The organism is Salarchaeum sp. III (assembly GCF_036418315.1).
In the GTDB taxonomy this organism is placed as follows: domain Archaea; phylum Halobacteriota; class Halobacteria; order Halobacteriales; family Halobacteriaceae; genus Salarchaeum.
Genome location: NZ_JAZHPG010000027.1, coordinates 488,346 through 543,891, shown reverse-complemented (window position 1 = coordinate 543,891; position 55,546 = coordinate 488,346). Strand labels below are relative to the sequence as shown.

Genomic DNA, 55,546 nt, shown 5'->3' with positions numbered 1-55,546 from the left:
GTAGCGTTCGGACTGTGCGGCGACGCGCTCGACGCCCGCCTCGTCCCGCACGCGGTTGTAGATGACGCCCGCAACGCCGGTGTCGTAGGACGCGGCGTACTCCTGGACCTTGAGCGCGTCGCTCAGGGCGGGAACGGTGGGCTGAGTGACGAGGACGACGCGGTCCGCGAGAACGATGGGGAGGACGGCGCGCCGGGACGCGAGGGTCGCCGGGGAGTCGAGGAGCAGTACGTCGGTGTCGGCGGCGAGCGTCGCGACCACGTCACGGAGGCGGGTCGGGTCGGCGGCGCGGAAGTCGCCGAGGTCGGTGCCGCAGGGGACGACGCGCAGCCCGAAGCGCTCGTAGGTCGCGTCCGCGACGCGGGCGTCGATGTCGGCGAGCAGGAGGTCGTGGAGGGTCGTGTCGGCGTCCGCGAGGCCGGCGTGGAAGAGCAGGTTCGCCATCCCGGTGTCGGCGTCGACGACGGTGACGTCGTAGCGCTCCGCGAGCGCCATCCCGAGCGCGAGCGCGCTCGTCGTCTTCCCCGTCCCGCCCTTGCCGCTCGCCACCGCGAACACCTCGACCATTAGTTCTCCCGAAGCGGTATCGGGTAATAAAGTCGCGGGTTAGAGGGTGTTTGACTCGATGTCGCGCGGGAAGTACGTCAGCTGGTCGGTGCCGTCCTCCGTGATGGCGACGGTGTCGGAGTGCCGGTAGCCGTACGTGTCCGTGTAGATGCCGGGTTCGATGGTGTAGACGTGCCCGGGCTCCATGGTGCCGTCCGCGCCCGCGTCGATGTACGGTGGTTCGTGCGCGCCCAGTCCGATGTTGTGGCCGACGTGGTGCTGGGCGTACGCCGCGACCCCCTGCTCCGCGAGGTACTCCGAGACCAGGTCGTCGACGTACGCGATTTCGACGCCCGGGCCGAGCGCGTCGATGGCGATGGTCTGGGCTTCGAGCATCAGTTCGAAGTAGTCCGCCTGCTCGTCCGTGGGGTCGCCGACGAACATCGTGCGTTCGAGTTCCGAGTGGTAGCCGTCCACGTTCGCCGTCGCACCCGTCACTAGCACGTCGCCCTCGCTGAGGCGTTCGTTCGCCGTGTGGCCGTGCGGAAGCCGCGTTTGCTCGCCCGCGATGTAGCCCGCGTGCACGGGACCGTCGCCCCGCGTCCGCACCGCGTACTCGTCGCCGAGCGCGTCCAGCATCGCCCGCGACCCCTCCATCGACGCGCGCTGACTCACCGTCACCGGATGCGCGCCGGCCTCCGTGTGCTCCGCAAGGTAGCGGTGCGCGAGGTTCGCCCAGCGCGCGGACTCCCGAATCAACTCGACTTCGGCGTCGGACTTCGCGTACCGCAGCCGCGCCACCCAGTCCTGACTCTCCACGTCCACGAACTCGGAGAGCGCCGGCCCCTCGTACCCCATCACGCCCGGCGCGCCGTCCATGTCCGCCGCCACCGCGTCGGCGTCGAGGTCGGCCAGCATCTCCGCCGCAGTCTCCACGGGCGCACCCTGCGGGTAGTCGAAGTACGAGTACACCGCGTCGATGCGCGGATTCTCGGAGACGCGCTCGACCTCCAACCGCGGCACCGTAATCGCCACCTCGTCCATCGTCACCGCGAGCACGACCGGGCGCTCCGTCTGAATGTGCGCGAATCCCGACACGTACTCGATGCTCGTCGCGCCGAACCACACGCCCGCGTCCACGCCAGCGTCCGCGATACGGTCGCGCACCGCGTCCAACCGCCGGTCGAACTCGCCCGCCGGAACCTCCGTATACATACCGAGAGCGACCGCAAGCACCCCGAAAAAACCCCGGCTCCCGGAAATCCGCCACCACGCCCTTCCGCCCAGAACACGACGAATACCACGTGAACACCCACACGAAACTCCTACTCGTCGGCGCCGTCGTCTTCGCGCTCCCCATCCCCGGGACCTTCATCCTCGGTGCACTCATCCTCCTCACCGGAACCGCACTCTACTGGCTCCAGGAGTGAACAGCGGGGGCGGGCGTCCGAGCCATCGAATCGGGCTGCTGGGGCCGTCGCGCGGGCGCTAACGCTCGCGTAGGAGGCGGGGGTCGACGGAGGATTGGGGCGACGTGGGCGATTGGGCGCAGGCGCGCACGTGCGTCGCGACACGGACGGGAAAGGATAAACTTCGCCCGGCGCAAGTGACGGCATACATGGATTCTCAGCAGGACACTCTCCCGGGGGCCGAGGACGGGGCGACGCTCGACCTCGACACCCTCGAATCTCATCTCTGGGAGGCGGCGGACATCCTCCGCGGCAGCATCGACGCCGCCGACTACAAGAACTACATCTTCGGTATTCTCTTCCTGAAACGCATCAACGACCGCTTCGACGAGGAGACCGAGGAGATCGTTGAAGAGGAAGGTATCGATGAGGAAATTGTCCGAAGTGACCGTGAACTCCACGTGGAGTTCTGGGTTCCTGAACGCGCCCGCTGGAACCACATCAAGGCCCAAGACACTGACATTGGCGCGGCCCTAAACAAAGCCCTCGAAGCCGTCGAGGATGAAAACGATGAGATCTCAGAGTTCGTCCTCACGACTGTCGACTTCAACGACAAGGAACGCCTTTCGGACGCGACGCTCGACGAGCTCGTCACGCACTTCGACAAGCACCGGTATCGGAACGTCGACCTCGACGACCCCGACATCTTCGGCCGCGCCTACGAATACCTCATCCGCCAGTTCGCCGACGACGCCGGGAAGAAAGGCGGCGAGTTCTACACGCCCCGTGAAGTCGTCCAGCTCCTCGTTGACTGCGTTGACCCTGATCCGGGCGACCGTGTCTACGACCCCGCGTGCGGCTCCGGTGGCATGCTCATCTACTCCGCTCAGCACGTCGAACAGGAAGGCGGTGACCGCGAGGATATCTCCCTGTACGGCCAGGAGAAGAACCTGAACACGTGGGCAATCGGCGAGATGAACATGCTCCTCCACGAACTCCCCGACGCCCAACTCGCCAAGGGCGACACCATCACCGAACCGAAGTACGTCACCGAGCACGATGAACTCCGACAGTTCGACAGGGTCGTCGCGAACCCGCCGTGGAACGACAAGACGTGGGGCAAGGAGTGGGTCCAGGAAAACGAGCCGTACAACCGCTTCGACTACGGCCTGCCGCCGAAGAACCGCGGTGACTGGGCGTGGATTCAGCTGATGGTTTCCTCGCTCAACGAGACGGGAAAGGCGGGCATCGTGATGGACAACGGCGTGCTCTTCCGCTCGCGCTCGGAAAAGAAGATCCGCAAGCCGTTCTTGGAGGACGACCTCATCGAAGCGGTCATCGCGCTCCCGGAGAACCTCTTCTATAATACGGGTTCGCCGGGCTGTCTGCTCATCTTCAACAAGGACAAGCCAGAGGAGCGGAAGGACAAGGTCCTCTTCATCTACGCCGAGGACGAGGAATTGCGGGAGTCCGGGACGCAGGTGTACGAGGAGCTCTCGAACCAGAATCGACTCACCGACAAGGGCGTCGAGTATCTCGCCGAGACCTATCTGACAGGACGGGAGGAGGACCACCACAGTCGGCTGGTTGATTTGGAGGAGATCGAGGAAAACGACTGGAACCTGAACGTACCGCGCTACGTTGACACGACAGAGCCCGAAGAGCCGATTGACGTGAGTGCGAAACTGGAGGAGTTGGACCGGTTGGCCGAGAAGCGCGAACGGACAGAGACGGAGCTAGAGGAGTATATGGAGGAGTTGGAATACCGATGAGTGGGGGACTCAAAATCTCGGACCTTGGAGAAGGGCATAGAGAGGTCCAAATCGGGCCAAAACGATTCGAGATGCCTTCCGAATGGGAGGTGAAAACGATACCAGAACTCTGCGACCTGAGTACGGAAAGCTTCGATCCAGACGAGCACAGTTCGGAAACGTTCGAGTACATCGATATCGATTCAGTTTCGCGGGGGCGTATTGAGAAGTCAAAAACGACGCCGATTGATGAGGCGCCTAGTCGAGCAAAGCAGATCGTTCACGAGGGCGACACGCTAGTCGGGAAAGTCCGCCCGTACCTCCAAGCATTCGCACCGGTCACGGAGAAACACGATGGAAAAGTATGTTCAACCGGGTTCGCAGTACTATCAGCGAAGGATGAGGTCTCTTCGGAATATATCACACAAGCAGTATTGAGCAAGTACTTCCTGGACCAAATGACGAATCGGATGACGGGGACCAGCTACCCTGCCGTTAATAAATCTGACTTTGAAAACGTCCAGCTATTTGTCCCGCCTCTCCCTGAACAACGCCGGATCGGCGAGGTGCTTTCGACGGTAGACGAACAGATTCGGGAGGCGGATGAAGCTATTGAGGAGACAGAAGAATTAAAGCGGGGCTTGATGCAGGACCTTCTGGTCCGAGGAATCGGTCACGACGAATACGAGGAACTGCACCTTGGCCCCCGGAAGCTGGAAGTCCCGTCCAAATGGCAAAAAGCACGGTTAGAGAACGTAACTGAAATCATCACTCGTGGGAAGCAGCCAACGTACGTTGAGGAGGGTGGGGTTCCCGTTCTAAACCAGTCCTGTATCTACTGGGATGGATTCTATCCGGAGGAGCTGAAGCGTCTTGACTCCGAGGTTGCATCGGGCTGGAAAGACAAGTACTGGGTCAAGAACGGCGACGTGCTGATAAACTCCACGGGGAAAGGGACCCTCGGTCGTGCGTTGGAGTGGACGAATGAGTCAGATACGCACGCACTCGACTCTCACATTACTCGGGTACATCCCGACGAGTCTGTGCTTGACCCCACGTATCTGCGGTTCTATCTGGAGTCGAATCACGGACAGAAGATGCTGTATGCGTTCTGTGTTGCCGGCTCTACCGGCCAAATTGAACTTTCCAAAACGGACCTCCAGACGATGCCGATCCTCCTCCCACCGATTGAGGAACAGCGAGAGATATCCGAAGCGTTCCACCGCGTAAATCAGAAACTGCAGGACGAACAGGAAACGAAGGAAGACTACCAACAACTCAAACGCGGCCTGATGCAGGACCTCCTCACCGGAAAGCGCCGCCTCGAAACAGAATAACAATGCCCGACGAGTACGCCGATACCGAGCGGCCCGCCCTCGAAACCCTCGGCACACTGGGCTGGGAAATCCGCGACCAGCAAGCCGAACGCTGGACGGACCCCCGCGACACCAAATCGTCGGCCGTACTCGAACCCCGACTCCGGAGCGCCGTCGAGGACCTCAATCCCTGGATTAGCGAGAACAATCTGAATCAGGTCGTCCGCGAAATCCAGCACGTCACCGGGACGAGCGCGATGGACGAAAACGAGCAAATCCACGAAAAACTCGTCCAGCATACCTCGGTCAAGCAGGACCGCGGGCACGGGCTGAAGCATCAGACGGTGCGCTTCATCGACTACGAGCACCCGGAGAACAACGACTTCTTCGCGCTGAACCAGTTCAGCGTCGAGGGCGATATCGAGACCATCCGTCCCGACATCGTCCTGTTCGTCAACGGCCTTCCGCTCGGCGTCATCGAGTGCAAGTCACCAACCGTCGCCGAGCCGCGGAGCGACGCCCTCGAACAACTCCACCGCTACCAGAACGAGCGAACCAAATCCGGTAGCGAAGGCGCGGAAGAACTCTTCCGCTACAATCAGTTCTCGGTCGCGACGTGGTACGAAGGTGCGGTGATGGGAACCTACGGAACGCCGAAGAACCAGTACAAGCCCTGGCGCGACCCCTACCCCCTCGAAGACGACGACCTCGCGGAGCTGTTCGACGTCGACTACGTCACGCCACAGCACCGGATGCTGTACGCGCTCTTCGAACCCGAGCGCCTCCTCGACCAGCTCCGACACTTCACCGTCTTCGAGACGAAGCAATCGGGGTCGGTGAAAATGGTCGCACGCTACCAGCAGTACCGCGCCGTCCACAAAGCCCTCGAACGCATCAACAAACGCAGCCAACACGAGGCTCAGGGCGGCGTTATCTGGCACACCCAAGGCTCCGGAAAGTCGCTCACGATGCTCTTCCTCGGGCTGAAACTCCGTCGTCAGAAACCCGACCCAACCCTACTGTTGGTGACCGATCGCTCCGCACTCGACGACCAGATTCACGCCACCTTCGAGCGGTGTGGCTTTCCGAATCCACGGAAGGCCGAGGATATCGAGGACCTCCGCGAGAAACTCAGCCACAACGCCGGGGAGACAATCACGACGCTGATTCAGAAGTTCCAGACTACCGACGACGAGGAGGGGGACTTCCCCGTGCTCTCGCGGGACGACGACATCTACGTGATGGTCGACGAGGCCCACCGCACCCAGTACAAGCAACTCGCGAACAACATGCGGACCGCCCTCCCGAACGCCTTCTACGTCGGGTTCACCGGGACGCCCATCGAGAAGGACGAACGCGACACTCGCCGGACGTTCGGAAACTACGTCGACACGTACACTATCGACCAGTCGCTCGAAGACGACACCACCGTCGAAATCCTCTACCAGGGACGCCTCGCCGACATCCACCTCGAAGGCGCAGACCTCGACCGCGTGTTTGACCGCGTGTTCGCCGAATACGATGAAGACGAGAAGGCGGAAATCAAGAAGCGATACGCGCAGGAGCGAGACCTTGCGGAAGCCGAATCCCGAATCAGACGGGTCGCCCTCGACATCGTCGACCACTTCGAGGAACAGATCGCGCCGCCGTTCAAGGGGATGGTCGTCACCCCGAGCAAACGCGCGGCTATCCGATACAAGGAGACCCTGGACGAGCTCAACGGTCCGGAGTCTCGCGTCGTCATTTCCCACGACCACAATGACCCCGAGGCCGTGAAGAAGTGGGCTCCCTCGGACTCCGAGCTCAGTACGTACAAGGAGCAGTTCGTTGACCCGGACGGCGACGTGGAGCTCCTCATCGTCTGTGATATGCTCCTCACGGGCTTCGACGCGCCCGTCGCGCAGGTGATGTACCTCGATAAGCCGCTGCGTGAGCACAACCTCCTCCAGGCTATCGCGCGGGTAAATCGGCCGTTTGAGGACAAGAATCACGGCCTTATCGTTGACTACTACGGCGTCTCCGACGACCTGAAAGAAGCGCTCGCGATGTTCAGCGCCGACGACATCGACCGCGCGATGATCCCCTTCGAGGACAAAGAGCCCGAACTGGAGGCCGCGCACAACAAGGCTGTCTCGTTCTTCGACGACCTCGACGACACCGAGGCATGCGTGCAGACTCTCGAACCGGAGGACGTCCGCATCGAGTTCATGAACGCCTTCAAGCGCTTCTCGAAACTCATGGACATCGTCCTCCCCGACCCTGCTGCGAACCCCTACAAGAAGGATCTCGAACGCCTCAGCGAGGTGTACGGGAAAGCAAAGGAGCGCTACCGCGACGACTCAATGAACCTCGAAGGCTGCGGGGCGAAGGTTCGAGAACTCATCCACGACCATATTCGGTCGTCCGGCATCGAAGTTCTCAACGACGAACCGGTGTCCGTGATGGAGAGCGGGGAGTTCGAGACGCACATAGAGTCCTTACAGGATGACGAAGCACGGGCGAGTGAGATGCAGCACGCGATCAAACACGAGATCAACGTCCGGTACGACGAGGATCCCGTTCACTACCAGTCTCTGCAGGAACGCGTCGAAGAACTCATCGAGAAATACAAGGAAGGACGCCGTACGGACCAGGAGGTTATCGAAGAACTCCGCGATGTCCTCAACGAGATGCGGTCACGCGACCAGCAGGCGCGTGAGAAGGGACTGAATGACTCGACGGAACTCTCCTTCTACCACGCCCTGGAGGACGTCTTACAGACCGAAGACCGAGACGTCGACGAGGAGGATCTGCTGGAACTGACGGGCGAGATCGTTTCCGAAGTTGAGGACGTGGTGTCCGTTGTGGAGTGGAAACGAAAGGTGAACGTTCAGAACAAGCTCCGGAAACAGGTGAAAATCCAACTCTACAAATCCGACTTGGAACTCACCAACGAAGAGCGGGACGCACTGACGAACAAAGTCATCGAACTCGCCCGGACACACTACGAATGAAGCGTCAGTACCACATCGGCCAGACCGTCGTACCCTACGAAATCGACTGGTCGGCGAACCGCGAAACCATCGGCCTCTCCGTCGACACCTCGATGGAGCTGACCGTGACCGCGCCGATGAGCGCGACACACGACGACGTCGAAGCGGCCCTCGACGAGAAACAGCCGTGGATTCTCGAAACTATCTACGGCCTCGGCGAACAGGCGGATCCACCGCTCGATAAGGAATTCCTGAGTGGCGAGAAGCTGCTGTATCGCGGCCGACAGTACCATCTGAAGGTTCAGGAGGACGATGTCTCGGAGCCGACGCTCTCCTTCGACGGGAACAGATTCACACTCCACGTCCACCGCTTCGACAAGCCCGACGACGACGTGAGCATTCGCCGGAAACGCCAGGCCGTCGTCGATTGGTATATCGAACGAGCAAAGAGCGAACTAGGAGAGCGCGTCGAGGCCCACGCCTCGAAACTCGACGCGACAGCCGTCACCGTCGACGTCGTCGACCTCGACAACCGCTGGGGGGAATACCAGGCGGGGACAGTCCGACTCCACTGGCGGCTAATCCTCGCCCCCGTCCGGATTCAAGACTACGTCGTCGTCCACGAACTCGCCCACAAAAACCACGACGAACATTCCGCCGGATTCTGGAACGCCGTTGGCTCCGTGCTCCCCGACTACAAGGACCGCCGCCGCTGGCTCCGACTAAACGGAAACACCCTCACCGTCTGAAACCCTCGGTCACGCGCACGCAGAGTATAATTTGTCGGAAGAGTCCGCCCTCCTCGAGTTTGAACTCCGTCAGACGACGCGCTCACTTCGTTCGCGCGCTGCGACTGACGTGCTCAAATCGGGTCGCGTGGCGTTTCACGGCTCACTTCGTTCGTCGGAAAAGCCCGCCCTCCCCGATTTGAAACGCGCGAGACTCCCTGCAGTCGTCTCGCTGTTCCCCGCTCGCTTTGCTCGCGAGGACGGGGGGCAAGCCGATCTACAGTCAGCCACAGATCGACAAGAAACGAAGTCCGCCCTCCCCGATTTGAACGGGGGGCAAGCCGATCTACAGTCGGCTGCTCTACCAGTCTGAGCTAAGGGCGGTCGCATTCGTTTCTAGCCCCTGATTCGGATAAAAGGGTTATCATTCGGGAGGCGTGTGACAGCGTCCGACAGCGGCGGTGGGTTGATGTATGATGCGCGGGTAGTTCGAGGTGAATAGATGAGTAAGATAACGTTCCGGGCGGACGACGACCTCGTTCGGGCGGTCGAGTCGCTCGACGCGTCGAAGAGCGAGGTGATGCGGGACGCGCTCCGCGAGTACCTCGACAGTCGGTCGGAGCGCTCGGGCCGTGCGGAGCGTCGGTCGGCGGACGGCGAGCGCGACGGGTCGCTCGACGCGCTGGTGGCGGAGCGCGTGGACGAACTCGTCGCGGAACGCCTCGGAGGCGGGGGTGGCGCCCAGGATATTAACGTAAACGTTAATTTTGACGGTCAGAGCGCCAGTTTGGGGCGTTCCGCGGGGAGTTCCGATGCGGTCGACGGGCGTGAGACGTCAGTTGAGGCGTCGGAAGATGAGCGGTCCCGGACGTGCGCACAGTGTGGGGAGGAGGTGGACGCGGAACACGTGTACTGTCCGAACTGTGGGGAGAAGGCGAGTAAACGCGCGTTCTGCGAGTGCGGCGGCGAGCTGCGGCCGGAGTGGGCGTTCTGTCCGGAGTGCGGGCGTCGGACGGCGTCTACGGGTCTCGTGGAACGGTGAGACACTCGTTCGCAGCCCCCATTAACTATTTACGTCATTACATAGATTGTTGGAGTACGTAAGACGGTCGTCTTACACGGAACCGGTCGACTGCGGCGCAGTACGCCGCACTCCGGAACAATGTAAGACAGCCCGGCTTACTGGGGAAACAAAATATGGAGCGTGTGACTCTCCGAATACCACGGCAGCAAATCGAGGAGGTCGAGCGGATGGTCGAGCGGGGGAAGTACCCCAATCGCAGCGAAGCCATCCGGTCCGCCGTCCGCGAAATGCTTGATGAACAGCAAGAGAACAGCCCGAAGAACTGGGCCAAGGTGTAAACAATGCAGGATATAGTCAACGAGGCCCTCGAGAACGCCGAGAAGGAACAGCGAGACATGAGCGACGCCGAATCCGACGGCGACGAATTTGGCGACCCCCGAATCGTCATCGTCGGCTGTGGCGGCGCCGGAAACAACACCGTCAACCGCCTCTACAACATCGGCGTCGAGGGCGCTGACACCGTGGCCATCAACACGGACAAACAGCACCTCAAGATGATCGAGGCCGACACGAAGATTCTCGTCGGGAAATCCCTGACGAACGGCCTCGGCGCGGGCGGCGACCCCTCGATGGGCGAGCGCGCCACCGAGATGGCGCAGGGCACCATCAAGGAAGTGCTCGGGGACGCGGACCTCGTGTTCGTCACCGCCGGCATGGGTGGCGGTACGGGAACGGGCGCGGCACCCGTCGTCTCCAACATCGCGAAAGAGCAGGGCGCAATCGTCGTCGGAATGGTCTCCACGCCGTTCAACGTCGAACGCGCGCGGACGGTGAAGGCCGAGGAAGGCCTGGAGAAGCTCCGCGACGAAGCGGACTCCATCATCGTCCTGGACAACAACCGCCTGCTCGACTACGTCCCGAACCTCCCGATCGGCAAGGCGTTCAGCGTGATGGACCAGATTATCGCCGAGACCGTCAAGGGAATCTCGGAGACTATCACTCAGCCGAGCCTCATCAACCTCGACTACGCGGACATGACCGCCATCATGAACCAGGGCGGCGTCGCCGTCATGCTGGTGGGGGAGACGCAGGACAAGAACAAGACCGAGGAAGTGGTGAAAGACGCGATGAACCACCCGCTCCTCGACGTGGACTACCGCGGCGCATCCGGCGGACTCGTCCACATCACGGGCGGCCCCGACCTCACGCTCAAAGAGGCCGAAGGCATCGCCGACCACATCACGGAACGCCTCGACGCGTCCGCGAACGTCATCTGGGGCGCGCGCATCCAGGAGAACTACAAGGGCAAGGTCCGCGTCATGGCCATCATGACCGGCGTCCAGTCCGCACAGGTCCTGGGTCCGAGCACCCAGAAACAGGCGGATAAGTCCCGGCAGGAACTCCAGGAAGTAGACACCAGCACCGCGCGCGACGTCGACGCGCAGACCCAGACCGAGAGCACGGGCTCCGAATGGGGCGCGCACTCCGACGGCGGCGAGGACGAAGTCGAGCAGAACAACGGCCTCGACGTCATCCGATAACCGCACAGCCGGTCACGCGCCCGTCGCACAGTTCCCCAGTTTCGCGGGGCACCGGGGTGCGTCAGACCGACTGAACCGCGTCGACCAGCGCGCACTTGCGACACACGTCGCGCGTCGTCGGCGCGCCGCACTCCGTGCAGGAGTCCAGTTCGGACTCCGGCTCTCCGCCACGGTATTTTTCCGCAGCCAGTTCCGCCAGCTCCTCGTAGCCCGCCATAATCGAATGCCGGGTGCCGGGATGGTTCTCCTCCAGCGACAGCAGGAGGTCCTGGATTTCGCCGCGGAACGCCTCGCTCGAATGCGGGCACTCCGCCATGTGCACGGGCAGGTCTTGGAGCTGGGCGTAGAGCGCGACCTCCTTCTCCGGCACGTCCCGCAGCGGTTTCGCTCGCGGCACCATCTCCGCGCGGGTCTCCCGGTCGTCGAACCCGCCGAGGGAGGCGTCGAAGTGCTTCGCGACCTGCTCTACGTTCCCCTCGAAGATGTTCATCAGCGCGGTTTCGGCCTCGTCGTCGAGGTTGTGTCCGGTGAGGAGTTTGTCCGCGTCGTACTCCCGAGCGTACCGCGCCAAAATGTCGCGGCGGAACACGCCGCAGTACGCGCAAGGGGCCATGTTCTCCGGGTCCTCGACGACCACGTCGTCCATCTCCAGGTCGAACTCGTCGCGGTACGTCACGAGTTCGTGGCGCACGTCGAGGTCGTCCGTGAGTTCCTCGCAGGCGTCCACGGACGCGTCCCGGTATCCCTCGATACCCTCGTGAATGGTGAGGCAGACGAGCTCGACCCGGGGGTCCTCGTCGAACGTGTCGTGGAGTATCTTCGTGAGGACGACGGAGTCCTTCCCGCCTGAGAGTCCGACGACCCACGTCTGGGGGTTCTCCGGGGTGGCGTCCCGCGGGAGCAGGTCGTCCTCGCGGACGCGCCGGCGAACGCGGCGTTCCACGGACTCGAAGAAGTGGGTGTCACAGAGATGCGTCCCCGAGTACGCGGCGTGCATCACCGCCTCGCGGTCGCACTTGGTGCAGTCCATGGAGTCGGTTGCGGCGGCGCGGGTTTCACCGTTTCGCACACCGATAAATCACATATCGAGATAGTAAACCGCGTTTCGGCGGCAGTATTTTGGTGTCGTGGAGCGCAGATTAACGTCTATGACGGGAATCACGTACGAGGACTTCCTCGACCTCGACTACGAACCGGCCGACGACGAACTCGTCTGTGACTTCCGCGTCACGCCCGCGAGCGACATGGACATGGAGTCCGCGGGCAGCAGGGTCGCCTCGGAGAGTTCGAACGGCACGTGGGCCGAACTGCAGGTCGAGGGGAACATCACGAACCTGAGCGCGACCTGCTTCGACATCGACGGCGACCGCATCCGCGTGGCGTACCCGGACGCGCTCTTCGAACACGGGAACATGGCGCAAGTCCTCTCGTGCATCGCCGGGAACATTCTCGGGATGAAGGCCGTCGAACGCATCCGGTTGCTCGACTGCGACTGGCCGAAACCCCTCGCAACCTCGTTCCCCGGCCCCCAGTACGGAACGAGCGTGCGCTCGGAACTCTTGGACGCCGCCGACCGCCCCATCACCGCCACCGTCCCGAAGCCAAAAGTCGGCCTGAGCACCGACCAGCACGTCCAGATAGGGTACGAGGCGTGGACGGGCGGCATCGACCTCCTCAAGGACGACGAGAACCTCACCGACCAGTCGTTCAACCGGTACGAGGACCGATTGTACGAGTCGCTCGAACGCCGCGACGAGGCCGAGGAGGAGACCGGCGAGAAGAAGAGCTATCTCGTGAACGTTACCGCGTCGGGCGACGAGATGCTGGAGCGCGTGCAGATGGCGTCCGACGCCGGCTGCGAGTTCGTGATGGTGGACGTCGTCACCGCCGGCTGGGCCGCCGTTCAGCAAGTAAGAGAACTCACCGAGGAGGAGGGGTTGGCGATTCACGCGCACCGCGCGATGCACGCGGCGTTCGACCGCGTCCCCGACCACGGCGTGTCGATGCGTGCGCTCGCGCAGGTCGCGCGGCTCTGCGGCGTCGACCACATCCACACCGGCACCGCCGACCTCGGAAAGCTCGAGAACGAGGACACTGCAGGCATTAACGAGTGGCTGGCAAGCGACCTCCACGGCCTCACGGACGTGCTCCCGATGGCGTCCGGCGGCCTCCATCCCGGGCTCGTCCCCGAACTCGTCGACCGCCTCGGCACCGACATCGGCATTCAGGCCGGCGGCGGCGTCCACGGCCACCCCGATGGCACGCACGCCGGCGCGAAAGCCCTCCGCCAATCCATCGACGCCGCCGTCGCCGGCGTCAACATCGAGGAGTACGCCGACACCCACCCCGAACTCCGCACCGCCCTCGACAAGTGGGGGACCGAGACGCCCCGATAGTTCAAATAGGAAGCCGCGGCCAGCGGGCGGCGTGACGTAACTACGGCCGACCGGGGGACGAGACGGGAGCGCGGCACACCCCGGTCGAACGACGCGCCGCCTGCACGCCCCCTTTCTCGACGGAGCAACCGCTCTCGACGACCCGCTGTCCCGTCGGTGCGACCCGACTCAGCCGTCGGTGGGAACACGACCGACGGTAACGTAGAACGGAATCACCGCGCGGCGGTGGTACGCCTCGTCCTGCATCTGAGTGACGGCCGCACGCCCCATCTCGCGCCACGCGGAGCGGAGGCGGTCGTACTCGCTCCCAGTCATTCCGCCGGCTTCGAGCGTCGGGCGCTGTTCGGCGAGCCGGCTCGCCGTCGCCTTCCGCTGCGCGGATTCGAGTTCCACCGTCGAGTACGGCGGTTCGACGGTCCGGACGTGCTCGTGGCGGCGCGTCCGCACGTCCGTGAGACCGGCGTCCTCGAACACCGCAGTGGCGCTCCCGCCGAGCGTCACGTCCGTCTCGACGCCCTCGATGTAGGTTCGGCGGGCGGACTCGGCGAGCGACGCCTCGTCCGGGACCGTGGACTCGACCCGCACCTCGCTGTTGTCGGGTTCGATGGCGGCGACGAGGTCCGAGGACGCGCGCGCGAACTCGCGGACGGTCGCGACCGGATCGGAGAGATTGATAAGGAGCGCCTGGCACGTCACGAGGTCGAACGCGCCGTCGCAAACTGGAAGCCGGGTCGCGTCCGCCTGCAGTCGGCCGTCCGCATCAACGTGCGTGAGCAACTCGCGGTCGGCGTCCGCCCCCACGACCGTCGCCGGGGACTCCTCCGCGAGCACGCGTGTCAACTCCCCCGTTCCGCAGCCCACGTCCAGCACTCGCTCGCGGTCCCGGAGCGAGAGCGGCGCGAGCGCCGCGCGGTCCTCCCACATCCCCCGCCGCGTGTCCGTCAGGTACTCCGCCGAAAACCGTCGCACATCCCGGGATACGTTCCGGGGCGAGAAAAACGAACCGACTACCGGCGTCGGCTCACTGCCGATGGATCGCGAATCTACGATTTGCGTCGTCTCACGCCTCGCTACCGCTCGGCGTTCGCTCGTTCCGCGACGCTTACGCGTCGCGTAGTATCTCACGGGCGTCGCCCGTTCGATGGTTCGGGACGCTTACGCGTCCCGTAGGTCTCGCACTTTCTCGATATTCCACGCGAACCCGCGGCCGTCCTCGTTCGGGGTTTCGAGGACGAGCGGCACGTCGCGGATGGCGTCGTGATTCACGAACGCGGTCATGCCGTCCTCGCCGATGTAGCCCTCGCCGATGTGGGCGTGTTCGTCCTTGTTGGTGCCGCACTCGTGTTTCGAGTCGTTGAGGTGGACGCACGCGAGGTGGTCGAGGCCGATTTCGTCGTCGAACGCCGCCAGGGTGTCGTCGACGCCCTCGGGCGTGGAGAGGTCGTAGCCGGCGGCGAACGCGTGCGCGGTGTCGAGACACACGTCGAGGTCCTGACTGGAGCGGTCGAGGACGCCGGCGAGGTGGGCGAAGTCACCGCCGAGTTTCGTGCCGGAGCCGGCGTCGGACTCGACGAGCACGGTGACGCCGTCGGGAATATCGAGTTCGTCGAGCGCGCTCGCGGCGTTGTCGAGGCCGCCCTCGACGCCCGCGCCCGTGTGTGCGCCGAGGTGGACGTTCACGTACTCGATTCCCAGTTCGTCCGCGGCGTCAACCTCCTTCTGCATGGAGTCGATGGACTTCTCGCGGAGGTCGTCCTTCGGCGTGCAGAGGTTCACGAGATAGGAGGAGTGAATCACCCACGGCCCGTCGAGTTCCGCGGTGGTGTCGTCGCGGAACGCGGCGGCCTCGTCGTCGCCGATGTTCGGGTCCTGCCAGACCTGGGGAGAGTGCGTGAATATCTGGCCGCAGTTCCCGCCGACTTCGACCTCGCGTTCGACGGCGTTGTCGACGCCGCCCGCGATGGAGACGTGTGCGCCTACTCTGAGCATAGGGAGAGTGCGCAGCGAGCGGAGGAAAGCGCTTCGGAACCAGGGGAGCACGAACGCTTTAGGTCGCCGCACCCGTCACTGGGGGTATGCCGGAGTCGCCGCTGGCGGTGGGCGCGGACGCACCCGGGTTCAGCGCGCCGCTCGTCACGCCGAACGGGGAGATAGAGGAGACGGCGCTCGCCGACTTACTCGCGGAGAAACCGGTATTGTTGGCGTTCTACACGAACGACTTCAGTCCGGACTGCGTGAACGAGTGGTGTTCGTTCCGGGATTACGACTGGTTCGCGACCGGGGAGCGCGTGCAGGTCGTGGGCGTGAGTCGCTCGCGGACGTACACGCACGAGAAGTTCATCGACTACCTCGACCTCGGGTTCCCGCTGTATTCGGACCGCGACCTCAGTATCGCGGAGGCGTACGGCGTGAAGTACCGCGCGTTCAAGGTAGCGGCGCGCGCGAAGCGCTCCGTGTTCTTCATCGACCGGGACGGCGTCATCAGGTACCGCTGGGTGGGCGAACATCCGCTCGACCCATCTCGGGATACGCCGCCGCTGGAGGAGATTCAGGCGGCGGTAGAGGACGTGCTCGGGCCGACGGAGGAGGAGTCGTTCGGATTCAAGTAGTCTTCTCGCGCGTCCACGCGTCGGTCGCGTACGTCTCGTCGGCGAGGTCGCGGGCGTCCGCGAGTTCGGCGTCCCGCCACTCGCCGGAATCGGCGTCAGCCCAGTCAGCGAGCGCGTCCTCAACGGCCGCCACGGCGTCCGCGCGCGCGAGGCCGGTGAGTTCGCGGATGGACGTGACGCGCCCCTCGAACGCCTCGGACGATGGCGGGTCGCTGAACACGCCGAGGTGTCGGTCGGTCTCGAGCGAGTAGGAGAGCGAGCCGTGCTGGATGACGGCGTCGCGCTGTCGGTACTGGGCGTTTCCGCTTATCTTCTTCCCGTCGGCGACGATGTCGTGGGCGGGGTGGAGTTCCCGGAGGTAGCACGCGGGCTGATGAATCTCGGGCAGCGACTCGTCGACGTAGTCTGCGTCGATTCCCATGCGGGAGAGCGCGTCGAGAATCGGCTGGCAGAGCACGTGGTAGGCGTCCATGAGGTCACCGGGGAGTTCGTCCGCGGGCGCGACGACCGTGTACGAGATGTCGCCCGTGTAGTCGTGGTAGATGCCGCCGCCGCCGGTCGGGCGGCGCGTGACGGTGACGCCCGCGTCGTCGCAGAACCCCCAGTCCACGCTCTCCGGAGCCTGATTGTAGCCGAGCGAGAGCGTGCTCGGACCCCAGCGGTAGACGCGCGCGGTCCGCACGCCGTCGTCGGCGGCGGTTCGGGCGGCGACTTCGTCGAGCGCCATGTTCGTCGGGCCGTGCCACGTCTCCTCCGTGATAAGCCGCCACTCGCGGTCCGCGAGGTTCATACGGGGTCTCGGACGCCGACCGCCTTAGTTAGTAGAGTTCGCCGCCGGCCGGCACGTCGCCGTCGGGACGAACGAGCACGGGGTTGCCGTCGTCGCCGGGGACGCCGAGTGTGAGCGCTTCGGACTCGTAGCCGGCGATGTTCACAGTTCCCATACCGAGCGCGCACAGTACTTGGGTTCCGGGGAGCGCGTCGGGGTCGTGGTGGTAGCCAAGCTGGGCGGCGGACTGCACGGTGTCGTCGCCGAGGTCGACGGTGAGTTTCACCATCTCGGGCTTCCGGGTCTCGGGGAACGGCTCGGCGGACGCGACGGTGCCGACGCGCACCTCCGTGTCGAGCGGTGACATACGAGAGGGATAGACAGTGGGGGAGAAAACGGTTCGGGTCGCTACGTGCTCGCGGGCGTCGGCGTCTCCGAACCCCGGACGTTCGCGACCGCGAACAGCGCGAGCGCGGCGACGGCCGCACCGGCCTGCACGGCGAGTCCGGCGGAGCTACCGAGCACGGTCTCGGTCGCCGGTCCGAACAGGCAGAGCGCAGCGAGCGCGAGGTAGACAGCGCGCCGCGGCATCGTGAGCGTCTGCGCGCCGTCGTGACCAATGGTGGACGCGGTGAGGGAGACGACGCCGAGGAACACTGCGAACACGGCGAGCGGCGTTCCCGTGAGCGTCCAGTCGATGAGCGCGGGGTTCACGACGAGCGCGAACGGAATGAGGAACCCCGCGGCGCCGATACGGAGCGACTGCATCGCGGTCTGCATGAAGCTACTGTCCGCGATACGGGAGCCGACCGCGACGCCGACCGCGACCGGCGGCGTGATGGCGGAGAGCATCGCGAAGTAGAACACGTAGAGATGAGCGGTGATGGAGCCGACGCCGAGGTCCACGAGCGCGGGCGTGATGAGCGCCTGCACGAGGATGTAGGCCGCGGGCGTCGGCATCCCCATGCCGAAGAGGATGCTGCACACCATCGCGATGAGCAGGACGAACACGAGCACGCCGCCGCCGAGCGATATCATGCGGAGGCTGATGGTCTGCGTGAGCCCCGTCTGGGTGAGCATCGAGATGATGACGCCCATCGACGCGAGCACGCCCACGAGCGGCGCCATGTCGAGCGACCCGCGCTTGAACCCGCGGAGCGTGTCCACGCTGGTCGCGAGCACCGCGGAGAGAACGTCCCGGGACGCGGCGTCGGCGTCCGCGGCGTCCTCGCTGGACGCGTCGCCAATCGTGGCGAGCACGATGTTCCGGGCGTACATCGTTCCGATCATCGTCAGGGTCGTGTACAGGCCGGCGGCGAGCGGGGAGAGCCGCATCACGACGAGCGTGTAGAGGAGGACGGCCATCGGCACGAGGAAGTGCGTTCCCTCGAAGAACCGGCGAACCGCGCCCACGAAGTCGTCGGTCGCGGTGTCGGAGAGCGCGACGGCCTGAATCAGGCGCGCGGCGAGGAGCGTCAGGCCGGCGACGATGGCGGACTGCACCGGGCCGAACGCGAGCACGTCGCGTGCAGCGACGAACGCACCCGCGGTGAGCGCGGTGTAGAGCACCGTTGTGAGCGTTCGAACGCTGAACAGGGACGCGAGTATGCTGTCGTCGGTCGCGCGTTCCGTCGTCCAGCCGTGCCGGAGGACGGCGAACTGGATGGCGATACCGACGCTGAAGTAGAAGAGGAGCGCCGGGAGGAACGCCGCCTGAATGACGCGGAAGTAGGAGACGCCAAGGATGTCCGCCATCAGGAACGCGGCGACGCCCATCACGGGCGGCATTATCTGGCCGCCGGAGGACGCGACGCTCTCGATGGCGCCCGCGTAGTCGCTGCGGACGCCCTGCTCTTTCATCATCGGAATGGTGAAACTCCCGGTGGTCGCGGCGTTCGCGGCCGCGCTCCCGGTGATAGACCCCATTGCCATGCTGGAGAGGACCGCGACGTGCACGACGCCGCTCTTGAGGTTGCGGCCGAGTTTCTGTCCGAGACCGAGAATGACGTCGAGCGCGCCGTAGACGCGAGCCAGCCCCGCGAACATGATGAACACGGCGACCCACGTCGATCCGATTTCGGTGATGAAGCCGTACGCGCCGCTGATGCGGACCGCGCCGTACGTCGCGACGTCGGCGAGCGAGAACCCGGAGTGCGAGAGGAATCCGGGAAGGACGGGTCCGACGAGCGCGTACACGACGGAACCGATACCGACGAGCGCGATGGCCCAGCCGTACGCGCGGCGGGTCGCGTCGATGACGAGCGCGACGACGATCAGGCCGACGACGATGTCGGTCTGCCGGAACCCGACGACGATGGCGCTCTCGAAGAGCCGGGTGAAGTTCATCTCGACGTAGATGCTCACCGCGGCCGCGGCCAGCGCGGAGAGCACGCAGAGGTGTGCGTCGATGCGGCCGACGTGGTCGTGGTAGCGGTCGGGGACCAATCCGAGGAACCGCGAGTCGCCCTCTCGGGCCTGCACGGAGAGGTTGAGGTAGTAGATGACGAGTCCGAGACCGAGGAAGACGTTCGCCCAGCGCACGCGGACGAAGGGCCGGAACCACGCGAACGCGAGCGTGGACGCGGTAAGCAGGACGGCGAGCGCGGACACCGTCGCGACGATGACGCGCTCGCTGACCGGCCGGCTACTGAAGGACTCGCGCAGTTCCGCGACGGTCGTGCCGTCAGTCAAGCGAAGGGAGTCGAGCATTCGAGGACGCTACTCTTCACCGACCTCGAACTCGTCCGACCAGACGCCCTTCTCCTTGTAGAAGTCGGCTGCCGCCGGGTGGAACGGGAGCGTGTCGTACGCGTTCTCCGTCCAGAACTCGCCGTCCTCGAGGCCACCGAGGAGCGAGTTGGCCTCCTGGAGGGATTCGCGCTGCGCCCACAGCGTCTCCAGGAACGAGTAGAGCGTGTCGTACGAGAAGTCGTTCCGCACGACAAAGTTGTACGCGAGCGTCGGTGTGTGGAGCGTGTCGGGGGCGTACTCGTAGCCCTCGAAGTTGCTCATGTCGATGTCGGAGATGATAATTGCGGGGTCGTTCTCGAGCTGGGAGACCGCGTCGTCCGGCCACTGGAGGACGCGGAGGCCGACAGTGCTCTTCATCTGCTGGACCCAGCCAGGTTCGACGGACTTGTTGATGAAGGTCGCGGCGCTCACGTCGAGGCGGCCCTCGCTCATCGCACTCGCCTGGTTACTGTACGCGATGCTCACGCGCTCGTAGTCGTCGACGACGTAATCGAGGGAGTGCTGGAGCATCTCCGCGGTCCCGGAGCCGCGGGGCGTCGGCGATACGCGGCTGCTCGACTGAATATCGGCGACGGAGGTCCATCCGTCGTTCGGGGACGCGAGCAGCCACGCGAGGTCGTAGAGGTGGAACGCCTGGTTCGGCGTGAACTCGATGTCCTCGAAGGGGGCTTCGCCGTTCGCGACCTTGCTCGCGGTCCAGTTCTGGATGTAGGAGATGTCGGCTTCGTCCCGTGAGAGCCGGCCGATGTTGGCGTTCGTTCCCTCGCTTGGCCGGGCGTCGACGGTGACGGCGTCCGTGTTCTGGTTGACGCTGTTCGCGATGGCCTGACTCATCGCGTACGCGGAGGTGGTCTTCGTCGAGGTGGTCATTATCATCTCTCCGTCCGCTCCCGGCGTGCCGCCGCTACTGCCTCCCATACCCAGGCAGCCGGCGGCGGTCGTGAGTGCGAGTGCTCCTGCGGAGCCTTTCAAGAAGGTTCTACGGTTCGAGTTCAGATTGGCAGTCATACCCGTGCCGTGTTCTAACGTTGGTAACGTATATAGATTAGTACTGTCCAAGAGTTACTAAACTCTTTTATGTATCGAATTATGGTGGGGCGGACCGCGCCTCACCGCACGCGAGCAGCCATTCAGTATCGCCCCATATAGTTTATCGGTGGCTCCGCGGTGTTTTTACCCGCCGCGGCCGAATCCCGAGTAGATGGTTCAGAACGTCGCCCAGGAGGTCGCGGAGCTGGAGCAGGAGGACTTCAACCTCCTCTCGGGCGTGGAACACGGGATGCGCTTCTCCGAGTGGGTGGCGCGCGAGAAGCTCCCCGAGTTCGCGCGGCTCACCGAGGAGGAGGTCGACTACCGACTGGACCGCGTGGAAGACCGGGGGCTGGTGGAGCGCCAGACGATCCAGTACGAGGGGTTCCGTCTCACCTTCGAGGGGTACGACGTGCTCGCGTTGAAGTCGTTCGCGGAGCGCGACACCGTGGAAGGGTTCGGCGCACCCCTCGGAGTGGGGAAGGAGTCGGACGTGTTCGAGGTGCAGTCGTACAAGCCGATGGCGTTGAAGTTCCACCGCGAGGGGTACACGAACTTCCGGGAGGTGAACAAGGAGCGAGATTACACGAGCGAGAAAGAGCACGTCTCGTGGTTTTACACCGCGCGGAAGGCCGCCGAGCGCGAACACGAGGCGCTCGAAAGCCTCTACCCGGACGTGCGCGTGCCGCGGCCGGTCGACCAGAACCGGCACGCCATCGTGATGGAGAAGATCGACGGCGTGGAACTGAACCGCGCGAAGCTCGACACCGACCAGGCGGAGGGCGTGCTCGACCTCGTCCTGCAGGAGATGGCGCTCGCGTACTCGAAGGGGTTCGTGCACGCGGACATCTCCGAGTACAACGTCTTCGTCCACGAGTCCGGTATCACGCTGTTCGACTGGCCGCAGTCCGTGCCCACGGAACACGAGAACGCCCGCGAGCTACTGGGGCGCGACGTTCAGAACATCGTCAGCTACTTCCAGCGGAAGTACCCGAACGCCGTCTCCGAACCGGACGTCGAGGCAGTGGCGGACGCGGTCGCGGACGACTCGTTCGAACGCATCGAGAACTACTGAGGGAGCTGTTTTCGCGGGCTACTCGCGTTTCACGGGAGAGCGACGAGTATCAGGCATAAACCGATAGGCAGGATATAGAAATAGAGAATTCGTGGGGAGGCGGGTAGTTAGTCGTTCTCGGTAGGGGTGTCGGAGTCTTCGTCGTCGGTGAGCGCGGTGCGGAAGTTCCAGAGTTCGTTCAAGACGAGGAGGACGGACGGCACGACGACGAACGCGAGGAGTCCATTACTCGTGTTCACGAATTGGACGAGGTAGCCGAAGTAGGGGATGTGGAAGCGGACGACGCCGACGACGTTCTCGGCAGGGACGAGTTCGCTGTCGGGTTCCTCGTTCGCGTCCCCCTGTGTTCGGAAGTACCGGCCGTCGTCGCGTTCGACGACGTCGATGACGCGGTGCGTGACGAGTCCGGTGTCGGCCGTCGCGCCGGTCGCGTGGAAGGTGATGATGTCGCGTTCGTCGATGTCGTCTGGGGGGACGCCGTCGACGACGACCGCGTCGCCCGCGTGAATCGTCGGGGACATGCTGGAGGAGAGGACGACGTAGCTGTTGTCCGCGCCGGCGACCTGCGGAACCGCGAACACGACGGACGGAACGACGACGGCGAGGAGGAGTGCGACTCCGGCGTACTGTGCGACTCTCGTGAGGGTGTCTCTGGTGAGCATCTATGTCGTGGACGTGAGAACGTACGAGACGTTCAGGGTGACCGAGTCGGTCTGGATGGCGTTTCCGGTGGCGGCAGGGACGCGCCACTGCGCGACGACGCGGACGGATTCGCCGGCGGCGAGCGGGTAGTCCGCGGTGAGAACGGTCTCGTCGAGGGTGGCGGCGGTGACGTAGGCGTCGGGGCCGCCGACGAGGTAGGTTCGGGTGCCGTCGTCGCGGACGAGCGCGACGCGGAGTTCGAGCGCGGACGCGAGTTCGCCGCCGTTCCCGGGGTGGTCGACGCCGCGTTCGGGTTCGATGAGTCCGTTCTCCGCGGAGTCGAGGCCGGTGAGAACTACGTCGAGCGCGCCGGCGGCGTCGCCGTCGTTGGTGACGACGGTTTCGGTGCGGCCGGACGCGCCGGGGGCGGCGTTCGAGACGCCGAGAACGCCGGGGTTCGAGACGGAGAGGTTCGGAGTGCTCGGGGTGGCGAGGTTCGCAACCGAGAACGCGTACGAGTCCATGGACTGTGCTTCGATGGTCGCGCCGTCGGCGGCGACGAACGCGGTCACGGTGACGTAGCCCTCGCGGAGGGCGGTGGTGTCGTCGTTCGAGTTGTTGAACTCGTCCGCGCGCTCGCCCGAGGCGTACGTGACGGGTGCGTCGAGTACGCGCGCGAGCGCGAGGGTTCCGGTGTCGTTCACGGCGCGCTCGACGGTTCGCTGGCGCGCCCACCCGCTGTCCGGCGTCCATATCGAGACGACGAGCGTGAGGTTCCGGGCGTCCGAGACGTTCCAAGAGAGCGTGCCGGTAAGTCGGCCCTCGAGGTGGACGACCTCGCCGAGCGTGTTCTCGACGTTCTCCGGGTTCTCCGCGGAGAACTGCACGCCGACCGTCCCGGGCGTCGTCGTGGCCGTCGTAGTCGTCGCCCCGCTGGTCGTCGTCGCGGTCGTTGTGGTTGTGAACGCCGGAGCGCCGGCGTTCGAGTCGCCGCCCGCGCTCCCGCTCCCGTTCTGCGTAGGCGTCACCGTCGGCGGCGCGGGCGCGTCCCCGTCACTCGCGTCGTCCGCTCCCGACCCGAACTGTGAGAGCCCGAACCCCGCCGCGGCGGCCGCGACGAGTAACACGGCGATGACGACGACGCGCCGCCGCGTCGCCTCCCGCGACGTGTTCACGACGCACCACCTCCGCCGTCGTCGTCATCGCGCTCGGTGTCGCCTCCTGACTGCTCGCCACCACCGTCCCCGTCGTCTTCACTTCCTGCTCCACTGCCCTCCTTCGGTTCCTCGCCGCCCTCGTCGTCGCCCTCCCCTTCGCTCTCGTCGGCGTCCGCGTCCCCGGCGTCCGCGCCGCTTCCGTCGTTCTCTCCGCGGGTCTCTCCCCCGTCAGCGTTCCCGTCAGTCGAACCGTCGTCCGCGTCCTCGCCGGCGTTCGCTGACTCGTTGCCGGCGTCACCGGACTTGGTGTCGTTCTCCAGAGACTCGCTCTCGTTCTCCAACGGCGTCGAGTCGTTTTCCAAGGACTCGCTCTCGTTGAGTGTGTTCTCCGACGCGTTGCGCCCGCGGCCGATTCGCTTCGACTCGTCGTCCGTCGTCTTGTTCCGCCGGTTGGTCTCGTTCTCAACGACCCCTGGCTCGTCCGATTCCTCCTCCGTGAACCCGGAGTCGTCGTCGCCAGTGTTCGTCCCTTCCACAGTCTGCGTTCCCGGCGAGGCGTGTTTCACCCGGAGCGTGGTTGTGGCGCTCACGGTGAACCCCGACTCGAACGTGACCGTGACGCGAACCCTATACTTCCCGGAACCGTTCACGGCGTCCGCGAGGGCGGCGCGGGAGAACTTCGCGTTCGAGGAATCGCACGCCTGATTGAGCGACGTAATCGTATCCCCCGTTTTCAGAACGCGAAGCGTCGTCTCGCCGCACCGAACGCTCGCGTCGCCCGAGATATCGAGATGAACCGTAAATTTGCCGTTACTCTTCGCGTTGATTTTCTTCGGCGTGATTTTCTCGATGGTGATGTCGCCGCCGGTCGCCACGTCGATGCTCCCGGAGGCGGTTTCGGTGTCGGAGAGGTAGCTCGCGGTCGTGCCGTACCCGCCCGTCATCGTGAGCGCGGACGCGACGACGAGCAACACGACCACCTTGGACGCCAACCGCGTCACTCCGAACCACCTCGTGTGTCCCGGGGATGGACGCGCGGCTCCGCGACCCCCGTGACCGCCGAACCCGGCCGTCCACTACGATTCGTCACCGGACGACCCACAGGCGGAATCGAACCGCCTCAAACGCGACCGCGCGTGGGCTATGCGATGTCGCGTAGATTAAACCTCCTCCCACTCAACCTCGAATCCGTCAGTCGTCTCGGTGACGCCGATGAACTCGTAATTGGTGCTAGTCAACTCGCCACTCTCATTCCAGTCGGGATAGGGAGTTCCTATCCCGGAAGCAGTCCGAGCCCATTTAGCATCGAATCCAAGCTCATCAAAGTCCTCGGACTTTTCGTATGGGCCGTCGATGGTAAGGGTAACATCCGTGCTAGAGTTCCCGTTGTAAACCGGGACATCAATGGAGCTCTCGGTCAGATTGACGTAGACCGGCTGGCCCGGTAACGGGAGGTTCTCGAACGTGTCTCCCGGCGACAACGCGAACGAGTTGTCGTCGCCCGGAGTATTCCAGAAAACCCCGCCAGTGTCGGTCTGAGACTCCGAAAGCCACGGGTCGTTCGGGTAGGACTGCTGCTGTTCGAGATGGAACGTTGCGTCCACCGTCACCGAATCCCCCTGAATGGCATTAATGTCAGAGTAGCCATTGACGCCGCTAGCGTCGGTCGGAATCGAGAGATCTACCACGAAGGCCTTCGAAGTCGAGCCGTCGTCACCCGGAAGAGTTCCTAGTTCGAGGGTTTGACCGCTGCTCAGGCCCACCGCTTTCCCGGACCACTTCTCACTCTCATCAAAGGATATCGTAACGTCCAAGAATTCGGCGAGGTCGGCAGTATCGTTGGGCTCGGATTCAGGGTTGTCGCCACTGTCTTCGGTGACGCTGTCGACTTCGATACTGAGATTCCCGGCAATCGTCCCATCGTTCTGGAGAGGAGTCGTTTTGCTGGCTGACCAGCCGGGCGCTTTGTTGTCGACGTCAATGATTGTGTACGGGCCGTTATCTCCGTCGGAGGTCAGATCGAGCGTGCCTGCGCTGACAGTGTTGTCAGTGCTCTGTTCGGTGTCGCTGAAGTACGCCATCGTTCCCGCGCCACCCGCGGCCCCTGCGGCTCCGAGCGTCAGGAGGCCGCCGAGCGCGCGACGCCGCGTGAGTTCGAACGTTTTGTCGTCATCTGACATTGGTGTGCATCCCCGTGTGGGGAAGACCCACGGGCGGAGTCGAACCGCCCGCGATGCACCGGCGTGGGTCGGAGCGTGTGGTTCGTTCCCTAGAGGACGTCCTGTCCGGGTTCTTGTGCGAGCGCCATCGTGACCGTGATGGAGAGTTCGTCTCCCTGGAAATCGTCGTCGTCGAAGTCGCCCGTGTAGTCCGGGCGGTCAGTATTGACGAATTCCAGGTCCATCGTGAGATCGCGGGAGATGCCTGCCTGAGGCGCGGGTTGGAGGTCGTTGAAAACCCCGTGTCGAACGATGTCGTCGAGGTCGACAATGCCGTTGTCGTTCAGATCGCCGTCGCCGTCGAGGTTGTCGACGAGTTCTCCGCCGCCGGTTTCCTCCGGATAACTGAGCGTGTCCACTTCGAACAAGCTCGCCATCCCGTCGGCGCTCTCGGGCATGGTGTCGCCGTCGTCGCTCCCGTTCCCGGATGCCTCGGTTCCGCTCGCCCCGATTTTGAGTTCGAGGTGGTCGGCTGCGAGAGAGCCATCGTTCCGGGCGACGACGGTTCCGCCGAGCGTGTCGCCGGGCGCGAGGTTTCCTACCGAGAACACGCCGGAGACGCCATCACCGTAGGTACCGCCAGGCGCGCCGAGTTCCAGGTTCATCGTGCCCGCGCTGACCGTGTTCCCGGTGCTGGTCTCGGTGTCGCTGAAGTACGCCATCGTTCCCGCGCCGCCCGCCGCTCCCGCAGCCCCCAACGTCAGGAGGCCGCCGAGCGCGCGACGCCGCGTGAGTTCGATTCCGTCTGTGTCGTCACTCATCTGGAGTCACCGAGTTACTCGTCGGTCTCCTGGTCAAGCGTGATGGTGGCGTTGACGGTGGCGCTGTCCGACTGAATCTCGTTACCGGCGTCACTGACGATGCGCCACTCGACGGTGTACTCGACTTCCTCGCCCGCTTCGAGCGTCGCGAACTCGGAGTACGTGCCGAGGTCGGATGCGTTCACCCAGCCGACGTTCGGAGCGTCGTCCGAGGTGAGTTTGACCTGGAGGTTCTCCGGGAGCTCGCTGTCGCCCGGCGTTTCGTCAGCGCCTTCTTCGGGTTCGACGATACCGTTCTCGGCGCTCGAAACGTCGAAGTCGATGCTGAGGGTGCCGTCGATGGTGCCGTTGTTGGAGACGTTGAGTGTCGTACTACCGGAGTCGCCGGGCGCGGCTTCGGTGACCTCGACGAGCGTTACGTCGCTGTCGCCGTCGTTGAGCTGGAGGTCGAGCGTGCCTGCGCTGACGGTGTTGTCGGTGCTCTGTTCGGTGTCGCTGAAGTACGCCATCGTTCCTGCGCCCGCGCCTGCGGCCGCAAGACTGATGACGAGTAGCGACGCCAGTACTCTACGCCGTGTGAGTTTGATCGTGCGTGACATTGGTGGTCACCCGATGGACGGGTCGGACGGCATTGGTGTGCTTTCGCGATCGGACTCGCGCGGTGTTTTCCGTCACGTCGTCCATCGACAGGTACCCCTTCCTGCTACACCCCCGTATGTATGCACTCCAAGAGGTTCCGTAACGTCGGCCATAACGATCTTAATCCATGGTTTCCGGAGCCGATTGAAGCCCGCCGCCCCCAGGCGGTTTTATCGTTTAACGGCTGATTTGTTCCCCCTGTTACATATTTTTCGCCCCGTAGTCGCACGATATCTACACCGGGCAGTCGAGCGGGGTAATTCGTGTCGGCAACCCGTAGAGTTATGAGATGGCAGTATCGAGTGTATTCCAGGGAACACTTGTATGACGGGCGTGCTACGAAACGAGGGCGACGACAGGGGAACCGAGCCGACCCGAGAGGACGTGTTCCACCTGTTGAGCAACCAGCGCAGACGGCACACGCTCCACTACCTCCGTCAGCGTGACGGCGAACGGGTCGACCTCCGCGAACTCTCGCGACAGCTCTCCGCGTGGGAGAACGGCGTGCCCACAGACGAAATCACGCACCGCGACCGGAAGACCGTGTACACGGCACTCCGGCAGACTCACCTGCCGAAGATGGACGACGCGGACGTGGTGGACTACGACCCAGACCGAGGACACGTGAAACCCGCTGAGGAGTTCGAGGACGTCGAAGTCTACCTCGATGTGGTTCCCGAAAAGGAGATTCCGCGAAGCGAGTACTACCTCGGGTTGAGCGCGTTCGCGGCCGCGTTGCTCGCCGTCGCGTGGGTGGACGTGTTCCCGTTCGACAGCCTCTCGGACGTGACGTGGGCGGCCATCATTGTCGCGCTGTTCGTGGTGTCCGCAGCGGTCGACACCTACTACGACTCACACCGCCAACTCGGGACCGATGGCGCGCCACCCGACCTCCCGACGCAGGAGTGACCGCCCAGAGTTTAGTAAGCCGGGCGTGAGAGTTCGGCCGATGAGGTGGCTGACCGTTGACGGAGATGTGGGGAGCGAACAGGAGTTCTACTGGCTGTGGATACTCGCAACGACGGGATACGGAGTCGGGGACATCGTCACCACCGTCGCGCTCGTCTTCTATGCGCCTGCGGTCCGCGAAGGCAATCCCCTCGTAGCGTTCGCGCTCGAACGCCTCGGCCTCCTCGGTCTGGTCAGCGTGAAACTCGCGGCGTTCGTCCTCTGTCTCGGGGTGAGCGTGTATGCGATGCACGCGTGGAAAGACCGATTCGTCTATCTCACTCCACCCGTCGCGCTCACTGTGGTTGGCCTGTTCCTCACTGCGCTCAACCTCAGCCTGCTCGCGAGATGAGTTAGTCGGCCTCGTTCCGTAGTCCTTTTACTCGCGCTCCCCGAAGACCGGATAACTCGCTGGCCACGGGCTCCAGCGGGCACCCGTTTCGACGGGACGAAATGTGACCGCGTACGCGACGTGCGTTCGACGGGGTTGAATCGCAAGCGCCCGACTGATAACCATGGCACGAAGTTTCTACTCCCACATCCGGGACGCGTGGAAGCAGCCCGGCGAGGGCAAACTCGCCGAGCTGCAGTGGCAGCGAAAGCAGGAGTGGCGCGACCAGGGCGCCATCGTCCGCGTTGACAACCCAACTCGTCTCGACAAGGCCCGTGACCTGGGCTACAAGGCGAAACAGGGCGTCGTCGTCGCCCGCGTTTCGGTGCGGAAGGGGACGGCGCGCAAGAAGCGGTTCAAGGCCGGGCGTCGGACGAAGCGCCAGGGCGTGAACCGCATCGGTCGCTCGAAGAACCTCCAGCGCATCGCTGAGGAGCGCGCGACCCGGAAGTACCGGAATCTCCGCGTCCTGAACTCGTACTGGGTCGGTGAAGACGGCTCGCAGAAGTGGTTCGAGGTCATCTTCCTCGACCCCGAGCATCCCGCCATCCAGAACGACGACGACTTGAACTGGATCTGTAACGATTCGCAGGAGAGTCGCGCGCACCGCGGCCTGACCGCCGCCGGCAAGCGCGGGCGCGGTCTGTCGAAGAAGGGGAAGGGCACGGAGCGCACGCGTCCGAGCGTGAACTCCGACTAACCGCCTACTTTTCGTCTAGGTATTCGCGTTCGATTTCGGTTTCGCCGCCCGCGAGCCGTGCGAGCGCGCCGGTGAGCGTGTCGAAGAAGACGACGAGCGGGTAGAGGACGAGTTCGATGACGCGCATCGGGCCGACGACGCGCAGCGACCAGGATTCGGCGTTCGCGAGCCCCCAGGTTTTCGGGAGGATTTCGCCGAACACCAGCACGAGCGAGGTGGCGGTGAGGGTTGCGGCGACGGCGGCGTAACTCGGGGGAAGGTAGGTGACGAGGACGACGGTGACGATGCTGGAGATGGCGATGTTGACGACGTTGTTCCCGACGAGGAGGGTGACGAGGAGTCGGTGGGAGTCTTCGCGGGTTTCGGCGAGCCGTTCGCCGGCGGGCGTGGTCGCGAGTTCGCGGACGCGTTCGATTGGCACCGAGAACAGCGCGATTTCCGCGCTGGAGAAGAAGGCGCTCACGACGAGCAGCAGGGCGACGCCGCCGACTATCGGGAGGAGTGTCCAGTCCATACGGACGAGTGGTGGTGGGGGACTGTAAGTTACCGCGTCCACTCGGCGTCGGCGAGCGTGCGCTGGACGGCGTCGTGGCCGACCGCGTCCGCGAGCGTGCGGAACGCTGCCTGTTCTTCGCGATTCTCAGTTTCGGCGACCAATCGGGAGACGATGAACTCGGGCGTGGATTTTCCGACGGTGTCGAAGCGGGGCTGGTAGTCGACGGCGAGTTCGAGGTCGGGGGTGAGGCCCTCGGCGAAGATACCGTCGATGCGGGCGTTGTCGGGGAGGGGCGCGAGGTCGTCGGCGAGGTGGGTGACGTAGACGCCGAGCGCGTTCTGCCGACCGGTGAGGGTGACGAGGCCGTGGAGGAGGTCGGCGGCGCTCCCGGGTTCGGTGATGGCTTCGAACTCGTCCACGAGCATGAGGGTGCGGCGGTCGCCGGAGAGCGGCGGGACGACGGAGCGCAGCGTGGATTCGAGGACGCCGGCGTTGAAACTGGCGTGCCGTCGGTGGAAGACGAGCGCGTCCACCAGTCCGACTTCAGCGGACTCGGCGGGGACGGGGAGTCCCATCTGTGCGAGCAGAGCGACCTCGCAGAGCGTTTCGAGGAGCGTCGTCTTTCCGCCGGAGTTCGCGCCGGTGAGCACGGTCACGCGGTCGCCGCTCGGCGCGTCCCCGGTGGAGTGGTCGCCGACGCCGTACGTGACCGGTTGAACGTCCGCGCCGTCCCGGCGGAGCGAGAGGTTGCGCGCGCCGACGACGGCGAGCGTGTCGGTGTCAACGATGTCGGGGCGCGTGAGGTCGAACGCGTCGGCGAACCGCGCGAGCGAGAGGTAGAACGCGATGTCGGAGACCGCGGACACGGCGGCGTCCACGTCCTCGCGCGCCGCATCGACGCGCTCGCGGAGGCCCTCGCGCACCGTGTCTTCACGGGCTTCAACCGCTGTGGCGAGGTCGGATTCGAGCGTGCGCGCGGTGGCGGCGAGGAAGTCCGCGGCGTCGGCCGCGCCCTCACCCATCGCCTCCCGGACGCGGGATGGGTCGATAGCGGTCTGCTCGCGGACGTACGCGACGAACGCCTCCCGGAACTCCTCGGTGCCCCGCACGCCCGAGCCCCGAATCTCCTCCAGCACGTCGAACGTGTCGCGTTCGAGGCGTTCGGCGTCCGCGTGGGCGTCCCGGAGTTCGTCGAGGCGGGCGTCCGCGCCAGCGGTGACGCGTTCGCCGTCGAGGTACTGGAGGGCGTCCGCGGCGTCCGCGAGCGCGTCGGGGTCGCAGTCCGCGAGCGGCGCGAACACGCCGTCGTGCAGACCAGTCTCTCGGAGGACGAGCGCGGCGTCCACGGCCGCGCGGTCGGTGCCGCCCGCGTCGTCGTAGCGCTCGAACGCGTCCAGCACGTCGGTTCGCGTGGCGTCGTCGAGCGCGCGCCACGAGTCGACGGCCGCGCTCACGCGGTCCAGTCGGTCCTCGACCGCGCTCCGGTCGAGGAGGGGCGTGAGAACGCGGACGCGGTCGGCGGCGTGGTCGGTGACGGCGTAGGATTCGGCGAGCGAGACGAGGTCCTTGTAGACGGCGCGGGCGTCCTCGGTCGCAAGCACGTCCATGCCGTCGCCGCCGTTCGCGCGCCGGAGGATGCGGGTCGCGCGGCCCCGGGAGAGACCGGCGTCCACGAGCGTCCGACTATCCGCGGATTCGATGGCGGCGACGGCGGCCTCGGTGCCGAGCGAGTCGTTGAGAAGTGCGGCGGTCTTCGGGCCGACGCCCCAGTAGTCCTCCAGTCGCATACCGGAGGAGAGAGGAGAAGTCCGGTTAGGTGTTTCTCACGCGATTCGTTCGCTCCCCCAGTAGTTCCAGACGCCGCCGACGCCGGTGGCGGCGAGGCCGGAGAGCCAGGCGGGGAGCGCGAGCGCCAGTCCGACGGTGAGAAAGCACGCGTAGATTGCGTATCCGACGGCGTAGACGCCGACGTAGTGGGGGGCGCGTTCGAGCGCGCCGCCGTTAAAGTCGAACGTCACGAGGCGGTTCAGACCGTACGTCCAGAGGACGCCTGCGAGGAACGCGGCGAGCGCGGGCAGGAGGATGCCGTCACCGTCGGCGAGCGCGAGGAGGACGAGGAGGTTGACGAGCGCGCCGGTCGCGCCCACCCCGCCGAACTCCGCGACGCGAACCGCCCGCTCGGGCGCGACGTACTCCGCGAGCGCGGTGTCGCGAACGGCGGACGCGAGTGCGGTCTCGATGCGCTCCATTCGTGTCCCCACGCTCGGGACTCGTTTCAGTTAAATGTTTTGTGGTGGTGTGAACCGTTCCCAGAGTCGCGTGCCGCCACCGCGTTCCTTTTCGGCTATCGGCGAGTACGTCGAGTATGAGCGATATCGTTCCCGAGGACACCCTCGCGGTGTACTCCGACTTCGTCTGTCCGTTCTGCTACCTCGGCCGCGCGAGCCTCCACCAGTACCTCGACGAGGCCGAGGACCCGCCCACGGTCGACTGGCGCTTTTTCGACCTCCGCGGGTACAAGCGCGGCCCCGACGGCGACATCGACGAGAGCGTCGAGGACGGGAAGGACGAGGACTACTTCGCGAACGTGAAGGACAACGTCGAACGACTCAAAGAGGAGTACGACGCCGGCGAGATGCTCTCTCTCGACGAAGCCCCGGACGTGGACTCCTGGGACGCCCAGCAGGCCGCGCTCCACGTGAAGCAGTCCTCCGACGACGAGACCTTCAAGGAGTTCTACAACGCGTTGTTCGACACGCACTGGGTGGACGGCCGTCCCATCGACGACCCGGACGTGCTCGCGGACGTGGCGGACTCCGTCGGTGTGGACGGCGACGAAATCCGGGACGCCGTCACGGACGAGACGCTGGAAGCCGAACTCGAAGCGCGATTCGAGGAGGCGACCGACGTCGGCATCACCGGCATCCCCACGTTCGTCTACGACGACCACGCCGCCCGCGGCTCCGTCCCGCCCGAGCAGCTCGACCGTCTCGTCAACGGCCGCTAGAACGCTACCGGCCGTTCAGGCCGCGTCTTCTGCGCGCTCCGCGGAACTGTTCTCGGTGACGAACTCCACGACCGCCTCCGTCCCCTGGAATCCCTCGGCCAATCGGCCGACGACCTCGCCGTCCTCGAAGAGGAGGAGCGTCGGGACGCTCCGAATATCGTACTCGTCCACGAGATCGAGGTCGGTCTGGGGGTTGCACATCGCGACGGTCGCGGTGGTGGCGCGCGCGACGTTCCCGACGATTGGCTCGATGGACTGACAGAGCGTACAGCCCTTCGTGTAGAAGTCCACGAGCACCACGTCCTCGGAGTCGAGGAGCGCGTCGAGGTCGTCACCCGTCTCCAGCTGTCGGGGTTTCTCGGTGAGACTCATACGGCTACTTGGGCGTGGACGAATTTAGGCGGCGCGCCCGTCGAACCGTCCGGCACTAGCGAATCCCCTCTTCGAGAGAGCGGTTCGCTGGAGAGCGATGGCTCACGCGTGAAATAACGGGAAAATCGGGGGTTGTGTCTGTCGCTGTGCGCGACAGGTAGTTCGTATTACTGCCGAACGACGTTCGCTGCGCGCGGGCCCTTGGGGGAGGACTCGATGTCGAATTCGACATCCGTCCCTTCCGTGAGGTCTTCGCCGCCGACGTCTTCCATGTGGAAGAACACGTCTTCGTCGTCGTCGAGGTCGCCGTCGTCAGTCGAGATGAAACCGTAGCCGCCTGTGTCGTTGAAGAATTCAACGGTACCGTTTGCCATTACAATCAAATACAGGACCGCCGCCCGGATAACCCTTCCGAGGGTCAAGGTACCACGCCCCCCTAACGGGACGTTTGTCCACACAGACACTTCGCGGCCCGTCCGCGAGACCAGTAAGCACTTAGTGGTGGTCACTGAACGCCCGGTGAACGGTATGGTTCGACACCCGCGGCCGGTCCACGACCCTCGTTCTCCTCCCGCCGCGCGGGCGGCCCGATAGCCGCAGCACTCGGGTTCGCCACGCTCCCCGCACCGCCGGTGCGGGGGTCGCAGTTCTCTCCGTCGACCACACGAAATGCAGACACACGCCGCGTCCCACCGGGACGCACCGGACAGCGTATCGCTCGATAGACACAGCGACGGCTCGCGCTCGCACCCACGGGGTGAGCGGTCGTGACCGAGTCCGTCTGGCGCAATCGGAGTTTCCGCCGGTTCTTCGCGGGGCAGTTCGTGACGAACGCCGGGGACAGCCTCTACACCGTCGCGGTGCTCTGGCTCGCGTTCGACCTCACCGGCTCGACGGGCGTCACGGGCGCGTTGAACGCGATTCTGCTGTTACCATGGCTCCTGCAGATACTCGCCGGGCCGCTCGTGGACCGCCTCCCCTTGAAGGGCGTGCTCGTCGGCGCGCAGCTCGCGCAGGGCATCGTGGTGCTCTGCCTGCCGCTCGCCGCCGCGACCGGCTATCTCGGCGTCGAGGTGCTGTTCGCGGTCGCGCCGCTGTTGATGCTGGCGTCGCTCGCGATGGCGCCGATGGAGACCGCGGTTCTCCCGCGCATCGTCGACGACGGCCGGCTCTCGAACGCGAACGCCGCGCTCGCCACCGTCACGCTCGGACTGGATATGGTGTTCGACGCGCTCGGCGGCGCGGTCGTCGCGACCGTCGGCACGACAACGCTGTTTCTCGCCGACGCGGGGACGTTCGCGCTCGCCGCCGTCCTGTTCGCCGGTGTCAGCCTCGACGCGCCCGAATCGCGCGACGAAGAACCGTCCGTCCGCGACGCGCTCGGGTCGTACCGCGCCGACCTCCGGGAGGGGATCGACGTGCTCCGCGGGACGGTGTTCGTCGAACTCGTCCTCACCACCGCCGTCGCGAACTTCACCACGGGCGTCGCGCTCGCGGTTCTCCCCGCGTTCGGCGCGTCGCTCGGCGGTCCACTGCTCTACGGACTCCTCCTGGGCGCGCTCGGCGTCGGCCGGCTTCTCGGGTCGCTCGTCGGACCGTACGTCGAGGGCGTGCCGTTCGGCCTCGTGCTGGTGACGCACGGCCTCGGCGCGGCCTGCTGGCTCGCCGCCGTGCTCTCGTCGTCGCCCGCGCTCACCGTCCTCCTCTTCGGAGCGGCGTGGGTGCCGGTCGGGGCGAGCGGCGTGGTGTCCTCGACACTGAACCAGCGCGTCTTCCCCACCGACGTACTCGGTCGCGTGTCCGCGACGAAGGGCACGGCGTCGGGCGCGACGCTCCCGCTCGGGTCGCTCCTCGGCGGTCTCGCCGGCGAGGCCGCGGGCGTCCGGACGACGATGGCGCTCGCCGCGTCCGGGTTCGCGTTCACCGCCGCCTACGTTCTCCTGCGCCCGCGCCTCCGCCGCCTTCCCCCAGTTCGGGACGCGGAACCGAGCGACTTCGGACTCTAGCGCAGGCCCGGCGTCGGCGGCCGCCGGCGCTTGTGCTCCGTGGAGTCGTGGAGGGAGACGAAGCGCTCCACGAGGTCGCGCTCGACGCCCGTGTCCGCGACGATTTCCGCGACGGTGAGTCCGTGGTCGAGATACCGTCGGAGCACGGCGTCGATGGTCTCGTAGGACGCGCCCAGTTCCCCTTCGTCAGTCTGGCCCTCCCAGAGTTCCGCGGTCGGCTGTTTCTCCACGAATTTCTCGGGCAGGTCGAGGAACTCGGCGAACTCGTACAGTTCGGTCTTGTAGAGGTCGCCGAAGGGAGTCACGTCGACCGCGCCGTCGCCGTACTTCGTGAAGTACCCGAGTTCGTACTCAGACCTGTTGTCCGCGCCGAGCACCAGATAGTTTCGGGCGTTCGCGGCCTCGTAGCAGTACGTCATCCGGACGCGGGCGCGGACGTTCCCGACCGTGGTCTCGTCGAAGTCGCCGGGGAGGCCGTCGCGGACGGACGCGACCGCGGGCTGGATGTCGTCCACCTCGTGGGGAATGGAGCGCGACTCGCAGAACTCGCGGGCGTCTTGCATGTTCGCTTCCGAACTCGGCGCGCCCGGCAGAATCAGGCCGAAGACGTTCTCGGGGCCGACGGCGTCCGCGGCCACCTGCGCGCCGAGTGCTGAGTCGAGGCCGCCGCTGACGCCGAGCACGTAGCCGTCCGCGTCCGCGTCGTCGAGGCGCTCGGCGAGGAACTCGTGGACGCGGGCTTCGACTCGCGCGTAGTCCATGCGCGGCGTCTCGGACGCCGGACAGTTAGGTGGTGCGGCGCCCGCCGGCCGCGCGTTCGTCTACGTATCGGGGCTTGCGACCGCACCCCGGCGAAACACATAGAACCGCCGCGAGTGTAGGAGGCGACCAGATGGAGCGACTTCCGTCAGTTGATGAGGTTCACACGAACCACGACGAAATAGTCGCCGAATTCGACCTGGATAACGCTGGAGTCGACGGGTTCTTTCCGGACGAGAAGATTCGGGAAGTCATCGCGGACGCGCGAGACGAGCCGACAATCAGTAAGCGGGCGGCAGCCCTCCTCTGCGGCCTTCCGTCACTACACGTCTACGAGGACGGGAACAAGCGGACAGCGTGGCTCACCGTCGTTGAGTTCCTCGACAGACACGGCCGGGAGCCTGCCGAAGTCGACCCGGAGACCGTGGAAGTCGTGATGAAATCGATCTCCCGGTACAACGTCTCGGAGATCGCGCAGTGGCTCTCTAACGGGACGATAGACACTGAACGACTCGTTTCCGCCGAACCAGAGAATTAATAACCGGTGCGGGAGAATACGTGAATAGACCCGAGGTGTCCCACTATGAACGAAAGCTACGATAGATCGGTTCGCACCGACGGTGCAGGCTACAAACAGCGAGTTCGCGGACTCATCGCGAAGCATCGGGACACGCTCGAACGGCTCGACGAGTAACCAACTCTTTTTTCCTGGCAGGCTGCGAGTAGAGTTTCAATGGAAGAGATGTCGCGGCGAGTCGTACTGCCGGACGGAGACTGGGTGGCGGAGGTGGACGAGGATCCGACGAGTACGGTTCTATCTCCCCCTGAATCAGCGGGGACAGAACCACCGCATCTGTCCCTGATGCGGAAGAAGGGCTTCGTAAGTTACGACGAGTTCGGCGACACGGGAGCGATGCGGTGGCATCCACGCGGGATGGTCGTTAAGGATCTGCTTGAGCGGTACGCGTCCTCGATAGCGAATGCCCTCGAGACCCATCGAGTAGAGACCCCGACGATGTACGACGCGGCTCGACCGGAGATCAGCGAACAGGTCAGTTCATTTGATGAACGTCAGTACACCACCAGCGGCCGGGATCCGTTGTATCTTAGATTCGCGTCCGATTTTGGTCACTTCTCCACACTCCGAACGCTCAATCTCACCGAACAGCAGCTCCCAGTTCGGCTGTACGAACTCGCACACGGCGTGTTCCGGCAAGAGCGGTCGGGCGAAACGACAGCCCTCACGCGCCAGCGAGAGTTCACTCTTCCAGACATCCATACGGCCGTCGCAAACGAGTCTATGGGTCGAACGGAGTTCGTTCGGCAGGCTGCGCTGGCTCTGGAAACGGAGGACGCGTTCGATCTCGAGTACGCGCTGAAGCTGTCGATGAATGCCCAGGATCTCGAAGAGCGACGGGAATGGGTGGCAGAGTTAGCGGGAACACTCGAGAAACCCATCGTGCTGGATATCCGACCGACAGCGGAACGCTACTGGACAGTTAAACTCGATTACCTATTCGTCGACGGGTACGGAAATACGACAGAGCTCGCGACGGTCGAACTGGACTCCGAAACGGTGTCCCGGTTCGACATCACGTACGAGAGGGACAGCCGATCGACACACCCTGTTCTCGTCCATTGTTCGCCGACCGGAAGTATCGAACGGGCGTTCGCAGCGATGCTTGACAGGGCTGCGGAACGCCGGAACCCGCAGTTCCCGGTCTGGCTCTCCCCGACACAGGTACGACTCATCCCCGTCGGGGCCGCACACGACGCGTACTGTGCGGACATCGCGAAGAGGCTGGAGTCGCGCTCGGTGAGAGTGGACATCGATGATCGTGACCGAACTGTCGGGAAACGGGTCGCGAAGGCTGAGCAGGACTGGGTTCCGTATTACATCGTCGTCGGAGACGACGAAGTGAAGGAGAGTTCGCTGCAGGTCACTCGCCGTCCGGAGGGTATCGAGCGGTCGATGGCATTGGGTGAGCTGGAGTCCGTGATAGATGACGCAACCAGCGGATTTCCGGACGCGACACTCTGTCACGCCCGTCGATTGAGCGAACGCACACGGTTCGATTCGTTGTGAACTCCCCCGTAACCGCGTGAGTGCGACGACTATTTCCGGACGAACCCCCTGAATCTGGGGTATGACTGAGGCGCTCGGCGCTCCGGAGAAGATGGCGGAGCGCCGCGAGGAACTGACGCCGATGCTCTCTCAGTACCTCGACCTCTGCGAGCGCTACGACGACGCGCTCGTGCTCTTTCAGGTCGGGGACTTCTACGAGACGTTCTGCGAGGCGGCGGAGGAAGCGGCGCGCGTCCTCGAAATCACGCTCACCGCCCGCGAGGACTCCACGGGCACCTACCCGATGGCGGGCATCCCCATCGACAACGCCGAACCCTACATCGAGACCCTCCTCGAATCGGGCTATCGCGTGGCGGTCGCGGACCAGGTGGAGGACGCGGACGCGACGAACAGTCTCGTGGACCGCGCGGTCACCCGCATCGTCACGCCCGGCACCGTCACCGAGGACGAACTGCTCTCCGGGGACGAGAACAACTTCGTCGCCGCGCTCACCGGCGGCGAGACGTACGGCCTCGCGTTCCTCGACGTGTCCACCGGCGACTTCGTCGCGACGAGCGCGGAGTCCCGCCAGCAGGTCCGGGACGAACTCGGGCGATTTGCGCCCGCGGAGGCCGTGGTGGAACCGGGCGTCGACACCGACCTGTTCGGCGCGGACTGCATGGTGACGCGGTTCCGGGAGGACGCGTTCGACGCCGCGAGCGCGCGCGAGAAACTGGACGCGTACTTCGGCGCGCCCGAACGAAGGCTCGCCGGCGACAGCGAGATTCGGGCGTGCGGCGCGCTCCTCTCGTACGCGGAGTACACGCGCGCCGGCCAAAAGGAGACGCTCGACTACCTGAACCACCTCACGCGCTACGACCCCCGCGACTACATGGTGCTGGACGCGGTCGCGCTGCGCAGCCTCGAACTGTTCGAACCGCGGAGCGTGCACGGCCGCGAGGGCACGACGCTGGTGGACGTGCTGGACGAGACCTCCTGTGCGCTCGGCCGGCGGAAGCTCACGGACTGGCTCCGCCGGCCGCTCGTCGACAGGGATAGAATCGACGCCCGCCTCGACGGCGTGGAGGAACTCCGCGGCGACCTCCGGACGCGCGAGGAACTCGCGACGGCCCTGCGGGACGTGTACGACATCGAACGCCTGATTTCGCGGGTGTCCCGGGGACGCGCGAACGCCCGCGACCTCCGGTCGCTGAAGACGACGCTCGACGTGCTTCCCGAGCTCCGGGAGTTGCTCGCGGACGCCGAGTCCGGAAAGCTCCACGACCTCCACGCGCGCATTCAGGACCTCTCGGACGTGCGCGAGGAAATCGGGAGCGCCGTCGTGGACGACCCGCCCCAGGAACTCACGGAGGGCGGCGTCATCCGGGACGGCTACGACGAGACGCTGGACGAGTTACGGGAGACCGAGCGGGAGGGAAAGCAGTGGATTCGCGACCTCGAAGCCGCGGAGAAAGAGCGGACGGGCGTCGAGTCGTTGAAGGTCGGGCACAACAGCGTGCACGGCTACTACATCGAGGTGACGAAGGCGAACACCGAGCACGTCCCGGAGAACTACGAGCGCCGGCAGACGCTGAAGAACTCCGAACGGTACGTGACGCCCGAACTCAAGCAGCGGGAGGACGAAATCGTGCGCGCCGAGGGGCGGGCGGACGACCGCGAGTACGAGCTGTTCGTCGAGGTCCGGGAGTCGGTCGCGGCGGAGGCCGAGCGCGTGCAGGACGTCGCGGCGGCGGTCGCGGAACTGGACGCTCTCTGCTCGCTCGCGACCGTCGCGGCGGAGTACGACTACGCGCGGCCGGAGATGCGGGAGGCGGGCGCGCCCGTCGACATCGAGGGCGGCCGACACCCGGTCGTGGAGCGCACCGAGGACGGGTTCGTGCCGAACGGCGTCCACCTCGGTGGCGACGACCGCATCGCCGTTATCACCGGCCCGAACATGAGCGGGAAGTCCACGTACATGCGGCAGGTCGCCCTCATCTGCGTGCTCGCGCAGGTCGGGAGTTTCGTGCCCGCGGAGTCCGCGGAACTCGGCGTGCTGAACCGCGTGTTCACGCGCGTCGGCGCGAGCGACGACATCGCGGGCGGCCGCTCGACGTTCATGGTGGAGATGACGGAACTCGCGGACATCCTCCGGGACGCCGACGACGGCTCGCTCGTCCTCCTCGACGAGGTGGGGCGGGGGACGAGCACGGCGGACGGCCTCGCTATCGCGCGCGCCATCACCGAGTACGTGCACGACGAGACCGACGCGAAGACGCTGTTCGCGACGCACCACCACGAACTCACCGACCTCGCGGACGAACTCGGGGAGGCGGTGAACCTCCACTTCCCCGCGACGCAGGAGGACGACGGCGTCGCGTTCCGACACGACGTGGCGTACGGCGCGGCGACCGCCTCCTACGGTATCGAGGTGGCGAAGGCCGCGGGCGTGCCGGACGACGTGGTGCGGCGGGCGCGCGAACTCGTCGAGCGCGAGCGAGAACGGGACGCGGTTCGCACGCCCGACGCCGACGAGCGGCGGAACGCGCAGGAGGCTGACGGCGGGAGCGCGCCGAGCGACATCGAGGACGCGTTGCGGGACGTGGACCTGGCGCAGACGACGCCGCTGGAGGCGATGACCGTCCTCCAAAAGCTGAAACGGCGTCTCTAGGGGCTGAGCGGGACGAAGTCGTGGCCGGCCTCGGAGAGCAGTTGGCGGGCGCGGTCGGTGACGGAGGGCGCGACGAGCACGCCGCGCACGGCCGCGTCGGCGTGGAGGTCGCGGCGGAGCGCGTCGACGTACCGGTCGAGCTGGCTGGCCGCGTCCGGGCCGACGCGGCGGCGCTTCAGTTCCACGACCACGCGAGTGCCGTCGGCGTCCTCGCCGTAGATGTCGACGGGGCCGGCGGCGGTGTCGCGTTCGGTCGCGAGCGGCCGGAAGCCGTCCGAAATCAGGCTGGGGTCGGCGAGCACGCGTTCGCGGAGGTCGTCTTCGGTGCCGGAGACTTCGGCGTCCGCGTCGTCAAGCGGGAGGAGGGAGACGTGGTCGAGACTGGTGAACCGACAGTCGAGGGCCTCGCCGTCGCGTTCGCCGTGGAGGAGGAGTTCGTCGTCCTCGACGGAAACGTCGAGGCTGGCGCCGGACGCGAGCCAGTTCACGGGCTGGTGGCCGGTGGCCGCGTGCGCGAGCAGTGTGCCGTCGGGCTTGCGGAGGACGTGCCGGCGGCCGGCCGGGAGCGTGCTGGTGGCGCGGCCGTCGTAGACGAGTTCGCACGCGCCGTACAGCGCGACGGCGCGGCCGTCCGCGTCCCGGAGGGCGTCGGCGGCCTCGGTGGGCGTCGGGTCGGCGAGGAACGCCGCGTCGGTCATAGCCGCCCGTTCGGGTGGCGCGTTCTTACGCTGTTCGACCCACCCCCACCTATATACATTATAATAATTAAGGGATTAGTATGTCACGTAGTGGCGCACCGCTGTACACGCACCGCGCGGAGACCGTCTCGACCGACCGCGGGGACGGGGACACCGTCGTGTTCGCGCACGGCACCCTGATGGACCGCACGATGTTCGCACCGCAGCTGGACGCGTTCAGCGACGACTACCGGACGGTATCGGTCGACTTGCGCGCACGGACCGACCGGTACGCGGACGACTACGACCTCGACGACCTCGTCGCCGACGTCGAGCGCGTCCTCGACGCGAAGGACATCGACTCCTGCGTCCTCGCCGGTATGTCCATGGGAGGATTCATGGGGTTGAAATTCGCGCTCGACCACCCCGACCGCCTCGACGGCCTCGTTCTCGTCGACTCGATGGCGAAACCGCACTCGCCGGCCGACCAGGAGCGCCACGCTGCGACCGTGGACGCCCTCGAAGGACTGCCGACCCTCCCCGAGGAGGCCGCACGACCGGTCACGCACGAACTGTTCGGCGAGACGACGCGGGAGGAGCGCACCGACCTCGTGGACGCCTGGGTGGACCGCTGGACGACCTATCCCGGGGACGCCGTGAAGGGCGAGGTGTACTCGTGGCTCGACCGGGACGACCTCCACGAACGCGTCGACGACATCGACGTACCTGTGCTCGCGGTGCATGGCGAGGAAGATGCGACACTCGATATCGACGAGGCGCGGGACTCCTACGCGGAAATTCCGGACTTGACGTTCGAATCCATCCCCGAGGCGGGCCACTCCTCGAACTGCGAGAACCCCGCTGCAGTGAACGACGCGCTCGCCGACTTCCTCGACCGCGTCTACTGAGGGTTCTTAATCCCGGGCGCGCTCTCCCCGGTATGGACCACGGGAAGGCGAGCCGCGAGTTCTTCGACGCGCACGTTGCGCCCAACCTCGGCGCGGACCGCGACGACGTGCTGCTCGGCCCGACGCACGGCGCCGACTTCGGCGTCGTCGACCTCGGGGACCGCGTGCTCGCGCTGGCGAGCGACCCCCTGTTCGTGCTCTCCGACCTCGGCGTCCGGGACGCGGCGTGGTTCGCGTTCCACATCGCCGTCTCCGACGCCGCGCTCTCCGGCCTCGCACCGACCCACCTCACCGTGGACTGGAACCTCCCGCTCGACGCCGACCCCGGCTTCGTCGGCGAGGTGTTCTCCGTGTTCGACGCGGAGGCCCGCGACCTCGGGACGAGCATCGTCACGGGCCACACCGGCGCGTACGAGGACGGGTCGTTTCCCACGGTCGGCGGCGCGACGGCGCTCGCGCTCGGCGACCGCGACGACCTCGTCCTCCCGACAGGCGCGACGGCGGGTGACCGCGTCGTCGTCACGAAGGGACCCGCCATCGAAACGGTGGGCGTCATCGCGACCGTATTCGGGGACCGCCTCGACCTCCCGGCCGAGACCGTCGCCGCGGCACGCGACCGCCTCCGGGACGCCTCGCCTGTCCGGGACGCGCTCGCGGCCGCAGCGACGGGCGAGGTGACGGCGATGCACGACGCGACCGAGCGCGGCCTCGCGAACGGCCTGCACGAACTCGCCGCCGCGAGCAGCGTCGGTATCGACATCGACCGGGACGCGGTGCCGACCTCTCCGGGCGTGCGCGAGGTCTGCGACGCGCTCGGTATCGACCCGTGGACGGCGTCGAGCTCGGGGACGGTGGTGCTCGCCGCGCGAGACAGCGCGCCCGTCGTGGACGCGCTCGACGCCGAGGGGATTCCGGCGGCCGACGTGGGGCGCGTGACCGAGTCCGGCGTCCGCGTTGACGACAGTCCGCTCCCCGAACCCGAATCCGACCCGTTCTGGCCGGCGTACGCCGACCTCCGGGATGCGTGACGACCGCCGCAGGCCGAACGCCTAACTTCGCGGCCGCCGTTCCCCCAGTATGCCCCACGTAGTCGTCATCGGTGCGTACGGGAGCGCCGGCGTCGCCGCCGCAGAGACGCTCGCGGACTCCGACTTCGAGGTGACGCTGGTCGACGACGGCGACCCCGGCGGCGGCCTCTGCATCCTCCGCGGCTGTATGCCATCGAAGGAACTTCTCTCCGTTGCCGAGCACGCGCATCAGGCCCGCCACGACCACCGCATCGAGGGCGCGGACGCGCTGTCCGTTGACCTCGGGGACACGGTCGAGACGAAGAACGACCGCGTGCTCGGGTTCGCGGAGCACCGCCGGAACGCCGTGCACGACCTCGCGGAGCGCGAGAACGTGACGTTCGTCCACGACACCGCGCGCATTGTGGGCGAGCACGAGGTCGAAATCGGCGGCGACACCGTCGACGCGGACTACGTCGTCGTCGCCACCGGTTCGACCCTGAACGCCCCCGCCATCCCGGGCATCGAGGACGTGGACTGGATGGGAAGCCGGGACGTGCTCGACGCGACCGCGTTCCCGGATTCCGGGGTGGTGATGGGGTTCGGGTACGTCGGCGTCGAGCTCGTCCCCTACCTCACGGAGGCCGCGGGGATGGACATCACAGTCATCGAGCACGACGCGCGGCCGCTCGACCGCGCGGACGACCGCATCGGGGACGAACTCCTCGAACTGTACAGGGAGGAGTTCGACGTGACCGTGGAGACGGGCGTGATGGAGACCGCGGTCGAGGAGCGCGACGGCGGCGTGCGGTTGTTCCTCGACGACGGTAGTCACGTGGACGCGGACCAGTTGTTCTGCTTCACGGGCCGCGAACCCGCGGTGGACGGCGTCGGGCTGGAGAACGCGGGTATCGACGCGACGGGCGACTGGGCGGCGGACACGATGCAGTCGCGGGACGCACCGTGGGTGTTCGCGGCGGGAGACGTGCTCGGCGAACGCATGATACTCCACATGGCGAAGGAGGAGGGGTATCTCGCGGGCGAGAACGTATTGCGGTATCACGCGGGCGAGTCCATGGCGTCGTACGACCCGATTCCGCACTACGTGATGTTCGCGGGTGCGGGCGTCTATCCGTACGCGTCCGTCGGCTACACGGTGGACGAGGCCGGAGAGCGCGGCTACGAGGACGTGGTGACGGCGACGCGGGAGGCGAGCAGCGACGGCATCTTCAGGTCGAAACAGGTGCCGTGGGGCTGGGCGAAGCTCGTCGTCGCCGCGGACGGAACCGTCCTCGGCTATCACGGGCTCCACCACCACGCGGACGTGATGGCGAAGACGATGCAGGTCGTCGTGGAGAACGGGATGGACGTGCGCGACCTCCCCGACCGCGCGTACCACCCGACGACGCCCGAGATTCTGGACGGCCTGTTCCGGGACGCGAAATCCACAGTGGGCTAGCAGGCGACGCTCCGCTGTCCGTGCGCGGCGCGTCGCCGTTCCGGAGTGGGTCGCGCACGGCCCGAGTCAGGGCACGCCGGCCGCTGGCCGCGGCCTCCTACTTAAACCCTGCAGCCGTCGGCGTACTCGACCTCGCGAACGCTCTCGATTTCGGGATGGTCGCCGCAGACGGGGCAGTCGGGGTTCTTCTCGAACTCGATTTCCTCGAAGGTGGTGTCGGCGGCGTCGTAGAAGAGGAGGCGGCCGTCGAGCAACTCTCCGTGGTCGAGCAGGCTCTTCACGGCCTCGGTCGCCTGAATACAGCCGACGGTTCCGGGGAGGACGCCGAGCACGCCGGCGGTCGCGCAGTCCGGCACCGTTCCCTCGGGCGGGGCTTCGGGGAACAGACACCGATAGCAGGGGGAGTCGTCGGTCGTGTCGAACGTGACGACCTGGCCCTCGAAGCGATAGATAGCGCCGTGGCTGAAGGGAACGCCTTCGAGTTTGCAGGCGTCGTTCACGAGGTATCTGGTGGCGAAGTTGTCCGAGCAGTCCACGACGAAGTCGCGGTCTGCGACGAGGTCGTGGGCGTTCTCGACGGTGAGGCGGGCGTGGTGGGTTTCAACCTCGATATCGGGGTTCAAGGATTCGACGTAGTCGCGGGCGCTCTCGACCTTCGGCGTGCCGATGTCGCTGTCGGCGTGGATTATCTGACGCTGGAGGTTCGAGCGCTCGACGGCGTCGTCGTCGACGATGGCGAGGTGGCCGACGCCGGCCGCGGCGAGGTACTGAATCACGGGCGCGCCCAGGCCGCCCGCGCCGACCACGAGGACGTTCGCGTCGAGGAGGCGTTGCTGTCCCTCGGGGCCCACGTCGTCCATGATGATGTGCCGGGAGTACCGGTCGAGCTGGGTGGGGTCGAGGTCGAGGCCGCTCATACCCGGGTTTGTCGGCGGGCGGCCTAACGACTATCGGTGGCAGAACCTCCCCCACGGCGGGAGCGTCCGGTAGCGGTCGCCGCGGTCGGGGAGTGGAATGACCACGGTGTCGTCGGGCGTGAAGCGGCCGCGGCGGTCGAGGTCGTGGACGGCGGCGACGGCCCCGCCCGCGGACGCGCCGACGAGGAAGTCGCCGTCGACGCGGAGGCGGTCGCGCACTATGGATTCGTCGTACTGGCCGGTGTCGCGGATGTCGATAGGGCGGTCGGCGTAGCGGCCGCGGAGGCGGTGGGCGTGCGCGTACGCCTCGCGCGTGGAGACGTCGAGCCGGTCGTCGAGCGCGGACTCGTCGTAGACGCCGGGTTTCTCAAACCGGCTCCCGCGAACGTATTTCAGGCCGTCGATGGCGTGGTAGGGTTTCCGGGGTTCGTACCCGACGATTTCGACCCCCTCGTCGCCGAGCGCGCGCCCGACACCGGTGATGGTGCCACCCGACCCGACGCCGGCGACGAAGTGCGTCACCTCGCCGTCGGTCTGCGCGTAGAGTTCGGGGCCGGTGCCGGTCTCGTGCGCGCGCGGGTTCGCGGGGTTCGCGTACTGGTCGGGCCGATAGTAGTCATCAGAATCGAGCAGGCGCTCGGCCTTCGCGAGCATTTCCTCGTAGGTGTCCGCGAGGTGGACGGCGCCACCGGCGTCCCGGATGGCGTCGAGTTTCGTCCGGCTCGTCCCCTCGTAACTCACGATTTCCACGTCGTACCCCCGCGAGACGCCGACGCGGGTGAGCGCGAGCCCGGTGTTTCCACTAGATGGTTCGAGAATCGTCCGGTCGCCGATTTCGCCCCGGGCTTCGGCGGCGTCGAGCATCGACACGGCGATGCGGGACTTCACGCTCCCGCCGCCGTAGGAGTGGTCGTGGAAGTTCAGCCACTCGACCTTCCCGTACACCGCCGGCGTGACGTCGAGGTCGAGAGCGACGAGCGGCGTGTCGCCGACCGCGGACTCCGCGCGCATACTCGTGACTGGGCACGCCGGCGGATTAAGCGTCGGGGCCGGACGCGAGCGCGTCCGCGAGCGCTTCGACGGGCGTGCGTGGGTCGTCGGGGGCGTCAGGGAGGTCGTGGAGTTGGGTGCGGCAGGACGCGCCGGGCGCGACGACTTCGTCCACGTCGGTCGCAGCGACTTGGTCTTCGAGGATTCCGCCGATGGCCATGCTCATCGAGTGGTGTTCGGCCTCGTAGCCGAAACTGCCGGCCATCCCGCAGCAGCCGGAGTCGAGGGCGTTCACGCGGTAGCCGGCGCGGCGGAGCACACCGACGGCGTGGTGGTCCTTCTTCGTGGATTTCTGGTGGCAGTGGCCGTGGTAGGCGAGGCTGCCGTCCCCCGAGAGGGAGAGGTCCTCGTCCAGTCGGTGGCGGTCGAGGTATTCGAGGACGCCGTACGCGTGCGTGCTGACGCGCTCCATCTCGGGGCCGTCGAGGAGGTCGCGGTAGTCGGACTGGAGCATCACGGCGTCCGAGGGTTCGACGAGCACGACGTCCTTTCCGTCGTCGACGGCGGGCGCGAGTTCCTCGACGGTGGCTTCGGCGCGCTCCCTGGAGCGGTCGAGGAAGCCCTTCGAGAAGGCGGGCCGCCCCACGTCGGTGCGGTCGGCGACGGAGACGTGGACGCTCGCGGCCTCCAGAACCCGGACGGCGGCCTTCGCGGGGGCGGGCGTACAGTAGTTCGAGTACGTGTCCGCCACCAGGACGACCGCGTAATCGGCGTCGGATTCGGGCACCCGACTGCCGCCCCGTGAGTCGAACCAGTCCTGGAAGGTCTCCCGCGTGAAGGAGGGGAGCGTGCGCGATTTGGAGATGCCGAGGACGCGCTCGCCGAGTTCGCGCGCGCCCGGGAGTTTCGTCGCGAGGTTCGAGACGGGTGCGGTCGCGCTCCCGAGTTTGCAGAGCGTGTCGATGTTCGCGAACAGTTTCGAGCGGAAACTCGCGCCCTCGCGCTGGTGGTGTTCGTGCGTGAGTTCGGCCTTCATCTTCGCCATGTCGACCTCGCTCGGGCAGTCGCGCGAGCAGCCCTTGCAGCCGATGCAGAGGTCGAGGACTTCGGTGACGAACTCGTCGCTGAACTGTTCGTCCTCGGGGAGGTCGCCGCTCATCGCCTGCCGGAGGAGGTTCGCGCGCCCCCGGGTGGCCTGGATTTCCTCGTCCGCGGCGCGGTACGTCGGGCACATCACGCCGCCCGTGGTGTCCTGGCTGCCGCGACAGCCGCCGCAGCCGTGGCAGAGTTCGGCCATCCCCTGGAAGCCGTTCTCGTTCTCCCAGGAGAGCGTCGGCTCGAAGCCCTCGTCGAACTCGTAGTCCGCGCCGTACCGGAGGTTCTCCGTCATCGACACGGCGGTCGCGCGCTCGGGGAGGCCGGCGGACTCGGCGCTCGCCGCGTCGTCGAACCCGCACACCTGGCCGGGGTTGAGCAGCCAGTCGGGGTCGAACGCGGACTTGAGGTCGCGGAACGCGCGCCAGAGGCGGTCGCCGTACAGCTTCCGGTTCCACTGGGTGCGCGCGCGGCCGTCGCCGTGCTCGCCGGAGACGCTGCCCCCGTACTCGACGACGAGGTCGGTGACGGCGTCCGAAATCGATTCCATCGTCTCCGCGCCGTCGATGGCTTTCGTGTTGACGAGCGGGCGGACGTGCAGGACGCCGGGGCCGGCGTGCGCGTAGAAGGACGCGAACGTGTCGTGCGCTTCGAGCACGTCCTGGAAGTCCTGGACGTACTCGGGGAGGCGCTCGGGCGGGACGGCGCAGTCCTCAATGAAGGAGATGTGTTTCTCGTCCGAGGTGCGCGAGAGCAGAATCGGCATCCCGGCCTTCCGCATCTTCCAGAACCGGCTTCGCTGTTCCTCGTCGTGGGCTTCCATCGCGTGCGTCGCGAAAACGGGCGCGTCGGCGACGGCGCGGTCCTCGCGGGGCGCGAACTCGGTCTCGGTGTCGGGCGCGCGGTCGGCGGCGAGGTCGGCGACGAGTTGGCGGCCGTGGTCGTCGCTGTCGGCGTAGAACTCGACGAGCAGCGCGGATCCCGTGCCCTCGGGGAGCATTCCGACCACGTCCGCGAACTCCTCGGTGTCGGCGGCGAGGTCGAGGAGCACGTCGTCGACGAGTTCGACGGCCGCGGGGTCGTGTTCGAGTATCGGCGCCACGTCCGAGACGGCGTCCACGAGGTCGTCGTACGCGAACAGCGCGACCGCTTTCGTCTCCGGGACGGGTTCGAGCGAGACGGTCGCCTCCGTGATGACGCCCAAGGTTCCCTCGCTGCCCGCCAGGAGCGCGGCGACGTTCACCACGCCGCCGTCCGCGTCGGCGTCCCGGAAGGCGTAGTCGAGGTTGTACCCGGAGACGTTCCGCTTCATGTCCGGGTACTGGGCGTCGATTTCAGCCAACTCTTCGTCGAGGATGCGCTCGATTTCGGCGTAGATGCGGGCTTCGCGGTCGCCGTCGGGGTCGGCGCGTTCGCGGAGTTCCGCGACGGAGAGCTGGCCGAACGTGGTTCGGGTGCCGTCGGCGAGCACGACCTCCAGGGACTCGACGTAGGCGTCCGTCTTCCCGTAGACGAGCGAGTGCGACCCCGAGGAGTTGTTCCCGATGGCGCCGCCGAGCGCGGACTTATCGCCCCACGCGGGGTCGGGCGCGAACTTCAGGCCGTGCTCGGCGAGGTCGGCGTTGAGGTCGCCGAGTTTGATTCCGGGCTGTGCGGTCACCACGCGGTCGTCGGGGGAGACCGAGCGAACGCCGTCCATGTGGCGGGAGAAGTCGAGGACGACGGCCTCGTTCACCGTCTGGCCGGCGAGGCTCGTGCCGCCGCCGCGGGGGAGGACGGGAACGTCGTGGTCGGCGCAGTAGGAGACGGTCGCCTCCACGTCCGCGGCGCTCTCGGGGAACACGACACCGATGGGCGTGACCTCGTAGGCGCTCGCGTCCGTCGCGTAGAGCTGACGGGTGTACGTGTCGAAGCGCACGTCGCCGTCGACGACGCGGGAGAGCGCGTCCACGAGGTCGGGGCGCTCCACGTCGTCGCTCGTGTAGTCGTACGCCGCCCGGGAGTCGGCGGCGGGGTCGATTGCCATGGAGGCGGTAGAACGTCAGGGGGTGTAAAGCCGGGCGGTCGCGGCGAACCGACCGACTGCGAGAAACAGGGGGGTTACTGGCGAACGACGTTCGTTTCGAGGTCCGTGATTGGTTCGACTTCGGCGCGCGCGGTGTCGCCGTCCTCGATGACGCCCGCGCCGGGCGTGCCCGTGCTGATGATGTCGCCGGGCTGGAACGTGGTGGACTGAGAGAGGTAGTTCAGGAGTTCCGGCGGCTTGAACAGCATTCCGTCGAGGGTGTTCTCGGAGACGATTTCGTCGTTCACGACGGTGCGAACCGTGACCTGGTCGAAGAACTCCTCGACGTTCTCGGGGACGGCGATGTAGGGGCCGGCGACGAGGAACGTGTCGAAGCTCTTGGCGCGCGTGAGGAAGCGCGGGTTGCGTTCGAGGATGTCCTCGGAGGTCATGTCGATGATGGGGACGAACCCGGCGACGACGTCCGAGAAGTCGTCTTCGGGGACGTTCGAGCACGTGCGGCCGAGCACGACGCCGAGTTCGGCCTCCGCGGTGACGCGGTCCGTCACGTCCGCGGGCGGGAGGCGGATGGGCGTGTCGGGGCCGGCGGCGACCGACGGCGGCTTGACGAAGCTCGCGGGTTCCTCGGGGCGCACCTCGTCGAGGTCTTCGGCGTGGTCCGCGTAGTTCAGGCCGATACCCCAGAGTTTGCCGGGCTGGTCGAGCGGGAAGCCGAACGCGAGGTCCTCGGCGGCGACGCGCTCGGCGGTGGCGTCCGCGGGACTCGGGAGGCCGTCGGGCGCCTGTGCGAGCGCGTCCGCGACGGTTTCGAGCGCGGGGTCGGCCGCGTTCAGCGGGACGAATCCGTCGTCGTCGCCGAGCAGGGGCGTGCCGTCCGCGGCGCGTGCGACGTACTTCATTGGCGGTCCGTCCAGAAGTCGAAGCTGCGGCCCGGTGCGAACACGTCGAGGCCGACGGCGCGCTCGTCGCCCGTGTTCTCCACGCGGTGTTCCTCCCAGGAGTCAAGGTGGACGGAGTCGTACTTCTGGAGGGTGACGGAGTCGTCCTCGGTGTAGATGGTGAGTTCGCCCTCGAGACAGACGCACACCTGTTCGTTCTCGTGGTCGTGCATCGGCGAACTGTGTCCGGCGGGCTTCTCGAACCACTCGAACGTGAACTTCTCGCTGCCGGCGAGCGCCTTCCGGCCCCATCCTTCGTCGGGTTCGTACGTCTCTGCGTCGTCGAAGTCGACTGGCTCCATGCGAAACCGAACCCGGGGCTGCGATAAGTAGGTGACGGAACCTTAGAGGTTCGAGCTACCGGCGCCGCCGTCGATGGGGACTGCGGTGCCGTTGATGTAGCCGGACTTCGGCGAGGAGAGGAAGGCGACGGTGTCGCCGAGTTCCATCGGGTCGCCGATGCGGCCGAGCGGGTTGCCCTTCCCGCGCTCCTCGAGGCCGTGCTCGTAGGAGTCGTAGTCGCCGCGCTCGACGCCCTGGTCGATGAGGTCCTGGATTCGCGAGGTCTCGTGGGGGCCGGGGAGGACGGCGTTCGCGCGCACTTCGGGCGCGAGTTCCGTGGAGAGCGTCTTCTCGAGGCCGATGACGCTCATGCGGACGGAGTTCGAGAGGACGAGCGACGGGATGGCTTCCTTCACGCTGCGGGAGGTGATGTTGACGATAGTGCCGCCGTCGCCCGCCTGGAGGTGGTCGGTGGCCTCGCGGACGGTGCGGACGACGCTCATCACGAGGAGGTCGTACGCGTCGTACCAGTCCTCGTCGGTGGTGTCGAGGAAGGGCCCGGACGGCGGTCCGCCCGCCGACGTGACGAGGTGGTCGAGACCGCCGAACTCGTCCACCGTCGTCTGAACGAGGTTCTCGATGTCCTCCGTCTCGGTGAGGTCGGCCTTCACGCCGACCACGTCACCGGTCGCGACCTCCTCGACGGCCTCGACGCCTTCCGCGACGGATTCGTCGCTGCGGCCGTTCACGACGACGTTCGCACCCTCGCGGGCGAGCGCCTTCGCCGAGGCCTGGCCGAGACCGCTGCTGGATGCCGTTACGAGCGCCGCGTTCCCCTCGATATCGAGGTCCATACGCACAGCATAGCCTCCCGGGCCTTAGGTATTGAGAAGTCGCGCCAAGCCTGCCGGAAAGCGGTACACCAAAACACGGGGCGAGAAAGACGTAAACGATGACGACGCACGACGTGGCAATCGTCGGCGGCGGCTGTGTCGGGCTGTCGGTCGCGAAGCACCTCGCGGAACGCACCGACCTCGATATCGCCGTCCTGGAGAAGGAGTACCATCTCGCGGAACACCAGTCCGGGCGGAACTCGGGCGTCCTCCACCCCGGCTTCAACTATCCACCCGAGTCCGAGAAGGCGCGGTTCGCGACCGAGGGAACGCGGCGGATGAAGGAGTACTGCGCGGAACACGACATCCCCTGCGAGGAACTCGGCGTGCTCGTCGTCGCGACGGACGACAGCGAGGAAGCCAGACTCGACGACCTCGCCGAGCAGGCGGAGGCGAACGGCGTCGAGTACGAGATGCTGGAGTCCCAGGAGGAGATTCGGGAGTACGAACCGCACGCGGTCGGGCAGGCCGCGCTCCGCGCGCCGGAGGCGGCGTCAGTCGACTCTCAGCAGTACGTGTACACGCTCGGCCGCGAGGTTCAGCGGGAGGGCGTGACGCTCTACCTCGGTCACGAGGTCACGGGCGTCCGCGAGACCGGCGAGGGCTACCGGCTCGCCACGTCGAACAGCGACATCGACGCGACCTACCTCGTGAACGCCGCGGGCCTGCACGCGGACACGCTCGCCCACCAGCTCGGCGTCGGCGAGCAGTACCAGGTCGTGCCGTTCCGCGGCGAGTACTACGAGGTCACGCCCGACCGCGCGGAGCTGTGCCAGTCGATGATTTACCCGACGCCCGACCCCGACCTCCCGTTCCTCGGCGTGCACTACACGCGGCGCTCCGACGGAAAGGTTATCGTCGGTCCGAACGCCGTGCTCGCGTTCGGCCGCGAGGCCTACGAGAACACGGACTTCGACCTCGCCGACCTGAAGGAGACCCTGACCTACGACGGGTTCTGGAAGCTCGTCGCGGACCCGATGATGCTCGGGGTGGCGTGGGACGAACTCAACAAGTCCTACCGGAAGGAGAAGTTCGCGGAGGCCTCCCAGAAGCTCGTGCCCGAGGTTCGGGAGCGCGACCTGAACAAGAGCTACGCGGGCATTCGCGCCCAGCTGGTGAGCGACGACGGCGAACTGGTGAAGGACCCGCTGTTCGTCGAGACGGAGGACGCGGTGCACATCCTGAACGCCGTCTCGCCCGGCCTGACGTCCTCGCTCCCGTTCGGCGACCACATCGCCGGTCTGGTCGAGGAGAAACTCTAGACGTTAAGTGTCGACCCGTGGTTTGGGGTGACAATGCCTGCTGACTTCCCCGACGAGATGCGGGTCGCCATCGGCACGTACAAACCCGCGACCGACGACTTCCTGCGGTTCGCCGCCCAGCTCGGCGTCGACGACATTCTTCTCACGCCCCACCGCCACCCCGGCTTCGAGTCCGCGCTCCCGCTCGGCGAGGCCTGGAGCGAGGACGCGCTCGCGGAACTGAAGTCGCGCGCGAACGGCGCAGACCTCCGCCTGTACGCGGTGGAGAAGATGCCGGTGCCACTCTACGAGATTCTCCTGACTGACGACGCCGACGAGCGCGCCGACCTCACGAGCATCATCACGGAAACCATCACGAACATGGGCGCGGCCGGCGTGCCCGTCCTCGGGTACAGCGGCCATCCGCCCGACGGCGCGGTACGCACCACCCGCGAGCACCCCGTGCGGGGCGGCGCGCTCGCGTCCGCCTACGACGTGGACGACCTCCACGAACTCGACCGCGACGACGACATCGAGCGCGACGTGTCGGAGGACCTGATGTGGGAGCGCTACGAGGAGTTCCTGCACGAGGTCGTGCCGGTCGCGGAGGACGCGGGCGTGACGCTCGGCGTCCACCCCAGCGACCCCCCGGTCGAACAGCTGTTCGGAATTCCCCTCCTCTTCCGGAACCGCGAGAACTTCCAGCGCGCGCTCGACATCCACCCGAGCGACAACCACGGCCTCAAACTCGGGATGGGCTGCTGGTCCGAGATGGGCGAAGACCTCGTGGACGTCATCGAGCACTTCGGCGGCGACCAGATCGTGTACGCGCACTTCCGGGACGTCGTCGGGACAGTCCCGCGGTTCCACGAGACGTTCGTGGACGACCCCGCGGGGAACTTCGACGAGTACGAGGTCATCGAGGCGCTCAACCGCGTCGGGTTCGGCGGCGTGATGACGCCCGACCACGTCCCCCTGATGGAGGGCGAGTCCGACTGGGAGTTCGGGAGCACGCTCGGGCGGTCCTACACCGTCGGCTACCTCAAGGGGATGCTGAAATCGCTCGAATAGCGAACGGAGAGGCGGTTTAGGACGCGGTGGTGCCGTCGAGGACGTGTTCCTCGACGACGGACTCGTCAAGTTCGATGCCGAGTCCCGGTTTTTCGGGGACTTCGATGTAGCCGTCCTCGATGAGGTCGCTGCCGGTGTGGAGGTCGTCCCACCAGTCGACTTCGAGCGCGTGGAACTCGAGCACGTCGAAGTTCGGCATCGCGGCGGCGAGGTGGACGCACGCCATCGTGCCGACGGGACTGCAGACGTTGTGCGGCGAGACGGGCATGTAGTTCTCCTCCGCTCGGTCCGCGACCCGCAGCGTCTCGGCGAGGCCGCCGACCGTGGTCGGGTCGGGCGTGAGCACGTCCACGCCGTGGTCGTAGATGAGGTCGGTGAGTTCGAACACCCGGAAGCGGTTCTCGCCCGTTGCGACGGGCGTGCGGGTGGCCTTCGTCACCTCGGTCTGTGCGTCCATGTTCTCCGGGGGGACGAGGTCTTCGAGCCACATCAGGTCGAACTCCTCCAGTTCGTACGCGAGGCGTTTCGCGCTCTCGACCGAGTAGTCCCAGTGGCAGTCGAACGCGAGGTCGACGTCGTAGCCGATTTCGTCGCGGACGGCCTCGACGATTTCGCGCTTCTCCCGAATCGCGGTGTTCGACAGCCGGCCGTTGTAGGGGTCCGGGTCGTTGTCCCGGGGGAGGTCGAGGTCGAACTTCAGCGCGCTGAACCCCATGTCGACGACGCGCCGGGCTTCGGCAGCGTACGCTTCCGGGGAGTACGCGTCCGCCTCCGCGTACGCGGTCGCGCCGTCCTCCACGGCGTACGCTTCGCCGGCGTGACAGTCGCAGTACATCCGAACCTCGTCGCGGTACTTCGAGCCGAGGAGCTGGTAGACCGGGAGGTCGAGGAGTTTCCCGGCCGCGTCCCAGAGCGCCACCTCGATGCCGGACGCGGCGGTGACGACCTTGCCCGTGGTGCCGCCGTGCCCGCTCATCTCCTGGAAGATGTAGCGGGTGAGGCGTTCCACGTCGAGGGGGTTCTCGCCGATGAGGAAGCGCTTCGTGTACTCGATTATCTCGGGGACGCCGCCGCCCCGGTAGGACTCGCCGATGCCGGTGACGCCGGCGTCGGTCTCGATTTTGACGAGGTTCCACTCGAAGTTCCCCTCGACGACCGCGGTCTTGATGTCCGTGATTTCCACGTCGCGGGCGTCCGCACGCGTGGTCTGGAGGGAGTAGTCCCTCATAGGCGGTACTCCGCGAGCGCGTCCGTATCGAGCGGCACGCCGTGGCCGGGCTGGTCGGGGAGCGG

55 protein-coding genes and 1 tRNA gene (2 of these 56 only partly in view) are annotated in these 55,546 nt (G+C 66.1%); 24 read left to right on the top strand and 32 right to left on the bottom strand.

From position 1 onward, the window contains the following. A protein-coding gene (locus U3A55_RS13620) for a nucleotide-binding protein (RefSeq protein WP_330992044.1) crosses the window boundary here: on the bottom strand, nt 1-567 show its 5' portion. 207 nt of this gene lie to the left of the window's left edge; 567 of the gene's 774 nt are visible here — the first part of the coding sequence; its start codon is at nt 565-567; its stop codon lies beyond the left edge, outside the window. Between the two features lie 39 nt (nt 568-606). After that, nucleotides 607-1,761, bottom strand: coding sequence for a M24 family metallopeptidase (locus U3A55_RS13615; RefSeq protein ID WP_330992043.1), 1,155 nt, complete (start codon nt 1,759-1,761; stop codon nt 607-609). 89 nt (nt 1,762-1,850) lie between these two features. Here U3A55_RS13615 and U3A55_RS13610 point away from each other — a divergent pair, with 89 nt between their 5' ends. The 5 genes from U3A55_RS13610 (at nt 1,851) to U3A55_RS13590 (ending at nt 8,743) form a co-directional block, all read left to right on the top strand. Further along, complete coding sequence (locus tag U3A55_RS13610; protein ID WP_330992042.1) at nt 1,851-1,976, top strand: hypothetical protein; 126 nt, start codon at nt 1,851-1,853, stop codon at nt 1,974-1,976. Nucleotides 1,977-2,164: 188 nt separating this feature from the next. After that, nucleotides 2,165-3,727, top strand: coding sequence for a class I SAM-dependent DNA methyltransferase (locus U3A55_RS13605; protein ID WP_330992041.1), 1,563 nt, complete (start codon nt 2,165-2,167; stop codon nt 3,725-3,727). Then, on the top strand, nt 3,724-5,043 hold the full coding sequence (locus U3A55_RS13600) for a restriction endonuclease subunit S (protein ID WP_330992040.1): 1,320 nt from the start codon (nt 3,724-3,726) through the stop codon (nt 5,041-5,043). Before U3A55_RS13605 ends, U3A55_RS13600 begins: the two co-directional genes overlap by 4 nt. 2 nt (nt 5,044-5,045) lie before the next feature. Then, on the top strand, nt 5,046-8,015 hold the full coding sequence (locus U3A55_RS13595) for a type I restriction endonuclease subunit R (RefSeq protein ID WP_330992039.1): 2,970 nt from the start codon (nt 5,046-5,048) through the stop codon (nt 8,013-8,015). Next, on the top strand, nt 8,012-8,743 hold the full coding sequence (locus U3A55_RS13590) for a M48 family metallopeptidase (protein WP_330992038.1): 732 nt from the start codon (nt 8,012-8,014) through the stop codon (nt 8,741-8,743). Before U3A55_RS13595 ends, U3A55_RS13590 begins: the two co-directional genes overlap by 4 nt. Nucleotides 8,744-9,032: 289 nt before the next feature. Here U3A55_RS13590 and U3A55_RS13585 read toward each other — a convergent pair. Then, nucleotides 9,033-9,106 (bottom strand) — tRNA-Tyr (locus tag U3A55_RS13585). Nucleotides 9,107-9,224: 118 nt separating this feature from the next. Here U3A55_RS13585 and U3A55_RS13580 point away from each other — a divergent pair. From U3A55_RS13580 to ftsZ, 3 genes are all read left to right on the top strand, one after another. Further along, entirely contained in the window at nt 9,225-9,764 is a 540-nt protein-coding gene (locus U3A55_RS13580) for a double zinc ribbon domain-containing protein (protein ID WP_330992037.1), read from the top strand. 155 nt (nt 9,765-9,919) lie between these two features. Continuing rightward, complete coding sequence (locus U3A55_RS13575; protein WP_145844010.1) at nt 9,920-10,084, top strand: ribbon-helix-helix domain-containing protein; 165 nt, start codon at nt 9,920-9,922, stop codon at nt 10,082-10,084. 3 nt (nt 10,085-10,087) lie between these two features. Beyond that, the gene (gene ftsZ / locus U3A55_RS13570; protein WP_330992036.1) at nt 10,088-11,287 is read left to right on the top strand and encodes a cell division protein FtsZ; all 1,200 of its coding nucleotides are present in this window, start codon (nt 10,088-10,090) and stop codon (nt 11,285-11,287) included. A 61-nt stretch (nt 11,288-11,348) separates the two neighbouring features. Here the strand turns inward: ftsZ and ncsA are convergent, their stop codons facing one another. Next, a complete protein-coding gene (ncsA, locus tag U3A55_RS13565; protein WP_330992035.1) occupies nt 11,349-12,317 on the bottom strand; it encodes a tRNA 2-thiolation protein NcsA in 969 nt (322 codons plus the stop codon). 118 nt (nt 12,318-12,435) lie between these two features. Between ncsA and rbcL the strand changes: the two genes are divergently transcribed. Next, a complete protein-coding gene (gene rbcL / locus U3A55_RS13560; RefSeq protein ID WP_330992034.1) occupies nt 12,436-13,683 on the top strand; it encodes a type III ribulose-bisphosphate carboxylase in 1,248 nt (415 codons plus the stop codon). A 168-nt stretch (nt 13,684-13,851) separates the two neighbouring features. On the opposite strand, the gene U3A55_RS13555 is transcribed toward rbcL, so the two are convergent. Both U3A55_RS13555 and U3A55_RS13550 read right to left on the bottom strand, forming a co-directional pair. Then, nucleotides 13,852-14,652 carry a class I SAM-dependent methyltransferase gene (locus U3A55_RS13555; protein WP_330992033.1) on the bottom strand — a complete coding sequence of 267 codons (801 nt, stop codon included), beginning with the start codon at nt 14,650-14,652 and terminating at the stop codon, nt 13,852-13,854. Between the two features lie 186 nt (nt 14,653-14,838). Beyond that, complete coding sequence (locus U3A55_RS13550; RefSeq protein ID WP_330992032.1) at nt 14,839-15,672, bottom strand: deoxyribonuclease IV; 834 nt, start codon at nt 15,670-15,672, stop codon at nt 14,839-14,841. 86 nt (nt 15,673-15,758) lie between these two features. On the opposite strand from U3A55_RS13550, the gene U3A55_RS13545 reads away from it, so the two are divergent. Further along, the gene (locus tag U3A55_RS13545) at nt 15,759-16,292 is read left to right on the top strand and encodes a redoxin domain-containing protein (RefSeq protein WP_330992031.1); all 534 of its coding nucleotides are present in this window, start codon (nt 15,759-15,761) and stop codon (nt 16,290-16,292) included. Here the strand turns inward: U3A55_RS13545 and U3A55_RS13540 are convergent. The 4 genes from U3A55_RS13540 to U3A55_RS13525 are packed head-to-tail and all read right to left on the bottom strand — an operon-like array spanning nt 16,285 to nt 20,820. Continuing rightward, nucleotides 16,285-17,082, bottom strand: coding sequence for a lipoate--protein ligase family protein (locus tag U3A55_RS13540; protein ID WP_330992030.1), 798 nt, complete (start codon nt 17,080-17,082; stop codon nt 16,285-16,287). The genes U3A55_RS13545 and U3A55_RS13540 overlap by 8 nt on opposite strands. Nucleotides 17,083-17,110: 28 nt before the next feature. Further along, the gene (locus U3A55_RS13535; RefSeq protein ID WP_330992029.1) at nt 17,111-17,428 is read right to left on the bottom strand and encodes a tRNA-binding protein; all 318 of its coding nucleotides are present in this window, start codon (nt 17,426-17,428) and stop codon (nt 17,111-17,113) included. 41 nt (nt 17,429-17,469) lie between these two features. Continuing rightward, nucleotides 17,470-19,770, bottom strand: coding sequence for a TRAP transporter permease (locus tag U3A55_RS13530; RefSeq protein ID WP_330992028.1), 2,301 nt, complete (start codon nt 19,768-19,770; stop codon nt 17,470-17,472). A 9-nt stretch (nt 19,771-19,779) separates the two neighbouring features. Further along, nucleotides 19,780-20,820 (bottom strand): TAXI family TRAP transporter solute-binding subunit, encoded by a 1,041-nt coding sequence (locus U3A55_RS13525; RefSeq protein WP_330992027.1) that lies wholly within the window; start codon nt 20,818-20,820, stop codon nt 19,780-19,782. 193 nt (nt 20,821-21,013) lie between these two features. On the opposite strand from U3A55_RS13525, the gene U3A55_RS13520 reads away from it, so the two are divergent. After that, on the top strand, nt 21,014-21,916 hold the full coding sequence (locus U3A55_RS13520; RefSeq protein WP_330992026.1) for a serine/threonine-protein kinase RIO2: 903 nt from the start codon (nt 21,014-21,016) through the stop codon (nt 21,914-21,916). Between the two features lie 107 nt (nt 21,917-22,023). On the opposite strand, the gene U3A55_RS13515 is transcribed toward U3A55_RS13520, so the two are convergent. The 6 genes from U3A55_RS13515 to U3A55_RS13490 all read right to left on the bottom strand — a co-directional run bounded on the left by U3A55_RS13515 (nt 22,024) and on the right by U3A55_RS13490 (nt 27,294). Beyond that, complete coding sequence (locus U3A55_RS13515; RefSeq protein ID WP_330992025.1) at nt 22,024-22,578, bottom strand: signal peptidase I; 555 nt, start codon at nt 22,576-22,578, stop codon at nt 22,024-22,026. Then, nucleotides 22,579-23,733, bottom strand: a complete 1,155-nt coding sequence (locus U3A55_RS13510; protein WP_330992024.1) for a hypothetical protein — start codon at nt 23,731-23,733, stop codon at nt 22,579-22,581. Beyond that, nucleotides 23,730-24,716, bottom strand: a complete 987-nt coding sequence (locus U3A55_RS13505; protein ID WP_330992023.1) for a hypothetical protein — start codon at nt 24,714-24,716, stop codon at nt 23,730-23,732. The genes U3A55_RS13510 and U3A55_RS13505 overlap by 4 nt, the downstream gene beginning before the upstream one ends. Nucleotides 24,717-24,875: 159 nt before the next feature. Further along, a complete protein-coding gene (locus tag U3A55_RS13500) occupies nt 24,876-25,895 on the bottom strand; it encodes a TasA family protein (protein ID WP_330992022.1) in 1,020 nt (339 codons plus the stop codon). 89 nt (nt 25,896-25,984) lie between these two features. After that, on the bottom strand, nt 25,985-26,695 hold the full coding sequence (locus U3A55_RS13495) for a TasA family protein (RefSeq protein WP_330992021.1): 711 nt from the start codon (nt 26,693-26,695) through the stop codon (nt 25,985-25,987). A gap of 14 nt (nt 26,696-26,709) precedes the next feature. After that, complete coding sequence (locus U3A55_RS13490) at nt 26,710-27,294, bottom strand: TasA family protein (protein WP_330992020.1); 585 nt, start codon at nt 27,292-27,294, stop codon at nt 26,710-26,712. A 364-nt stretch (nt 27,295-27,658) separates the two neighbouring features. On the opposite strand from U3A55_RS13490, the gene U3A55_RS13485 reads away from it, so the two are divergent. The 3 genes from U3A55_RS13485 (at nt 27,659) to U3A55_RS13475 (ending at nt 29,373) form a co-directional block, all read left to right on the top strand. Next, the gene (locus tag U3A55_RS13485; RefSeq protein WP_330992019.1) at nt 27,659-28,243 is read left to right on the top strand and encodes a DUF7344 domain-containing protein; all 585 of its coding nucleotides are present in this window, start codon (nt 27,659-27,661) and stop codon (nt 28,241-28,243) included. A 40-nt stretch (nt 28,244-28,283) separates the two neighbouring features. Beyond that, entirely contained in the window at nt 28,284-28,634 is a 351-nt protein-coding gene (locus U3A55_RS13480; RefSeq protein WP_330992018.1) for a hypothetical protein, read from the top strand. A gap of 163 nt (nt 28,635-28,797) precedes the next feature. Further along, the gene (locus U3A55_RS13475) at nt 28,798-29,373 is read left to right on the top strand and encodes a 50S ribosomal protein L15e (protein WP_330992017.1); all 576 of its coding nucleotides are present in this window, start codon (nt 28,798-28,800) and stop codon (nt 29,371-29,373) included. Nucleotides 29,374-29,377: 4 nt separating this feature from the next. On the opposite strand, the gene U3A55_RS13470 is transcribed toward U3A55_RS13475, so the two are convergent. From U3A55_RS13470 to U3A55_RS13460, 3 genes are read right to left on the bottom strand one after another with little or no spacing between them, the layout of a single operon-like run. Beyond that, nucleotides 29,378-29,887 carry a DUF21 domain-containing protein gene (locus tag U3A55_RS13470; RefSeq protein ID WP_330992016.1) on the bottom strand — a complete coding sequence of 170 codons (510 nt, stop codon included), beginning with the start codon at nt 29,885-29,887 and terminating at the stop codon, nt 29,378-29,380. A gap of 29 nt (nt 29,888-29,916) precedes the next feature. Further along, nucleotides 29,917-31,656 carry a MutS-related protein gene (locus U3A55_RS13465; RefSeq protein WP_330992015.1) on the bottom strand — a complete coding sequence of 580 codons (1,740 nt, stop codon included), beginning with the start codon at nt 31,654-31,656 and terminating at the stop codon, nt 29,917-29,919. Nucleotides 31,657-31,692: 36 nt separating this feature from the next. After that, the gene (locus U3A55_RS13460) at nt 31,693-32,118 is read right to left on the bottom strand and encodes a GtrA family protein (protein WP_330992014.1); all 426 of its coding nucleotides are present in this window, start codon (nt 32,116-32,118) and stop codon (nt 31,693-31,695) included. Between the two features lie 116 nt (nt 32,119-32,234). Here U3A55_RS13460 and U3A55_RS13455 point away from each other — a divergent pair, with 116 nt between their 5' ends. Next, a complete protein-coding gene (locus tag U3A55_RS13455) occupies nt 32,235-32,876 on the top strand; it encodes a DsbA family oxidoreductase (protein ID WP_330992013.1) in 642 nt (213 codons plus the stop codon). A gap of 15 nt (nt 32,877-32,891) precedes the next feature. Here the strand turns inward: U3A55_RS13455 and U3A55_RS13450 are convergent, their stop codons facing one another. From U3A55_RS13450 to U3A55_RS13440, 3 genes are all read right to left on the bottom strand, one after another. Further along, nucleotides 32,892-33,248 (bottom strand): thioredoxin family protein, encoded by a 357-nt coding sequence (locus U3A55_RS13450; RefSeq protein WP_330992012.1) that lies wholly within the window; start codon nt 33,246-33,248, stop codon nt 32,892-32,894. Nucleotides 33,249-33,415: 167 nt separating this feature from the next. Then, on the bottom strand, nt 33,416-33,622 hold the full coding sequence (locus U3A55_RS13445) for a cold-shock protein (RefSeq protein ID WP_145844028.1): 207 nt from the start codon (nt 33,620-33,622) through the stop codon (nt 33,416-33,418). A gap of 131 nt (nt 33,623-33,753) precedes the next feature. Continuing rightward, nucleotides 33,754-33,927, bottom strand: coding sequence for a hypothetical protein (locus U3A55_RS13440; RefSeq protein WP_330992011.1), 174 nt, complete (start codon nt 33,925-33,927; stop codon nt 33,754-33,756). Nucleotides 33,928-34,015: 88 nt separating this feature from the next. Here U3A55_RS13440 and U3A55_RS13435 point away from each other — a divergent pair, with 88 nt between their 5' ends. Next, complete coding sequence (locus U3A55_RS13435) at nt 34,016-35,254, top strand: MFS transporter (protein WP_330992010.1); 1,239 nt, start codon at nt 34,016-34,018, stop codon at nt 35,252-35,254. Here the strand turns inward: U3A55_RS13435 and U3A55_RS13430 are convergent. Then, entirely contained in the window at nt 35,251-36,015 is a 765-nt protein-coding gene (locus U3A55_RS13430; protein ID WP_330992009.1) for an NAD+ synthase, read from the bottom strand. The two genes, U3A55_RS13435 and U3A55_RS13430, sit on opposite strands and share 4 nt — an antisense overlap. Nucleotides 36,016-36,146: 131 nt before the next feature. On the opposite strand from U3A55_RS13430, the gene U3A55_RS13425 reads away from it, so the two are divergent. The 3 genes from U3A55_RS13425 (at nt 36,147) to mutS (ending at nt 40,749) form a co-directional block, all read left to right on the top strand. Next, a complete protein-coding gene (locus U3A55_RS13425; protein WP_330992008.1) occupies nt 36,147-36,551 on the top strand; it encodes a Fic family protein in 405 nt (134 codons plus the stop codon). A 195-nt stretch (nt 36,552-36,746) separates the two neighbouring features. Continuing rightward, nucleotides 36,747-38,099, top strand: a complete 1,353-nt coding sequence (locus U3A55_RS13420; protein WP_330992007.1) for a His/Gly/Thr/Pro-type tRNA ligase C-terminal domain-containing protein — start codon at nt 36,747-36,749, stop codon at nt 38,097-38,099. A gap of 61 nt (nt 38,100-38,160) precedes the next feature. Further along, entirely contained in the window at nt 38,161-40,749 is a 2,589-nt protein-coding gene (gene mutS, locus U3A55_RS13415; protein WP_330992006.1) for a DNA mismatch repair protein MutS, read from the top strand. On the opposite strand, the gene nucS is transcribed toward mutS, so the two are convergent. Next, nucleotides 40,746-41,447: an endonuclease NucS gene (gene nucS / locus U3A55_RS13410; protein WP_330992005.1), complete on the bottom strand. Its 702-nt coding sequence runs from the start codon at nt 41,445-41,447 to the stop codon at nt 40,746-40,748. The two genes, mutS and nucS, sit on opposite strands and share 4 nt — an antisense overlap. Nucleotides 41,448-41,527: 80 nt before the next feature. Here nucS and U3A55_RS13405 point away from each other — a divergent pair, with 80 nt between their 5' ends. The 3 genes from U3A55_RS13405 to U3A55_RS13395 are packed head-to-tail and all read left to right on the top strand — an operon-like array spanning nt 41,528 to nt 44,800. After that, nucleotides 41,528-42,334, top strand: a complete 807-nt coding sequence (locus U3A55_RS13405; protein WP_330992004.1) for an alpha/beta fold hydrolase — start codon at nt 41,528-41,530, stop codon at nt 42,332-42,334. Between the two features lie 32 nt (nt 42,335-42,366). Beyond that, the gene (locus tag U3A55_RS13400) at nt 42,367-43,362 is read left to right on the top strand and encodes an AIR synthase family protein (protein WP_330992003.1); all 996 of its coding nucleotides are present in this window, start codon (nt 42,367-42,369) and stop codon (nt 43,360-43,362) included. Nucleotides 43,363-43,411: 49 nt separating this feature from the next. Beyond that, entirely contained in the window at nt 43,412-44,800 is a 1,389-nt protein-coding gene (locus tag U3A55_RS13395) for a dihydrolipoyl dehydrogenase family protein (protein WP_330992002.1), read from the top strand. 101 nt (nt 44,801-44,901) lie between these two features. On the opposite strand, the gene ubaA is transcribed toward U3A55_RS13395, so the two are convergent. The 6 genes from ubaA to U3A55_RS13365 all read right to left on the bottom strand — a co-directional run bounded on the left by ubaA (nt 44,902) and on the right by U3A55_RS13365 (nt 51,902). Further along, on the bottom strand, nt 44,902-45,717 hold the full coding sequence (gene ubaA / locus U3A55_RS13390) for an SAMP-activating enzyme E1 (RefSeq protein WP_330992001.1): 816 nt from the start codon (nt 45,715-45,717) through the stop codon (nt 44,902-44,904). A gap of 30 nt (nt 45,718-45,747) precedes the next feature. After that, entirely contained in the window at nt 45,748-46,728 is a 981-nt protein-coding gene (locus U3A55_RS13385) for a PLP-dependent cysteine synthase family protein (RefSeq protein WP_330992000.1), read from the bottom strand. 25 nt (nt 46,729-46,753) lie between these two features. Next, on the bottom strand, nt 46,754-49,828 hold the full coding sequence (locus U3A55_RS13380) for an FAD-binding and (Fe-S)-binding domain-containing protein (protein ID WP_330991999.1): 3,075 nt from the start codon (nt 49,826-49,828) through the stop codon (nt 46,754-46,756). A gap of 74 nt (nt 49,829-49,902) precedes the next feature. Continuing rightward, nucleotides 49,903-50,727, bottom strand: coding sequence for a fumarylacetoacetate hydrolase family protein (locus tag U3A55_RS13375; protein WP_330991998.1), 825 nt, complete (start codon nt 50,725-50,727; stop codon nt 49,903-49,905). Next, nucleotides 50,724-51,068 carry a cupin domain-containing protein gene (locus tag U3A55_RS13370; RefSeq protein WP_330991997.1) on the bottom strand — a complete coding sequence of 115 codons (345 nt, stop codon included), beginning with the start codon at nt 51,066-51,068 and terminating at the stop codon, nt 50,724-50,726. Before U3A55_RS13370 ends, U3A55_RS13375 begins: the two co-directional genes overlap by 4 nt. Before the next feature lie 42 nt (nt 51,069-51,110). Then, the gene (locus U3A55_RS13365; RefSeq protein WP_330991996.1) at nt 51,111-51,902 is read right to left on the bottom strand and encodes an SDR family oxidoreductase; all 792 of its coding nucleotides are present in this window, start codon (nt 51,900-51,902) and stop codon (nt 51,111-51,113) included. A 98-nt stretch (nt 51,903-52,000) separates the two neighbouring features. Here U3A55_RS13365 and lhgO point away from each other — a divergent pair, with 98 nt between their 5' ends. Further along, the gene (lhgO, locus tag U3A55_RS13360; RefSeq protein WP_330991995.1) at nt 52,001-53,203 is read left to right on the top strand and encodes an L-2-hydroxyglutarate oxidase; all 1,203 of its coding nucleotides are present in this window, start codon (nt 52,001-52,003) and stop codon (nt 53,201-53,203) included. Nucleotides 53,204-53,236: 33 nt separating this feature from the next. Further along, nucleotides 53,237-54,253, top strand: coding sequence for a mannonate dehydratase (locus tag U3A55_RS13355; RefSeq protein WP_330991994.1), 1,017 nt, complete (start codon nt 53,237-53,239; stop codon nt 54,251-54,253). Nucleotides 54,254-54,269: 16 nt separating this feature from the next. Here U3A55_RS13355 and U3A55_RS13350 read toward each other — a convergent pair whose 3' ends face one another. Continuing rightward, nucleotides 54,270-55,481 carry a mandelate racemase/muconate lactonizing enzyme family protein gene (locus U3A55_RS13350; protein ID WP_330991993.1) on the bottom strand — a complete coding sequence of 404 codons (1,212 nt, stop codon included), beginning with the start codon at nt 55,479-55,481 and terminating at the stop codon, nt 54,270-54,272. Next, nucleotides 55,478-55,546 carry the 3' portion of a mandelate racemase/muconate lactonizing enzyme family protein gene (locus U3A55_RS13345; RefSeq protein ID WP_330991992.1) on the bottom strand. Its footprint extends 1,038 nt past the window's final position, so the window shows 69 of its 1,107 coding nt (coding positions 1,039-1,107); its start codon lies off the right edge, out of view — the gene reads right to left on this strand; it ends in the stop codon at nt 55,478-55,480. Before U3A55_RS13345 ends, U3A55_RS13350 begins: the two co-directional genes overlap by 4 nt.

Coding starts and splice junctions, on each gene's coding strand:
- U3A55_RS13395 (WP_330992002.1), top strand. CDS start 43,412: ATGCCCCACGTAGTCGTCATCGGTGCGTACGGGAGCGCCGGCGTCGCC.
- U3A55_RS13575 (WP_145844010.1), top strand. CDS start 9,920: ATGGAGCGTGTGACTCTCCGAATACCACGGCAGCAAATCGAGGAGGTC.
- ubaA (WP_330992001.1), bottom strand. CDS start 45,717: ATGAGCGGCCTCGACCTCGACCCCACCCAGCTCGACCGGTACTCCCGG.
- U3A55_RS13550 (WP_330992032.1), bottom strand. CDS start 15,672: ATGCTCAGAGTAGGCGCACACGTCTCCATCGCGGGCGGCGTCGACAAC.
- U3A55_RS13430 (WP_330992009.1), bottom strand. CDS start 36,015: ATGGACTACGCGCGAGTCGAAGCCCGCGTCCACGAGTTCCTCGCCGAG.
- U3A55_RS13545 (WP_330992031.1), top strand. CDS start 15,759: ATGCCGGAGTCGCCGCTGGCGGTGGGCGCGGACGCACCCGGGTTCAGC.
- ftsZ (WP_330992036.1), top strand. CDS start 10,088: ATGCAGGATATAGTCAACGAGGCCCTCGAGAACGCCGAGAAGGAACAG.
- mutS (WP_330992006.1), top strand. CDS start 38,161: ATGACTGAGGCGCTCGGCGCTCCGGAGAAGATGGCGGAGCGCCGCGAG.
- U3A55_RS13540 (WP_330992030.1), bottom strand. CDS start 17,082: ATGAACCTCGCGGACCGCGAGTGGCGGCTTATCACGGAGGAGACGTGG.
- U3A55_RS13590 (WP_330992038.1), top strand. CDS start 8,012: ATGAAGCGTCAGTACCACATCGGCCAGACCGTCGTACCCTACGAAATC.
- U3A55_RS13595 (WP_330992039.1), top strand. CDS start 5,046: ATGCCCGACGAGTACGCCGATACCGAGCGGCCCGCCCTCGAAACCCTC.
- U3A55_RS13450 (WP_330992012.1), bottom strand. CDS start 33,248: ATGAGTCTCACCGAGAAACCCCGACAGCTGGAGACGGGTGACGACCTC.
- U3A55_RS13420 (WP_330992007.1), top strand. CDS start 36,747: ATGGAAGAGATGTCGCGGCGAGTCGTACTGCCGGACGGAGACTGGGTG.
- U3A55_RS13615 (WP_330992043.1), bottom strand. CDS start 1,761: ATGTATACGGAGGTTCCGGCGGGCGAGTTCGACCGGCGGTTGGACGCG.
- U3A55_RS13380 (WP_330991999.1), bottom strand. CDS start 49,828: ATGGCAATCGACCCCGCCGCCGACTCCCGGGCGGCGTACGACTACACG.
- U3A55_RS13475 (WP_330992017.1), top strand. CDS start 28,798: ATGGCACGAAGTTTCTACTCCCACATCCGGGACGCGTGGAAGCAGCCC.
- U3A55_RS13600 (WP_330992040.1), top strand. CDS start 3,724: ATGAGTGGGGGACTCAAAATCTCGGACCTTGGAGAAGGGCATAGAGAG.
- U3A55_RS13520 (WP_330992026.1), top strand. CDS start 21,014: ATGGTTCAGAACGTCGCCCAGGAGGTCGCGGAGCTGGAGCAGGAGGAC.
- U3A55_RS13400 (WP_330992003.1), top strand. CDS start 42,367: ATGGACCACGGGAAGGCGAGCCGCGAGTTCTTCGACGCGCACGTTGCG.
- U3A55_RS13515 (WP_330992025.1), bottom strand. CDS start 22,578: ATGCTCACCAGAGACACCCTCACGAGAGTCGCACAGTACGCCGGAGTC.
- U3A55_RS13350 (WP_330991993.1), bottom strand. CDS start 55,481: ATGAGGGACTACTCCCTCCAGACCACGCGTGCGGACGCCCGCGACGTG.
- U3A55_RS13370 (WP_330991997.1), bottom strand. CDS start 51,068: ATGGAGCCAGTCGACTTCGACGACGCAGAGACGTACGAACCCGACGAA.
- U3A55_RS13465 (WP_330992015.1), bottom strand. CDS start 31,656: ATGCGACTGGAGGACTACTGGGGCGTCGGCCCGAAGACCGCCGCACTT.
- U3A55_RS13485 (WP_330992019.1), top strand. CDS start 27,659: ATGACGGGCGTGCTACGAAACGAGGGCGACGACAGGGGAACCGAGCCG.
- U3A55_RS13525 (WP_330992027.1), bottom strand. CDS start 20,820: ATGACTGCCAATCTGAACTCGAACCGTAGAACCTTCTTGAAAGGCTCC.
- U3A55_RS13425 (WP_330992008.1), top strand. CDS start 36,147: ATGGAGCGACTTCCGTCAGTTGATGAGGTTCACACGAACCACGACGAA.
- U3A55_RS13375 (WP_330991998.1), bottom strand. CDS start 50,727: ATGAAGTACGTCGCACGCGCCGCGGACGGCACGCCCCTGCTCGGCGAC.
- U3A55_RS13460 (WP_330992014.1), bottom strand. CDS start 32,118: ATGGAGCGCATCGAGACCGCACTCGCGTCCGCCGTTCGCGACACCGCG.
- U3A55_RS13580 (WP_330992037.1), top strand. CDS start 9,225: ATGAGTAAGATAACGTTCCGGGCGGACGACGACCTCGTTCGGGCGGTC.
- U3A55_RS13385 (WP_330992000.1), bottom strand. CDS start 46,728: ATGCGCGCGGAGTCCGCGGTCGGCGACACGCCGCTCGTCGCTCTCGAC.
- lhgO (WP_330991995.1), top strand. CDS start 52,001: ATGACGACGCACGACGTGGCAATCGTCGGCGGCGGCTGTGTCGGGCTG.
- U3A55_RS13355 (WP_330991994.1), top strand. CDS start 53,237: ATGCCTGCTGACTTCCCCGACGAGATGCGGGTCGCCATCGGCACGTAC.
- U3A55_RS13490 (WP_330992020.1), bottom strand. CDS start 27,294: ATGTCACGCACGATCAAACTCACACGGCGTAGAGTACTGGCGTCGCTA.
- U3A55_RS13480 (WP_330992018.1), top strand. CDS start 28,284: ATGAGGTGGCTGACCGTTGACGGAGATGTGGGGAGCGAACAGGAGTTC.
- U3A55_RS13365 (WP_330991996.1), bottom strand. CDS start 51,902: ATGGACCTCGATATCGAGGGGAACGCGGCGCTCGTAACGGCATCCAGC.
- U3A55_RS13535 (WP_330992029.1), bottom strand. CDS start 17,428: ATGTCACCGCTCGACACGGAGGTGCGCGTCGGCACCGTCGCGTCCGCC.
- U3A55_RS13495 (WP_330992021.1), bottom strand. CDS start 26,695: ATGAGTGACGACACAGACGGAATCGAACTCACGCGGCGTCGCGCGCTC.
- rbcL (WP_330992034.1), top strand. CDS start 12,436: ATGACGGGAATCACGTACGAGGACTTCCTCGACCTCGACTACGAACCG.
- ncsA (WP_330992035.1), bottom strand. CDS start 12,317: ATGGACTGCACCAAGTGCGACCGCGAGGCGGTGATGCACGCCGCGTAC.
- U3A55_RS13605 (WP_330992041.1), top strand. CDS start 2,165: ATGGATTCTCAGCAGGACACTCTCCCGGGGGCCGAGGACGGGGCGACG.
- U3A55_RS13470 (WP_330992016.1), bottom strand. CDS start 29,887: ATGGACTGGACACTCCTCCCGATAGTCGGCGGCGTCGCCCTGCTGCTC.
- U3A55_RS13405 (WP_330992004.1), top strand. CDS start 41,528: ATGTCACGTAGTGGCGCACCGCTGTACACGCACCGCGCGGAGACCGTC.
- U3A55_RS13500 (WP_330992022.1), bottom strand. CDS start 25,895: ATGTCAGATGACGACAAAACGTTCGAACTCACGCGGCGTCGCGCGCTC.
- U3A55_RS13530 (WP_330992028.1), bottom strand. CDS start 19,770: ATGCTCGACTCCCTTCGCTTGACTGACGGCACGACCGTCGCGGAACTG.
- U3A55_RS13455 (WP_330992013.1), top strand. CDS start 32,235: ATGAGCGATATCGTTCCCGAGGACACCCTCGCGGTGTACTCCGACTTC.
- U3A55_RS13445 (WP_145844028.1), bottom strand. CDS start 33,622: ATGGCAAACGGTACCGTTGAATTCTTCAACGACACAGGCGGCTACGGT.
- nucS (WP_330992005.1), bottom strand. CDS start 41,447: ATGACCGACGCGGCGTTCCTCGCCGACCCGACGCCCACCGAGGCCGCC.